Here is a 56,379-nt window from a genome sequence, read left to right as displayed (position 1 = left end):
CGGCGATCCGTGCAGGAGCGACCGTCGGTGCCACGTCACGCGGGAGTGCGGCGCTCTGCTGGGGCACTGCGGTGGAGAACGCCGACGGGACGGGAGTCGGTGTGCTGGAGGCCATCGCGGTCGGCAGCGGGTGCCCGCCGGGGGACGGAGCCGCCGACGAACACCCGGTCAGGCAGGTCAGGGCGACGGCGGCGGCAAGGGGTACCGCCACCGCCGCCCCGACCCGGAGCCGCACGGTCAGCGCCGTGCTGCCCGGTCGCCTGCGCCACGACGACGCAGGACGACGACCACGAGACCGGCGAGCAGCACCGCTGCGCCGCCGCCGATCGCGAGCGGGGTGGTGCTGTCGGGACGGTTCGTCGCGACGAGTCCGGCGTTGCCGGCCGGAACGCCGTTCGGGTTGCCCAGGCCGGTGATGGTCTGGGTGGCGAGCGCCAGGTTCTTGTCGTTCAGGCTGCCCCACGCGTACACGATCGTGTCGGTGCCGGACTGCACGGCGACGTCCGCCGGGCCGATGACCGGAGCGGTGGTGCCGGTCGCTGCCACCGAGGCCGAGACGGTGCCGGCGGGGAGCACGAGCGCCTTCTCGTCCGGGTTCGACAGGTTGGACACCACGGCCTTCCCGCCCGCGAGCACGTCGACCGCGGGTGCTGCTGCGACGTGGCGGACGATGAGACGACCCTGACCGGCGGGGACGGCCGAGGTGTCGTTCGTGAAGACCGTGGCGGTCGGGGTGCCGTCGGCCTTCAGGTGCGCGACGGCGGTGTAGTTGCCACCGGCGGTGAACGAGACGTCCGCCGGGCCGATGATCGGCTTGGAGTCGTCGGTGGCGTCACTCGCTGTGATGGCCAGCGTGTGCGCTCCGGCGGGGACCATCATCGGGCCCGCGAGGGTGCCGGGCTTGAAGTCGTCGATGGCGCGCTTGCCGTCGAGGTAGACGTCCACGGTGGTGTTCGGGACCGCGTGCAGGACGGAGAGCGTGGCGTCGGACGTCGCCGCGGACGCCGTGGCCGTCGGGACCGCGAGCGCGAGGGCTGCGAGCAGGGCACCGGCGCTGATGCCGGTGACGAGGTTCTTCCGCATGGTGTTCCTCCTGGTGGTGGGTTCGGGGACGTCGTCGTCGACGCCCCACTACCCCCACTACCGGCGCACCACCCTGATCGGATGCACCCGGTCGTGACTTACGGCGTGGCGGTCCCGGCCGATAGAGCGCACTGACCACCCACGGACGGGCGGCCAGCAGGACCTGCCCCACGGACGGTGGCGGGAAGACACACCAGGGACGGACCAGATGATCGTCGTCACTCGACTCAACGACAGTGCATTCGCTGTCAACCCCGACCTCGTGGAACGCATCCAGGAGACGCCGGACACCACGCTCATCATGGTCGACGGGGCGAAGTACATCGTCCGCGAGTCCATGGCCGAGGTCATCGACCGGATCGCCGCGTACCGCGCCCGGATCGTCACCATGGCGTACGGCACGGACGTCGGCACCGCCACCGGCCCGCAGCCCACCCTGGCCGCGGTGGCCCCGCTGCACGCCGCTCCGGCCCCGCGCTCGCTGGACGGGGGGCGCTGACGTGGACATCGCGACGATCATCGGGATCCTGCTCGCCTTCGGTGCCCTGTTCGGCATGATCGAGATGGAGCACGTCGAGCTCGGCGGACTGTTCCTGCCGGCCCCGATCCTGCTCGTCTTCGGCGCCACCATCGGCGCCGGGGTCGCGAGCACCACGCTCAAGGACGCCATCGCGAGCTTCAAGGCCGCACCGAAGGCGTTCACCGGCAAGGTCACGCCGCCCGCCGCGGTCATCGACGACGTCGTCGGCCTGGCCGAGGTCGCGCGGTCCAACGGCCTGCTCGCCCTGGAACAAGAGGCGGACAAGCACGACGACCCGTTCATGAAGAAGGCGCTGCAGAACATCGCCGACGGTACCGACGGTGACGAGCTGCGGATCCTGCTGGAGGACGAGATCGAGTCGAACGCGGCACCGATGCGCAGCGCGAGCTCGTTCTTCATGGGCCTGGGCGGCTTCGCCCCGACCGTCGGGATCATCGGCACCGTCGTGTCGCTGACCCACGTGCTGGCGAACCTCGGCAAGCCCGATGAACTCGGCCCCCTGATCGCGAGTGCGTTCGTCGCGACGCTCTGGGGCCTGCTGACCGCGAACTTCATGTGGCTGCCGATCGGCGGCAAGCTCCGCAAGCTCGCGCAGCTGGAGTCCGACCGGCAGACCCTGCTGATGGAGGGACTGCTCGCGGTGCAGGCCGGCAGCCAGCCGCGCCTGCTCGGGGAGCGCCTGAAGGCCATGGTGCCGCCGGCCGCGCGGAACGAGGCGGCGGCAGGCAAGGGCAAGGCGGGCAAGGCCAAGGCCGGCAAGGGCGGCGGCAGCGCCGACGCCGACGACGAGCAGCTGGCGGCCTGACGATGAGCGCGAACCCCCGCGGGCACGGACGCGGTCGCGGCGGCCGGAAGAAGGGCGGCCACGACGACGCCGAGCACCCCGACGAGCGGTGGATGGCGTCCTACATGGACATGATCACCGTCCTGATGTGCATGTTCCTGGTGCTCTTCGCGATGTCGACGGTGGACCAGCAGAAGTACATCGCGCTGAAGAACTCGTTGGCGACGGGCTTCGGCGAGGTCAAGACGGCCAAGATCGACACGGCCAGCGGCACCGTCGTCAAGGCCGACCAGGTCAAGGACGGCAAGGGCTACTCGACGGACGACGCGAAGGCCGACCACTCGACCGCCGCGTCCGGAGCGAAGGACACCAACGTCGACCCGGCGTCGACCGCGGTGCCGGCCACGGCCAGCAAGCAGGACGTCGCGGCTGCCACCAAGGAGCTCGACGACCTGAAGGCGATCCAGAAGGCCATCACCGGCAACCTCGACAAGGCCGGGCAGACCGCGAACGTGCAGTTCACGGTCGACTCCCGCGGGCTGACCGTGCGGCTGGTCGGCAGCGAGACGTACTTCGGCACGAACAGCGCCGACCTGTCCGCGCAGGCGAGGACGATCATGGACGCCATCGCCCCGGTGCTCAAGGGCGCCGGCCACGACGTCAGCGTCGAGGGCCACGCCGACCAGCGGAACTCGACCGCGCCGTACGCGACCAACTGGGAGCTCAGCGCAGCGCGGGCGACCGGGGTGCTCCGCGACCTGGTCGAACGCGGCGGGATGCCGGGCGAGCACGTGCAGAGCGTCGGCTTCGGATCGAGTCGCCCGCTGGCCAAGGGCGCGACCGACGCCGACAACGCCCTGAACCGCCGGGTCGACATCGTGGTGCTGTCGAACCAGGACCAGGACGTCAGCGCGCTGATGCCCGCGCTGGCCCAGGCACAGGACACGGCGAACGGGAGCACGACCGGGTAGCCCGGGCGACGACCCCACCACCCGGACGACGGCCCCACTCCGGGGTACAGCACTGACGGGTGGCACTCAGGGGACCGATAGGCCCCTCCGTGACCGACATCCTGCCCGCGCCCGAGGTGTACGACTTCGCGCGCCCGTCGACGCTCGCTCGCGAGCACGCCCGGGTGCTGGAGCTCGCCTTCGAGACGTTCGCCAGGCAGTGGGGCACGCAGCTGACCGCCAAGGTCCGCGTCGTGAGCCAGGTCACGAGCGAGCAGGTCCAGATGATGACGTACGACGAGTACGCCGCCTCGCTGCCCGCCCTGACCGGCATGGCGCTGCTGCCGATCGCCGACACGACGCCGAAGGGCGTGCTGCAGGTGCCGCTCGACGCCGCCCTGACCTGGGTGTCGCACGCGCTCGGCGCCGCGAAGCCGCTGCCGACGCCCGACCGCACGTTCACGCCCATCGAGCAGGCCCTGGTCCGCAAGATCGTCGAGGACGCCCTCGACGACCTGCGCTACTCGTTCGGCGGGCTGCTCGTCCACGACGTCACCGTCGGCGGGTTCCAGTACAACTCGCAGTTCGCCCAGGCCGCCCAGAAGGGCGACCTGATGATCGTCGCGTCGTTCAGCATCCGCGTGGGGGAGCGCATCGCGCCCGGCACGCTCGCGCTGCCCGCCGAGACCGTCCTGCCGCAACTCGGCGAGACCGCCGCCACCGTCACCCCGGCCGACGCCCGCGCCCTGCTCGACGCGCAGCTCGCCGGGGTCCCCGTCGGCGTCTCGCTGCGACTCGCGCCCGCGTCGGTCCTGCCGTCCCAGGTCCTCAGCCTCGCCGTCGGCGACGTGCTGCCGCTGCCGCACCCGCAGCACCGCCCCCTCACCATCGCGGTCGACGGCGAGCCCGTCGGCACCGCCGCCGTCGGCGCGAACGGCTCGCGCCTCGCCGGCATCGTCGTCACCACCACATCGGAGCAGCCCGCATGACCGCCACCACCACCCTCCACACCGCGGCCGCCGAGGCGCTCGCGCTCCAGCTGCCGACGGCGGCTCCGCTCCGTGCGCTGACGCTGCCTGGAGGCGCCACCTCCGCCGTCCTCGAGGCTGCGGTCGACGGCGTGGTCGCGTCCTTCGTCGGCGGACTGTCCGCCGACCTCGCCCTGGTCCTGACCGACCTGGGCACGATCACCGCCGCCGGCGGCACCGACCACGGACTGGTCGACGTCACCGACGTGCTGCGCCCCTCGCTCGAGGCCGCCGCGTCCGTGCTCGGCGTCGGAGTCCTCGGCGATGCTCGCCGCGAGTCCGCCGCATCGCTGTTCGCCGACCCCGAGACCGTCGTCTTCGAGCTCACCGCGGGCGGACAGCCGAGCGGCTGGTTCGGGCTGCGGGTCCGCCAGAACGGCACCGTCGGCGCCCCCGCCGGGCGACCCGCGACGAGCATCCCGACGGGCAACCTCGGCCGCATCAACAACGTCGAGATGACGCTGACCGTCGAGATCGGGCGGACGCGGATGTCCGTCCGCGACGTGCTCGGCATGGAGCCGGGCGCTGTCGTCGAGCTCGACCGCTCCGCCGGGGCACCCGCCGACGTCCTGCTGAACGGTCGGCTCATCGCGCACGGCGAGGTCGTCGTCGTCGACCAGGACTACGCCGTCCGCATCACCAAGATCCTCGACGTCGCAGAGAGCCTCTGAGCCCGGCTGTGGACACGCTCGTCATCGCCCTCCGCGTCGCGCTCTCGCTCGGCGTCGTGCTCGCCCTGATGTGGGTGCTGCACCGACGCGTGTCGAAGGGGCAGTTCGGCGCGGGGAAGAAGACCCGGGGCCGCCGCTCGGCGTCGGTCGAGGTCGTCGGCCGCCAGGGCATCGGCGGCAAGGCGAGCGTCGTCGTGGTCGACGTCGAGGGCGAGCGGCTCGTGCTCGGGGTCACCGAGGCCGGCGTCAGTCTGCTCACCAGCGGCGCCGCACCGGCGCCGGAGCTCACCATCGTGACCGGTCCCGTGACGCTGCCGGTGCGTCCGACCCCGTCGGCCGAGCAGTTCCGTCAGGAACTGGACCGACAGTCCCAGGCCGCGCCGGGCCTCCCGTCCGACGCGGCGGAGCCGCTGCCCATGCGCCCCCGCAACCGCAACCGCGACCGCCGCACTGCCGTGCCGGCCGCCACCAGCCTGCAGGGCTCGATCCTGTCTGCCGGAACCTGGCGCCAGGCCGCCGCTGCACTGCGCTCACGGCGGGCCGGGTGACCGCCGCGCGCGGCCGCGTCCTGCTCCTCGCGATCCTCGGGGTGGCCACGGTCGCCGGCTTCCTCATGCTCACGGCGACCGGCGCGCACGCCGCCGGGGTCGTCCAGCCGACCGCTCCCGCGACGCCCTCCGCACCAGCGGGGCCCGCGACCGGCGGCTTCAACGTCAACGTGAACGGGCCGGACGGCACCCCCTCGTCGGCGGTCGTCACGCTGATCGGCATCACGCTGCTGAGCATCGCGCCGGCGCTCATGCTCATGATGACGTCGTTCACGAAGATCTTCGTCGTCCTGGCGATGACCCGGAACGCGCTCGGCCTGCAGTCGATCCCGCCGAACCAGGTCATCGCGGGACTGGCCCTGTTCCTGTCGCTGTTCGTGATGGCACCGGTCATCGGGCACATCAACGACGACGCCCTGCAGCCCTACCTGGCCGGACACCTGGACTTCCAGCAGGCCGTCGACATCGGCACCAAGCCCCTGCGCACGTTCATGCTGCACCAGACGCGCGAGGAGGACGTGGCGCTCATCACCCGCGCCGCCGGCCTGCCGAACCCGAAGGACCTGGACGCCGTCCCGATGACGACCGTGATCCCGGCGTTCATCATCTCCGAGCTGCGCAGCGCGTTCATCATCGGGTTCGTCATCTTCATCCCCTTCCTGGTCATCGACCTGGTCGTGTCCGCGGCGCTGATGTCGATGGGCATGATGATGCTGCCGCCCGTGATGATCTCGCTGCCGTTCAAGATCCTGCTGTTCGTGCTCGTCGACGGGTGGGGGCTCATCATCAAGTCGCTCATCGAGAGCTACCAGGTGGTGCACTGATGGACCAGCAAGCGGTCATCGACCTGGTGCTCCAGGCCCTCATCGTCGCCGGCAAGCTCGCCGCCCCGGTGCTCGTCACGTCGCTCGTCGTCGGGTTCGCGATCTCGCTGTTCCAGTCGGTCACGCAGATCCAGGAGGTGACGCTGTCGTTCGTGCCGAAGGCCCTGGCCGTCGCCGTCGCGCTGGTCGTCTGCGGCAACTGGATGATCTCCGAGATGATCGGGTTCACGCACTTCGCGTTCGACCAGATCCCGAAGCTGCTCGGGGTGGGCTGATGGAGCTCGCCATCGACTTCAACGCGCTCGAGGGCACCATGCTGGCGGGCGTGCGCATGATCGCGTTCTTCATCATCGCGCCGCCGTTCTCGTACAAGGCGTTCCCGGCCACGGTGAAGCTCATCCTGGCGCTCGGTCTGGCCATCGGGGTCGCCCCGAAGGTCACCGCCGGGTACGTCGCGCTCGACACCGGGGCGTTCCTGGTCGCGCTCGTCACCCAGCTGGTGGTCGGTCTGGTGCTCGGGTTCCTGGTGTACCTGGTGTTCGCCGCGGTGCAGTCCGCAGGTGCGCTCATCGACCTGTTCGGCGGCTTCACCCTGGCGCAGGCGTACGACCCGCAGTCGCAGGTGAACGGCGCCCAGTTCACGCGGTTGTTCCAGATGGCGTCGCTCGCGCTGCTGTTCGCCAGCGGCGGCTACCAGCTGATCGTCGGTGGGCTCGTCCGGTCGTTCGACGCGGTGCCGCTCGTCGACGGTGCGTTCCGGATGGACGGCGTCGCGTCGATGCTCGTCACCGCGCTGTCGCAGATGTTCCTGTCTTCGCTGCAGATCGCCGGTCCCCTGGTCGTCGTGCTGTTCCTGGCCGACGTGGGCCTCGGCCTGCTGACCCGGGTCGCCCCCGCGCTGAACGCCTTCCAGATGGGCTTCCCGATCAAGATCGGGCTGACCGTCATCTTCGCCGGGGCGCTGTTCATGGCGCTGCCCGCCGTCGTGTCGAGCCTGACCGGAGACGCCGTGCAGGCGATCTCGGGGCGGGGGTGAGCATGTCCGACAGTGGTGAGAAGTCGGAGAAGGCCTCTGACAAGCGGATGCGCGAGGTCCACAAGAAGGGCCAGCTCGGCCGTTCCCAGGACCTCGGCGCGTGGATCGGCATCGCCGTCGCCGCGCTCATGGTCCCGTCGACGATCGGCCGCGCCGCCGCGGCCGGGCAGTCGCAACTCGACGGCGTGCGGGTCGTCATCGCCGACCCGACGATCGGCACCATGCGCGGCGTGTTCGACGACGCGATGGGCTCGATCGGCGCGACCATCGGCCCGATGCTGCTGGTGGTGCTGGTCGGCGTCGCCGCGGCTGCAGTCGCGCAGGGCGGCGTGCACTTCCGGTCCCTCGCCCCGACGCCCGAGCACTTCGACCCCGTGCAGGGCATCAAGCGGGTGTTCGGCACGCAGGCACTGTGGAACGGCGTCAAGGCCCTCGTGAAGACCGTCGTCGTGGGCCTGGTGCTCTGGACCGCGGTGCAGGGGCTCGTCCCCGTGCTCATGACCAGCGGCTCGCTGCCCCTGACCGCCGTGCTGTCCGCCGCCGGCGAGGGCGCCGGGACCCTGCTGCGCGCCGCGATCGCCGCCGGCCTGGTGCTCGCCGCGCTGGACGTCTTCGTCGTGATCCGCCGGAACCGCAAGCGCACGATGATGACCAAGCGCGAGGTCAAGGACGAGAACAAGCAGTCCGACGGCGACCCGCTCGTCAAGGGCCAGCGGCGTTCGCGCCAGCTCGCGATGAGCCGCAACCGGATGATCCAGGCGATCCCCGGAGCCGACGTCGTGATGACGAACCCCACGCACTACGCCGTCGCACTGACGTACGAGCCGGGCAAGTCGGCGCCCCGCGTCGTCGCCAAGGGTGCCGGTCCCGTCGCCGACATGATCCGCGAACGCGCGCTCGAGGCGAGGGTGCCGATCGTCCGCGACGTACCGCTCACCCGGGCCCTGCACGCCGCGTGCGAGCTCGGCCACGAGGTCCCGGTCGACCTGTACACCCCGGTCGCCCGCGTGCTGTCGTTCGTCATGACGCTCAAGGCCGCCGGCACGCACGCCGGCACCCACGCGCCACCCAGGCCCACCACCCCGGACGAGGTCGCCACGGTCATCGACCCGGCCACCCTGACCGGGGACCTCCGGCCCCGCCGCCTCCGGCCCGCCCGTCACCAGCCCGAACCCACCCAGGGAGTCCCCGCATGAACCGCAAGGACCTGCCGAAGCTCGCCGTGCCGATCTTCATCGTCGGCATCATCCTGCTGCTGATCCTGCCGGTGCCGTCGTTCCTGCTGGACTTCCTGATCATCTGCAACATCCTGCTGGCGCTGGTGATCCTGCTCACGACGCTGTTCGTGAAGAAGCCGCTCGACTTCTCGGTGTTCCCGTCGCTGCTGCTCGTCGCCACGCTGTTCCGGCTCGGGCTGAACGTGGCGTCGACGCGGCTCGTGCTCGGCGAGGGCTTCGCCGGCGACGTCATCCAGGCATTCGGGCACGTCGCGGTCTCGGGGTCGATCATCATCGGCGCGGTCATCTTCCTGATCCTGATCGTCATCCAGTTCGTCGTCGTGACGAAGGGCGCCGAGCGCGTCGCCGAGGTCGGGGCACGCTTCACCCTCGACGCGATGCCCGGCAAGCAGATGGCGATCGACGCCGACCTGAACGCCGGACTCATCACCGACGAGCAGGCCAAGGAGCGCCGCGCGGCGGTGTCCGCCGAGGCCGACTTCTACGGCTCGATGGACGGCGCCTCGAAGTTCGTCAAGGGCGACGCCATCGCCGGCATCCTGATCATCGTCATCAACCTGATCGGCGGCATCGCGATCGGCATGCTGCAGAACGGGCTCTCCGTCACCGACGCCCTGTCGAAGTACGGCATCCTGACCATCGGCGACGGCCTGGTCACGCAGATCCCCGCGCTGCTGATGGCCGTCTCGACCGGTATGATCGTCACCCGCTCGGGCGCCGAGTCCGACATGGGTTCGTCGGCGGCCGACCAGCTCGGGCAGTCGAAGAACGCGCTGCTCATCGCCGGCGTGGCAGCGATCGCGATGGGCTTCATCCCGGGCATGCCGATCCTGGCGTTCCTGCTGGTCGGCGGCACGCTGCTGTTCACCGGGTGGAAGATCGGCCGGAACGCGCAGCGCGCCGCCCAGGCCGCCGACGCGCAGCAGGCCGTGGCCGCCGCGGCACCGTCCGGCGACACCCCCGAGGACCTCATCGAGCAGATGCGGGTCCACGCGCTCGAGATCCTGCTCGCCCCCGACCTGGTCGACATGGTGTCGGGTGCATCGGACGACCTGCTCGGCCGCGTGCGTGCCCTGCGCCGCAAGATCGCGCTCGACATGGGCGTCGTCGTGCCGCCCGTGCGCACCCGCGACAGCATCGAGCTGCCGCCGTCCACCTACGCCATCCGCATCGCGGGCGTCGAGGCCGGCCGCGGCACCGCCCCCGCACGCAGTGTCCTGGCGCTCGGCGACCAGCTCGAGGGCCTGCCCGGTGACGCCACCGTCGAGCCCGTGTTCGGTCTGGCGGGCAAGTGGGTCCCCGCCGAACTGCGGTACGCCGCCGAGATGACCGGGGCGACCGTCATCGACCGCGTCTCCGTGCTCGTCACCCACCTGCAGGCGGTCATCGGTGACAACGCCGCCCGCCTGCTCACCCGCGAGGACGTCAAGGTACTGACCGAGGGGGTCAAGCAGGTCAACCCCGCCGCGGTCGAGGAACTCGTTCCGGGCATGCTCTCGATGGCCGAACTGCAACGCGTGCTGCAGGGGCTGCTGGCCGAGCGGGTGCCGATCAACGACCTGGGCCGCATCTGCGAGGCGCTGACCCTGCGCGCGAAGGTGTCCACCGACCCGGAGGGCCTGGTCGAGGCCGCCCGTGCCGCCCTCGGCCCGGCGCTGCCCGCACGGCACCTGGACGACGGCGTGCTGCGCGTCATCATGATCGACCCGCTGCTCGAGCAGTCGATGCTCGAGGGGCTCCGTCCGTCCGAGCAGGGATCGCAGATCATGCTCGACGCGCACCGGATCGAGCAGGTGCTCGGCTCCGTGCGTGACGCCGTCCGCAGCGTCGAGGAGCAGGGGCTGTCCGCCGTGCTCGTCTGCGCACCGCAGCTGCGTCCCGCCGTGCACCGCATGGTGTCGGCCCAGTCCAACGGCCTGTCGGTGCTCTCCTACCAAGAGGCGACCGCCGCGGGCTCCACCATCGAGACCGTGGGAGTGGTCCGTGCCGCCGACCCGATTGCAGCGTAGCGCCGCGACGCTCGAGGGCGTCCGCCAGGCCGTCCGCGCCGAGTTCGGGCCGGGCGCCCGCATCGTCAGTGCTGAGCGGGTCACCACCGGCGGCATCGGCGGCCTGTTCCGCAAGGCCCACGTCGAGGCCACCGTCGAGGTGCCCGCGCCGTCCGACCCGCCGGTCGCGCGGGTCGCGATCGCCGACGGCCCGGTGCAGCGCATCGGCATCGCGGCGCTGCTGGCCGACGCCGAGGAGACCGAGGCGCGCATCGCGGTGGCCGACGGCACGTCGACGGCGCGCGCCGACGCGTTCGCGTCGGTGCTCGACGGCTTCGTCGCCGACGGGATCGCGCCGACACCGGCGCCCGCGCTGGTCGCCCTGGACGCGCCTGGTGCGTCCGATCTGTCGGACGTGGGATCGCCCGTGGGTGGCGAGCCGGGCCTCCCGTCCGGTGTGCCGTCCGGTCCGCTGGCCGGTCCGCCGGCCGGTGCGTCGTCGGGTCTGCCGTCCAACCGGCCTGGAGGCGCGTCCACGCTCGCCGACGTCATCGCACTCGTGCCGCGTCCCGCGCCGGCCGCGGTGCGGGCGCCGGTGCCGGCCGTCCTGTCGGCCGACGGCGACCTCGTGCTGCTGGTCGGGCGGATGCGCGACGTCGATGCGGCCGCGGGGGCGTTCGCCGCGCGTCACGGACTGCGCGGCACCGATGCCCAGGACCGCCGCGCCGGGATCCTCGCGCGCGCCGAGGGGGTCCGCGAGGGCCACGCCCTGCTCGGGTTCGCCGGGTGGGACGACCGCGCCGCGCTGGCCGGACTCGTGCCGGACCAGGTGTGGGTGGTCGTCGACGCGGGACGCAAGCACGAGGACAGCCTGGCGATGGTGACGGCCGTCGTGTCGGCGGTCGACGTCGCGGGCATCGTGGCGATCGGGACGTCGGAGACCGCGACGCCCGACACCGTGCACGCGCTCGGGCTGCCGGTGCACGTGCTCTGACGTGCCGTTGCGGCGATCGGTGCCCCGCGGTGGTTAGGCTGAGCGGGTGCTGGTACTCACGCGGAAGGTCGGCGAGCGGATCCTCATCGGTGACGACATCGTCATCACGGTGCTCGACTCCCGGGGGGACGGCGTGCGCATCGGCATCGACGCACCCCGCGGCGTGAAGATCCAGCGCGAAGAGGTCGTCCGTGCCGTGACCGAGGCCAACGTCGAGGCAGCGCAGGCCGCTGACGTCGACGCCGAGGCGCGTCTGCGTGCCGCGCTGGGTGGTTCGGTGGGGACTTCGTCGTCGGCGTCAGAGGACCACTGACGCGTCGCACCCCCTGACGGACATCGCGCCCCGGAGGACCGGGGCGCGATGTGTGCGTCGGGGTGCGATGCCGCCGCGGTGCTACGCGCGGGGCTTCTTCTCCTGCTCGGGCAGGCGTCCGGCGGCCCGCTCGGCAGCGAACCAGGCGTGTGCCTCGTCCTGCCGGGCCTGCTCCTCACCGAGGGCGATCGGTGCGCGGACGTGTCCGGGCTCGTAGCCGAAGGTGTCGAGCAGCTGCGGCACCAGCGGGCGCAGGCGGGCGATGAGCCGGTCCATGTACGCCGACACCGCGCGGGCACGCTGCGCCGACAGGCGCCCGTGCACCAGGTACCACTCCAGGTGCGACTCGAGCAGGCCGAGCGCGAACAGGTCGCGCAACCAGACGAGCACGCGGCGGGTGTCGCCAGGCGCGACCTCGTCGATCGCCGCGGTGAACGCGTCCCACTGCATGAGCTCGGCGTGGGCCTTCGCGGCCTCGATGAGCTCGTGCTGCGAGCGGTTCAGCAGCTTCGCGGCCCGAGCGCGGTCCTTGCCCGCCGTCGCCAGACGCATCCCGATCTCGGTCACCATCGAGTCGACGCGACCGGCCAGCAGCTCGCGCTGCACCGACGGGTCGCGCAGGTCGGCCACGCTGGCGGCGAGTGAGCCGCGGTCCTTCGCGGCCTGCCCGAGTCGGCGGATGCCCGACGCGTCGGCGAGCTTCGCCCCCACCTGCGCCGCGACGAACTTCGCCGTCGACGTGGCGTCCCGCGGAGCGCGCTTCCGGAAGTCGGTCAGCAGCCGCTTGCCGACGAGCTGCAGCAGCACGGTGTTGTCGCCCTCGAACGTCACGTAGACGTCCAGGTCGGCGCGCAGGCTGGTCAGGCGGTTCTCGGCCAGGAAGCCGGCGCCGCCGCAGGCCTCGCGGCACTCCTGCAGGGTGTCGAGCGCGTACCAGGTCGACATCGACTTGAACGCTGCGGCCTGGGTCTCCAGGTCCTCGCGGCGCTCGGGGGTGTCGAGCCGGCCGCTGAACACGTCGTCGAAGGTGCGGAGCAGCTGCTCGTGGGCGAACGACTGCGCGAACACGGTCGCCAGACGCGGGATCAGTCGCCGCTGGTGCCGGCCGTAGTCGAGCAGGACGCCCTCGTCGCCGCCGTCGGTCGGGAACTGCCGGCGCTGCATGGCGTACGTCAGCGCGATCTGCAGCCCGATCTTCTGGGCAACGACCGCGGCGCCGTCGAGCGACACCCGGCCCTGCACGAGCGTGCCGAGCATGGTGAAGAACCGGCGTCCGGGGGAGTCGATCGGCGACGAGTAGGTGCCGTCCTCGGCGACGTCGCCGTAGCGGTTGAGCAGGTTCGTGCGGGGGACCCGGACGTGGTCGAAGTGCAGCCGACCGTTGTCGATGCCGTTCAGGCCGCCCTTGACGCCGTCGTCCTCGCCGCCGACACCGGGCAGGAACGCCCCGTCGTCGTCGCGCAGCGGGACGTAGAACGCGTGCACGCCGTGGTCGACGCCGCGGGTGACGAGCTTGGCGAACACGACGGCCGCCTTGCCGTGCAGGGCCGCGTTGCCGATGTAGTCCTTCCACGCGCCGCGGAACGGCGTGTGCACGACGAACTCCTGCGTGTCCGGGTCGTAGGTCGCGCTCGTGGCGATGCTCTGCACGTCCGAGCCGTGGCCGGTCTCGGTCATCGCGAAGCAGCCGGGGACGTCGAAGTCGATGATGCCGGGCAGGAACTCGCGGTGGTTGCGCTCGGTGCCCAGGTGGTGGACGGCCGAGCCGAACAGGCCCCACTGCACGCCGGCCTTGATCTGCAGCGACGGGTCGGCGGTGGTCAGTTCCTCGAACGCGGCCAGGTTGCCGCCGTGGTTGTCGTGGCCGCCGAACTCCGGCGGGTACGGACGCTGGATCGCTCCGGCCTCCTGCAGGATCCGGAGCTGGTCGAAGGCGCGTGCGCGGTGGTCGGCGTTGGTGAGGCCCTCGACCTTGTGCAGCGCGGGGTCGAGCACGAGCTTGCGCGAGATGCGACGGTCCTCGGCCCAGCGGCCGAGCAGGTGTTCGGCGAGCAGGTCGACGTCGATGTGCAGGTCGGTGTCCGTGCCGGCGACCGGGGTGCCGGCTGCCGGGTCGCCCGCAGCGTCGGCCTTGGGTGCGCCAGCGGCCGGTGCGCCGGCGGCCGTCGTCGCGTGCGTCGGACGGGTGGTGGGTGCGGTGTCGACCATGGGTGTCCTCCTGAACAGCGGTGTTGCTCCTGCCAACGCTAGGCGCGGTGTCCGAGCACCGCATGCGAGCGGTGTCTCGCCGACAACGCGCGGCGGTCACGTCCGCGGGAGACTCGTGGGAACCCTCCAAGCCCATCGTTGAGCGTCCCTCAGCGAGTGGGCGCGACCACGGCTCGGCGGGCACACTGGACCGCATGTCACGTACCACCGCGTCCGAGCCGCCCACGAAGCGCGAACGGACCTTCTTCGGCCAGCCCTTCGAGCTGTCCACACCGTTCGCCGTCGAGCTGTGGGAGCGGTTCTCGTTCTACGGCATGCAGGGCATCGTCCTGCTGTACATGTACTACACGGTCTCCGAGGGCGGTCTCGGCATCGACCGCACGGTGGCGGCCGGCATCATGGGGGCCTACGGCGGTGCCGTGTACCTGTTCACCATCCTGGGCGCCTGGATCGCGGACCGGCTGATCGGTGCGGACCGGACCCTGTTCGGCAGCGCGATCGTCGTGATGGCCGGACACATCGCCCTGGCGCTCATCCCCGGTGTCGCCGGGGTCGGGGTCGGCCTGGTGCTCATCGCGGTCGGGTCGGGTGGCCTCAAGGCGACGGCCACCACGATCGTCGGCAGCCTGTACACGAAGGACGACCCCCGCCGTGACGCCGGGTTCTCGCTGTACTACCTGGGCGTGAACATCGGCGCCTTCTTCGGCCCGATCCTGACCGGGCTGCTGCAGAGCTCGCTCGGCTTCCACTTCGGGTTCGGTCTCGCCGCGGTCGGCATGGCCGCGGGCCTGGTGCAGTACGGCATCCGCCGCCGCAACCTCCCCGACGCCGTGCACCACGTGGCCAACCCGCTCGACCGTCGCCGCTACCCGGTCGTCGCGATCGGCGTCGTGATCGGTCTGGCCGTCATCGTGACGGCGGTGCTGACCGGTCTGCTCAACGTCGGCAACCTGCCCACGGTCGTCGTCGCGATCGTCGTCGTCGCCACGATCGGGTACTTCGTCGTCATCCTGACCAGCGGCATCACCCGTGACGAGCGCTCCCGCGTGCTCGCGTTCATCCCGCTCTTCATCGGCAGTGCCGTGTTCTGGTCGCTCTACCAGCAGCAGTTCACCGTCGTGACGATCTACTCCGACCAGCGGCTCGACCGGTCGATCGGCACGTTCGAGATGCCCGTGTCGTGGGTGCAGTCGATCAACCCGATCATGATCATCATCCTGTCCGGGGTCTTCGCCGCGCTGTGGACCCGACTCGGCGACCGTCAGCCGTCCACCCCGATCAAGTTCGCGCTCGGCACCGGCATCATGGGCATCGCGTTCCTGCTGTTCCTGCCCTTCGTCGGCACCGGGCGGAACGGCACGCCGGTCCTGGTGCTGGTCGGGATCCTGCTCGTGTTCACGATCGCCGAGCTGCTGCTGTCGCCGATCGGGCAGTCCGTCGCCACCAAGCTCGCACCGCCGAAGTTCCAGACGCAGATGGTCGCGCTGTTCTTCCTGTCGGTGTCGCTCGGCACGGCCGTCACGGGTGTGCTGTCGAAGTACTACGACCCGAAGCACGAGGCGCCGTACTTCACCGTCCTCGGGCTGGTCGCCGTGGTCGTGGGGGTCGTGCTGCTGGTCATCGCGAAGCCGGTGCTGCGTCTGATGCGCGGCATCCGGTAGCCGTTCCGGTAGCCTTGACACCGCCACGTCGGCCCCGAGACCACAGGAGACAGACCATGCTCGAACTCGTCGGAGCGATCATCATCGGAGTCGGCGTCCTGGGTGGCGTCGGCACGTGCATGGCCCTGGGCGCCATGGCCAAGAGCGGCTCCGAGGACTACTAGGCCCGGGCCTACTCGGCCCCGGACCGCTCGGGTTCCACCGGGACCAGTTGACGACTCAGGACGGTCGCGCGCTCGAAGGGGCCGCGGCCGTCCTTCGTGTACACGGGCTCGTCGAACGCGACGGTCCACGACAGGGGCTCGCCGACGCCGGGGTACCCGACGATCTGGTTGCCGCCGGGAGCCACGATCAGGCCGATCGGCTCGGCGCTGCCGTCGGACTCGACCCACTCCTCGCCGCCGTCCGACACCGACACGATCCGCACGAGGGCGCCGATCCCGAGCGCCCCGCGGGGCTGATCGGCGCCGGGGTCGGGTCGCCGCTTCCGGTTCCACATCACGCCCGTACCGTACCGTGCACGCCCGACGACGACCCTGGGCCGAGCGACCGACAGCACGCGTCCCTTCCTCGAGTCGACTGGTCACGACACCCCGAGCGCCACCCGTCGGCTGGTCGCAGAACGTCGGTGTGGGCGCCGCCCACCGACGGGATGTGACCACTCGGCGGACCTGAGCGGAGTGTCGTGACCAGTCGCGCGCACGCGCACGCGGCCGCCGGCGCCCGGGCCCGACGGAACGCGACCACCTGGCGCACGTGAGCGGAGTGTCGTGACCAGTCGCGCGCGTCGGACCGGGCCCGCCACCGGGCGGGAGGCTCGGGGCGGCCGGGCCACGACCCTCCCGTCCGGCAGTGGTCGCGCCCCACCCGCGCCAGACCGCCGTCGACTGGTCACGACACCCCGAGCGCCACCCGTCGGCTGGTCGCAGAACGTCGGTGTGGGCGCCGCGCACCGACGGAACGTGACCACTCGGCGCACGTGAGCGGGGTGTCGTGACCGGTCGCGCACCCGCCACGCGCCCGCGCACCCACACTCCCACCCCGGCGTCAGGCCGGCACGGGCTCCGTGCGCCGGATCTCGGTGATCGACGAGTGGCCCGTGTCGGGGTGCTTCCGCATCGACAGCAGACGCTCCATCGAGGGCTCCAACGCCGTGACCTTGTCGAGCGGCGCACTCACGACGAGCTGGAAACCCAGCCGGAGCCACGCCGTGACGGCACGCCCGGCGAACTCGGAGTCCGCCTTGATGAACGCCTCGTCCAGGAACACCGGCGCGAACCGGGGTCGCGGTCGGGTCTCGTCGCCGAGCTGGTACCGCAGCGCGGCACCGACGATGAACGCCACGAGCTCCTGCGTCTCGCCGCCGGACTTGTCGCCGAGCGACGAGTACACGCCCAGGTCGTTGCCGTCGGTGTCGTACCGCACGGCCGTGATCTCCATGTGGCGTCGGACGTCGAGCACGGCGTCGCGCTGGCTCGTCCCGGACCGCCGGGGCGCCGAGGGGTCCTGGCGGATGACGGCCATGAACCGCCGGAGGCGCCGGAAGCGGGTCTCGAGCACGTCGTCGGTCAGCTCGGTGTCGACCGACGCGGACAGGGCCCGGAGCTCACGGCGGAACTGGGTGACGTCCTCGCGCGTGACGCGGCGGATGACGATCTTCAGCCGATCCCGGTTCGCCCCGAACGGCAGGTCCCGCAGGATCTCGTTCACCGGTTCGAGCCGCTCCTCGATCGAGGCGTAGGCGCGGTCGAACGCCCCGGCGAGCGGGACCAGGTCCTCGCCGCTCCACTGCGACAGGCGCCGACGCCACTCGCTGCGGCGGGCGTGCAGGCCGGTGGCGACGATGTCGTCGAGGATCGCGCGGTAGTCCGGGTACGACGCGACGCCGGTGCCCAGGTTCGGGTCGGGCCACGCGTCCTGGTAACGCTGGAACGTCATGGTCAGCGCGTTCGACGCCGATGCCGCGCCGTCGAGCGCCTGGGAAAGCCGTTCCTCCAGCCGACGTCGGAGCCGCTTGGTCGCGTCGTCGAAGCCGTCGACCCCGTCGGGCGCGCCGACCTCGTCGAAGGTCTCGGCGAGCAGCTGCTCCTGCTGCGGGTCGGGCGTGAGCGCGGGGGAGTCCTCGAACCGTGCCAGGATCTCGGCCGCGGCGTCCTGCCCGTCGACCAGCACCGCGTGTCGCTCCTCGAGTCGCTGCACGGTCAGGCGGGCAGCGGCGCGTCGGTCGGCCGCCTCGTCGAGCGAGGTGCGCAGCCGGGCGACGGATGCCCGCAGCGAGCGCAGTCCGTCGTCTGCGGCCAGCAGGGCCTCGCGCTCGGTCGACAGGCGTGCCAGGGACTCGTCGACGCCGGCCAGGTCGATCGCCTGCCACGTGGTGTCCACCAGGTGCTGGTGTGCTGCCCGCAGCTCGTCGAGTGCGGTGAGGTCCTGCGCGACGTCGGTGCGACGGGCTTCGAGCGTGGCGAGGTCCGCAGCGATCGCGGACAGCTCGGCCTCCACCGCGACGACCCGGGCCTCGTTCGTGAAACCGATCACGTTCGCCTGACGACGGTCGCCGTGGGCGCCGCGCTTGCCGTCACGGAGCTGGCCCGCTTCGGTGACCCGTCGTCCGCCACCGCCGAGGTCTGACGCGGATGCCACGCAGCGGGCGTCGATCCGGTCGGACTCGATCCGCGACCGCACCCACGTGCTGAACGGGGACTCCTTGACGGCGAGCTTGCCGGACACCATCGCGGGGTCGCCGTCGATGTCCAGGTGCGGACCCGACGGCACGCCCTCGAACAGCACGCGGACGGGGATGCGCACCGCGTCGATGGCGGCACTGAAGGCGTCGAGGCGGTCCTGGTCGACCAGCAGCGTGCGGGCGACGGGGGCCAGGACGGACTCGATCGCCGTGCGCCAGCGTTCTTCGCCGGGCAGCACGTCGAGCAGCTCGGCGACGAACGGCAGGTCGTCCGGATCGATGCCGGCGGCCTGGGCCATCGCGACCCGCGCTTCGTGCATCGGCAGCGGCATCGCCCCCTGCCGGTGCTCGAGCGACTGGCGCTCCTGCCGCAGGGACCGTTCGCGGTCGAGCAGCGGGTACTCCTCGCGTGTCAGCGCATCGCGGCGGGTGTCGAGCGCGGCGCGGGCGTCGGCGTAGGTGCCGAGGAACTCGTGCGACGCTCGCTGTCCGGCGGTGAACGCCGACTCCGTGGTGAACGTCCCGAGGACGGCCGTGCGCTCGTCGAACGACCCGCGGGCACGCTCCACCGTGGATCGCTCGCGCGTGCGCCGGTCGATCCGGTCCTCGAGCTGGGCGAGCGCGTTGCCGCCCGAGTCGCGCAGCCGGCCCTCGGCCTCGCGCAGTTCGATCTCGACGGCGGCGTGCCGGGCGGATGCGGCCTCGACCTCGGCGCGCGCGGCCGTGCGGGACCGGGCGTTGCGGTCGACCTCGTCGTCGAGCAGTGCCCGCTTGCGGGTGGCGGTCCAGTGCGCGAACGGCGACACCTCGGAGCCCGTCGCGATGCCGTCGAGGGCGGCTGCGGCCGAGCGGGAGCGTTCGATCTCCAGGTGCAGCTCGGTGATGGGCGACAGGATGCGGACCTTGCGCTCCTCGGTGTCCATCGCCTCGTACGCCTCGTCGAGCGCCGAGAAGTGCGCGAGCGCCCGGTCCGCTGCCTCGTACGTGGCGGGGGTCTCGAGCACGAGCGACTTGTAGAGCGAGTCGACCGTCGGCATGTGCTGCCCGGCCTGGATGCGCGCGAGCAGCCGCATCGCCCGGTTGCCGCCGCCCGAGTCGCCGATCCCGAGCCGGGTCTGCAGCGTGTACGCCAGCTCGTGGTAGGTGTCACGGATGACGAGCCCGGGGACCCGTCCGGTCAGCTCGAGGTGGCTGAACCGACCGGGCACGAAGTCCTCGAGCCGGCGCAGGTCGAAGTCGTCGTCGACCGTCGCCATGGTCATCTGGATGTCCCCGACGCCGCGCGCCCGCTTCGGCACGACGTACGCCCGCAGCACGGTGAATCGCCGTTCGTCGTCGTTCCGGAAGGTCACCGCGACCGCACCCCACGTCATGCTGTCGTCGCCGCGCAGGTTCACGTCGCGCAGCGCGCCCGACTCGGGGTCACGCCGGGTGTCCACCTTGCCGCGCAGGTACGTCAGCAGGTTGCGCTGGTCGGCGCTCCGCGCGCGCCCGGTCGTCGCGTCGTTCGAGGCGCCGTTGAACGGCACGTCGGACGGCATCATCACGGCCAGGTAGGCGTCCATGAGCGTCGACTTGCCGGTGCCGCTCGCGCCGGAGATCAGCGTCGCGGTGCCGGACAGCTCGACCTGGCGGTGGCCGTGGAAGCCGCCCCAGTTGACGACCTGCATGGACTCGGCGCGCCACTGCGCGACGGTGTCGAAGAGCGCCGGCATGCCGGCGGTGTCGAGCCGGTGGTCGCTCACGCCTGGTCCTCGTCTTCCTCGGTCGTCGTGTCGGCTTCTGTGTCGCTGTCGCTGTCGCTGTCGCTGTCGGACAGGAGGCCCGGCTCGGCTCCGTCGAGCGGCCCCATCGGTCCGCTGGTCGCGTTCGCCAACCACTGATCGAGCTCGAGCAGCCGCTCGAGCGGCAGCAGGACCTCGACGACACTCGCGATGCGGAAGCGGTCGGGGTCGGTCGTGCGCAGCAGGATCCGCGCGGTGACCAGGCGCTCGACGGCCTTCGCCACGCGGCCCTCGTCACGGGTGCGGTCGGTCGCGGTGGCCGGACGGAAGCCGGCCACGTGCCCGAGGATCTCGGACCGGTCGACCACGACCTGGTCGGGACCGGGCCGGGCGTCGGCACGCAGGCGCATCCGCAGGTAGACCAGCACGATGGTCTCCTCGCGGGTGTACGGCACGTCGCGCAGCAGCGTGGGGAAGGTCCGGCGCTGGCTCTCCGAGCGGGCCTGACGCTTCCACGCCACCTCGCGGTCGCGGTCGACGTGCAGTTCGAGGAACAGGTCGTTCAGACGCGAGCGCAGCTGACCTTCGGCGTCGAGGACTGCACGCCACTCGTCGGCGTGGGTGCGGGCGCTGACGTACGAGTGCCGCAGCAGGGCGACGAAGGCGCGGCGCTGGGGCTCGTCGAGCCGACCCTCGTCGCCCTCGAACAGCGCGAAGCTCGAGTCGTCGCGCTCGTCCGCGTCCAGCGGGACCGACGCGTCGGCGTCGAAGGGGTCCACGCCGTCGAACCGGTCGGTCACGTCGGTCGTGGTTCCGGGGTCGGACGCGGCCGTCTCGTCCACGTCGGTCGACGTCGTGTCGCTCACCGGGCCTCCTGGGTGGTGTCGTCTGCCGTGGTTTCGTCTGCCGAGGTGTCGGCTGCCGGACGCACGCCGAGCAGGTCGGCGGTCGGCATGGTGAAGGTGACCGTCGTGCCGTCCGGCCGCACCGTGACGTGCGGGACCGTGGTGTCGGCGGTCTCGAAGTCGGGGCGGCCGGTCAGCAGGTGCGCCAGGCCGAACAGCTCGACCGGTCGGCGCTGGTCGGCCGGCAGCGCGTGGAAGGCCGCTGCGCTCGTGCCGGCCGTGCCGCTGGCGAGCACCGCACGGAGCTCGGCGAGCAGGGGCCCACCGTGGCGCCGGAGCGACTCGACGTCGAGGTCGTCGAACACGTTGTCGTCGGGTTCCTCGATGGGTGGCGGGACGGCCTCGGCGTCGGGGTCGAACAGGCGCTCGCGCAGGGTGCCGACCTCGGCCACCGGGGGGAGCAGTTCCAGCGGGACGCGGTCGCGCGCGCCTCCGGCATCCATGAGGGTCGCGAGTCGGCGGTTCACGCTGCGCAGGACGGCGTCGAGTTCGCGGTCGCGCACCACGTCGTGGGCGACGATCTGGTCGCGCAGGGTGCCGGTGAGCAGGCGTCGCTGGGCCAGGACGTCCTCGATGCCCTGCCGGAGGATGGCCACCGTGTTGCGGAAGGCACGACGTTCGGTGCCGCTCAGGGACTCGGCGAAGGGGTGGGCCAGGATCGTGGTGATGTCCTCACGCAGACGCAGCAGCAGGGCGTCGTCGCGGAGCAGCTCGAAGGCGCCCTCGAACGCGCGGCCCTCGGGCGTGGCCTGCATCAGGGTGTCCGTGCGCGCGAGGTAGTCGTCGAGGATGTCGCCGATCGGGCGGACCTCGTTCCGGAAGTCCTCGACGATCTGCCGGTGCATCGTCGCGACCGCCTCTTCGACGCGCTTGAAGTCGCTCGGCAGCTGGCGGATCAGGTCGGTGATGTTCGTGTAGCCGTCCCGCATCCGCTCGTCATCGACCGCGGCCGGTTCGTCGCCGCTCGCCAGCCGGTCGCGTTCGGCCTGCAGCTCGGCGATCTGCGCGTCGAGCCGGCGGATCTGCACGTCGGGGTCGGGCTCGGCGCGGGCGGCCCACCGGTGTACGGCGTCGACGATCATCGCCAGACGGCTCTCGCTGATGAGTGCCCGGTCCGAGGACAGGGCGTCGACCAGGCTCAGGGCCTCGAGGGCGTGGCTCGTCAGCGAGTACTGCTCGTCGCCGTCGGGGGAGTTCGAGCGGACGAGCCACTGCGCGGTGACCCATTCGCGGCAGAGCGCGCGGCCGTTCGCCCGGGTGCCGGACGGTTCGTCCGGCTGCGTGTCACCCGCGGGGACCCGGGCGCCCGTCGCCTGCAGCCGGGTGACGTGCTCCTCGACCTGCAGGTGCATGCGCTCGGCGGGGACGTACTGCACGTCGCGGTCGAACACCGTGCGGAAGACGGCGAGCACCACGGCGCTGGTGGGGCGGGACATCAGCCGGAGCGTCGGACGGTCGAGCACCGCGCGGACGCGGGCGTACTCCAGGTCGACGTCGGTCATGCTGCCCTTGCTGGTCTGTGCTGTTCGGGTGCCGGGATGCAAAGAGCCCGACGCGCTGGCGTCGGGCTCTTGGACTGCGGATGTTCCGCAGCGAGGGTGTTCTACAGGCACTGCTGATGTTCTTCAGGCAGTGAGTAGATACGTGGGCGATACCAGACTCGAACTGATGACCTCTTCGGTGTGAACGAAGCGCGCTACCAACTGCGCCAATCGCCCCCTGCACTTGCGTGCGGATCGATAGTAGCGGATGTCGCGGGGACTGCCGAACCGGGCGCCCTGCTCGCGCGCGTCGCGGGCCGTTCGACAGCCCCGTTCCGCGTGGACTCGGGGGACACGCCCGGTGAACGAGAGCGATTTTGGCGAAAGGGCTCGGAGTCGGATAAGGTTCATGAGTCGCCGCGAGAGCGGGCCGACACGGATGTGGCCTCGGTCACGTCTTGCGGATGTGGCGCAGTGGTAGCGCATCACCTTGCCAAGGTGAGGGTCGCGAGTTCGAATCTCGTCATCCGCTCGAGTACCGGTTCCCTCGGGGGCTGGTTTCTCACCAGAGGGTATCCCACCGTTCGGGTACTCACGGAGACGTGAACCTCGATGGTGGGGTGGCCGAGAGGCTAGGCAGCGGCCTGCAAAGCCGTCCACGCGGGTTCGAATCCCGTCCCCACCTCCAGCAACACCCTCCAAGGCTCTGCCCCGCAGAGACTCTGGGCGATTGGCGCAGCGGTAGCGCGCTTCCCTGACACGGAAGAGGTCACTGGTTCGATCCCAGTATCGCCCACCAGCACGAACGCCCCGGCAGGTCCACCAGGACCGGCCGGGGCTTCGTCGTTCCCATCTGGTTTCGGTGACCAGCGCGGGGACGGTGGGGCGATCCTCCTGGCCCGGTCAGGACGACCGAGTACTCGCCTGCACCAACTCCGGGATCTGGCCGCGGAACGGGAAGAACCCACGCGACGCGTGCGGCCAGGCGCGGCTGTCCCACCGTCGTCGCACCGTGACGAGCGCGATCCCCTCGGCGTGCAGGGCCGGCCGCGCGGCATCGAGCCGCTCGCTGACCGGTCCGACGGGGGCGTACGGCACGACGACCGTGTCGAGTCCCGCAGCGGTAGCCCACCGGACCAGGACGGTCAGGTCCGCCCCACCGAGTACTTCGGCCGGCCGGCCCTGCGCATCGAGGGTGTGCTCCGCTGCGTCCGCTGCGGCTCCGGTCGTGAACGCGGTCACCAGCGACGAGGCGGGCGCAGGAGAACGCCCGTCGGGATCGACGGACACCGCCGTCGCGGTCAGCGACGACACGAGCCCCGGTTGCTCGGCCAGCAGGCTCGCGGCGTCCAGGTCCTCCTCGTGCAGGAGCAGCCCGACGCGGTCGCCGACCGTGCCGTCGACGTCGTCGGGTCGGATCGCCGTGGGCCGGGGGAACGGTTCCTCGTCGAGCGCCCGAGCCGTGGTGGCCAGCCCGGAGGGTGCGAAGCGCCCGTCGGTGTACTGCGCGATGTTCGCCGCCGTCGCCAGGTACGTCTTCCCCCTGGTCTGCAGCCCGGCGACCCACCGCCACGACAGCGTGTTGGATGCGGCATCGCCGTCGAGCAGGTGCCGGAGGAAGAAGTCCGCACCGAGCTGCCACGGCAGCCCGAGCGTGAAGACCCAGATGCTCGCGAACCACATCCGGACGTGGTTGTGCAGGTAGCCGGTGTCGACGAGTTCCCGCACCCAGGCGTCCATCGCGTCGATGCCGCTCCGCCCGGCGACCGCGTCCGCGTACCCGCCGGGCGGGTCGGCTGCCAGCAGGTCGCGGACCTCGGCGCGGTACCGCCGCCAGACCTCCGGCCGCTGCTCGAGCCACCCCTTCCAGTAGGTGCGCCAGAAGACCTCTTGCACGAACTTGTCGGCGGCCGACAGGCTGTGACGGGCGAGCACCGCGTCGACCACCTCGTGCTCGGTGATCAAGCGGTGCCGGATGTACGGCGACAGCCCGGAGACGTTGGTCCGCGCGGGGCCGAGGTCGTGGTTGCGGTCGCGGCGGTATTCGGCGCCCGCGTGGGGCACGAACTCGTCGAGTGCTTCGAGGCCGGCTGCTCGGGTGGGGATGAACACGCCTCCCATCTTGCGCGTACCGCATGGGATGCTCCCCGGACTCAGCGTCCGGCGAGCTCCTCGTCGGTGACGTGTTCCTTCCAGGTGGTCGCCACGCTCGGGTCGTCACCGAGCTCGAGGAACGCGATGTGCTCCATGAAGCCGTCCTCGGTCGAGGCGTGGAAGTGCTCCTGTCCGGGCGGGGTGTAGAGCGTCTGGCCGGGGTGGACCTCGATGACCTCGCCGTCGCGGGTGCCGAAGCGGGCGACCCCGGCGGTGACGTGCAGGTACTGCCCCTTCTCGTGGGAGTGCCACGCGGTGCGGGCACCCGGTGCGAAGCGGACCAGGGCGGCGGTGGCGTGCTGGCCGTCCTCGTGCGGGGTCACGATGCTGTCGACCCAGACGTCGCCGGCGAACTGCTCGGGCGGGTTCTTGCGGGTGGGGGTGCGGGGCTCGATGTTCATGCGTGGTCCTCTCCTGCGCCGGCGGGGGCGCCGTCGTTGATGGCCGTCAGGCCGTTGAGTGTGCGGGGGTACCCGACGTACGGCACCAGGACGGTGAGGACGTCGAGCAGGTCCTGTCGGGTGTTCCCGACGTGCAGGTTCATCGCGACGTGCCCGGCCACCTGGGCGTCGGCGCCGCCGAGCCCGACCAGGATCGCGAAGGTCAGCAGTTCGCGGCGCTGCACGTCGAGTCCGGTGCGCGTGTACCAGTCGCCGAAGCAGTTGCCGGACAGGAACTCCTGGAAGTGCAGGGCGTCGGCCGGAGCCTGGTCGTACATCCGGTCGACCGCCTCGGTGCCGACGATCTCGCTCTGTTTCGCCCGGCCGACCGGCAGCCGGTCCGCCGCGGACGTGGTCGACTGCCCCGCGAGCGGCAGCGCGACGCCGCGCTCGGTCAGCAGCTCGTTGAGGACCACGAGGAAGTCGGTCGAGCGTGCCGACCCGACGTACGCGGTCGCCTGGTAGACGACCTCCTTGGCGACGATGGGGCTGACCCCGGCGTCGAGCGCGGCCACGACCAGTGCCCGGAACTCGGTCCGTCCGCCCACGGCGACGACCGCGCCGAGCTGGACGACGAACCGGTCGGCCTGGGACAGCGACGTGTGCGCGAGCACCTCGTCGAACGCGAAGTGCTGGTGGATCGCGACGAACTCGGGGTCCGTCACGGTGAGGTCACCCGGCGCGAGGTCACTCGTGGTCATCTGCTGCGTCCTTCCGTCGACCGCCGATCCGGCGGCACGATCGACGCTAGGCCGGTCAGAGAACCCGAGGGATGCACTGGGGGAGTACCCCTCGCCGGGCCGGCGTGGACGCCGCGACTCAGCCCCGCCGCCGCCGCAGCGTCTCGCTCGGCCGCTCGCCGAACCGCTCACCGTAGGCACTCGCGAACCGACCCAGGTGGTTGAACTGCCAGTCGCGTGCGACCTCGGCCACGGCGGACGCCTCGCCGTCCTCGAGCTCGCGCCGGGCACCGTCCAGGCGCAGGTCGCGCAGGTACTTGGTCGGGGTCGTGTCGAGGTCGCGGGAGAAGGCGTTCTGCAGTCCGCGGATGCTCAGTCCCGACGCGTCGGCCAGGTCCTCGAGTGTCAGCGGAGACCGGGCGTCCAGGTGCATCAGGTCGACCGCACGCGAGACGGAGGGCGAGGCGAGGCTCGGGGCGGCCCGGACCGGGAACGTCCGGACGACGGCATCCGCGACGCGCGCGTCGAGCAGCGCCCGCTCGGCTCCGGTCACCTCGGCGTTGACCAGGTCGGGGGTCGACCGGCGCAGCTCCGCCTGCAGATCGCGCAGCGACGCGATGCCGTCGGGCTGCTCGTCGAAGACCAACGGCCCGCGCAGCACGACACCGCGGGCGGCGAGACACCGGCGCAGCAGTGCTTCGGACACGTGCAGCATCGTCACCTTGCGGGTGTCGGCCGTGAAGTCGTAGGCCACGCTGCCGGAGAGCATCATGGGTCGTCCCGGGACAGCGGTCAGCGTCTCGCCGGACTCCGGTGTGAGTGTCGCGGTGCCGTCGCCGATCCAGAACACGATGTGGTCGCGCCGGTGCCGCATACGTCCGGTGCGCGTGCCCTCGACCGTCGCGCCGCGCATCGACAGGTCGGCGTCACCGGCACCCGCGTACTGGAACTGGTCGAGCGAACCGTCGACGCCGTCGGACAGCCCGTAGGTCGCCTCGAGCTCCGCACCGCGGTGTTCACTGATGGTCACCACCCGGTACCTCCGGAACGTGGGCTGCCGTTCCGGGAGCGGCATCGCCGTCACGGCCTCATCCTGACACGGCCCGAGTACGGTCCGCGACCCGTGTCCACGGGGTGTCGGCGGGCTCCCAGGGGCGGTGGACGCGACCAGGACACCGGACGGGAGGCGCGGTGCCGGCCGGTCCCGCGCCTCCCGTCCGGTGGTCAGCCGAACCGCAGGGCCGCACACGCTCCGCCGTCGGTGGTGCTGAGCACCAGGCGCGCGCCCATCGCCTCGGCGTGGTGCAGGGCGATGGCCAGGCCGATGCCCGTTCCGCCGGCCGTGCCGAGCGCGCCGAACCGGCGCGGTCCGTCGCGCAGGATCGCCTCGGGGAATCCCGGGCCGTCGTCGACGACACGGACCTCGTGGCCGTCGACCTCGACGACCACGTGACCGCCGCCGTGCTGCCGGGCGTTCTGCACCAGGTTCGTCAGCGCCCGGGCGAGTCGGTCGGCGTCGAGCGGCACGGTCGCGTCGGCGAGCACGCGCAGCGGGACGTCGCCGGTGGCCTGGTCCTCGAGGACCTGTTCGACGGCACCCGCCATCGACGTCGGTCGGACCTGCACCGCGGGTGTGTCGTGCTGTGCCTGGGCGAGTCGCAGCAGGTCGTCGACCAGGTCGCGCAACCGCCGGACCAACCGACGGATCCGTGCGGCGTCCTCGTCGTCGCCGAGCAGGGCGGCCGCGCTGCTGAGCGCCGTCAACGGGGTCTTCAGGTCGTGGGCGACGTCGGCGCTGACGGCGCGTTCCCGCTCGAGCCGGGCGGCGAGCGCGGCGGCCGTGTCGGCGATGCCGCGGGACAGCACGCCCACCTCGTCGTCCTCGGCGGTTGCTGCCGGCGCCGCCTGCCGCCCCCCGATCGCGTCGTTGACGGTGCTGGCGGTACGTCGGAGTCGCCCGGTCAGCCGCCCGGCGACGAACCACGAGGCGACGGCCGCGATGAGCGCTGCCGCTGCGCCACTGACCGCGAAGGTCTCGACGAGCGCGTTCCACTGCTGGCGGACCGGCGCTGCTGACACCCGCGTCGCGAGCAGGTCGTCGCCCTGCCCGCGCGCGGCCCACATCGCGTCGCCGTCGTCGTACGTGACCACCTGGTCGCCGGTGAGTGCGCGGCGGAGGGGACCCGGCAGCGCCGCCGGGTCCGAGGTGGCTCGGGACGGCAGCGCACCGCCGAACGCGTCGGTCGCCGCGGTCTCGCGCAGCTGCGCGACGGCCTGCGCCCGGAGCTGTTCGCGCGCACCGGTGATCGAGGTGTGGGCGAACACGGCACCCGCGGCCAGCACCAGGGTGAGCGCGAGGAGCGCCATGGCCGTGGCCGTCCGGACGCGGAGGGACCGGTACCAGGCGACCCGTGTCGTGATGACGGGTCGCGCGGCGGGAGCAACGGGTCCGGACGTCCAGGTCGTCACGGTGTGGCCGCCGCGATCCGGTAGCCGAAGCCGCGGACGGTCTCGACGGCGTCGCTGCCGAGCTTCCGCCGCAGGCGCTGCACGTTCGTGTCGACGATCCGCGGGTCCTGCCACGTCGAACCCCAGACGATCGCGACGACCTGCTCGCGCGACAACACGGCGCCGCGGTTCGCCAGCAGGGCCTGCAGGACGCGGAACTCCGTCGCACTGAGCGGCACCGGCGTCGAACCGCGCAGCACCCGCTTGGCGTCGTGTTCGACGACGATGGTGCCGATCCGCTCGGTCCGCACCGGGCGCGTCCCGGTGCGTCGGAGCACCGCGGTCAGCCGAGCGGCCAGGACATCGGGGTCGAACGGCTTCGTGACGTAGTCGTCAGCGCCGGCGAGCAGCCCGCCGGCGATGTCCGTCGGCAGGTCCCTGGCGGTCAGGAACACCACGGGCACGGACAGCGCCGTGAGTTCCCGGGCCAGCGCGAAGCCGTCCATCCGCGGCATGGCGACGTCGACCACGGCGATGTCCGGCAGCGCCGCGCGGGCGAGGTCGAGCGCGATGACGCCGTCCGCGGCCTCCTGCACGCGGAAGCCCCGGCGGAGCAACAGCAGTCGTGTGGTCTCACGGACGTCGTCGTCGTCCTCGGCGAGCAGGACGGACGCGCCACCCTCGACGGGGTCGGTCACGACAGGACCTGGTCGGTGACGAAGCCCTGGTCACTCCATCGGAAGGACATCGTCGGGCGTGAGGCCCACCCCGGACGACCGTTGGCGAACGTGATGCGGAGTCGCTCGTACCGGGTGGTGCCGGCGACGGCGACCTGGTCGTCCAGCGAGACGGCGACGGCGTACCGGTGCAGCTGCCCGCTCGCGCAGTCACACGGGTTGTCGACGAAGCTGCCGACACCGCGGGCCGACGTGCCGCCCCAGGCGGACCACGTCAGGTCCTGCAGCACCTGGTCGGACGAGGCGCACCAGATCGGCACGGTGAGCGGCGACGCGACGGCCTCGCTGCCGCACCCGGCCAGGAAGGCGCCCGAGGCGCTGGCCGCCTGCGCGACCGGTGCGGCGTCGGCCGAGGGGGTGCCGAGGGCACCCATGCTGAGCGACGCCGCGACACACGTGGCCACTGCCAGTGCGACGGCGATCGCCGTGGCGGCGGCGCCGCGCCGCGGGCGGGGATCGAGGGGTGCTGCGGTGGTCATCGTGGTCCTCCAGGTGGGTTCGTCCCGATCCTGGGACGCCGCGGTGGCTCGTCGGCGGCAGTCGTGTGACAGTTCGGTGACGACGAGATCCGCGTGGGCACGGTCGTCCGGACCTCGTCAGGGCCATCCTGCCGCGCCGGGCGTCACGGCGTCGACACCCGGGCTCCGTAGGTTCCGTCGTCGGGAGCACGCACCGGATCGCGCTCGACGAGGAGGATGAGGACATGGAACGCACGAGGACCACCGCGGGCGTCGTGGCGGCAGCACTGGTCGTCACGGGACTGCTGGCGGGGTGTGCGCAGTCCCCGGCGCACGACGCAGCGCGGACGGGGAACAGCCGCGAGAGCGTCCGGCCGTCCACCACGGCCGGCGACCGGGCGTCGTCACCGGCCTCGCCGTCGACGGCGAGCGCGACGCCGGCGGACTTCCCGTCCGGACAGCCCCCGCGGCCCGGAGAACAGGCCGCTCACCCGTCGACCGACACCGTGCCCGGGCTCACCGCGGCAGTCCGTGCCGCCGAGCACCCGGGGCTGCAGATCTGCGGCGACGACGTCGTGTCGAGCGTCATCAGCGCGAGCGACCTGCGCGGCATCGGCACGACGCAGTGGCTCGTCGACAGCACGTGCGCCGGTGCCACGGGGACGTCCCCGGACGAGGTGTCGCTCTACGAGGAGCGCGGGTCGTCGCTCGCCCGGACGGCCGTGGTCTACGAGTTCACCGCGAACCGCCCCCGCCTGACCGCGTCGCCGTACCTGTTCGGCCCGCACACGGTCGTACTCACGTTCGACGACGGCGCGTCCTACCGCCTGGTCGCGATCCAGCCGCACGCGGTGGTCCCCGGCCTCGTGGCACGGTTCTCATGAGGACACGACGGCAGCACGGGCCGGTGGACACCGACGACGTACCCGAGGACGACGTCATGGTCGGGGTGCTCGTCAGCGCGATCGCCCTGACCTTCTCGGGGCTGGTCGGACTGCTGGTGCTCTGGCACTGAGAAGGCGGGCGGGCGGGTCCTGGCCAGAGCCGACCGGGGGCAGGATGGACCCGTGGAAGCACCTGCACCGACCCCGCGTCCCGACGTCACGACCACCGAGATCGTCGGCGGTCCGGAACCCCTCGTCGTCGGCCTGCACGAGTACGACGAGGCATGGCCCGCGACCTACCGCGACCACGAGCAGCGCATCCGTCGCGCAGTCGGGGCGTTGCCGGTCGTGGTGGAGCACATCGGGTCGACCGCGGTGCCGGGGCTCGCTGCCAAACCGATCATCGACGTGGTCGTCGCGGTGCCGGACGTCACCGACGAGGCCGCGTACCTCGAGCCGCTGCTCGTCGCCGGGTACCAGCTGCGCGTGCGCGAGCCCGGCCACCGTCTCGTCAGGACGCCCGAGCGCGACGTGCACGTCCACGTGTACGAGCAGGGCACCCCGGCCGTCGACGCCTACCTGCTGCTGCGCGACCACCTGCGCGCCGATGACGCCGATCGCGCGCTGTACGAGCAGACGAAGCGTGCGCTGATGACCCGGCAGTGGGACGACATGAACGCGTACGCCGACGCCAAGACCTCGGTGATCGAGGCGATCAAGCACCGGGCGCATGCCCGGCGGGCCGGTGGCCGCGGCGCCTGACCGCGCGCACTCGAGGGTGTGGAAGGATCGTCGGGTGGACGATCGGGCAGCACCGGTCGCCGTGGTGATCGCGGCGATGAGCGAAGAGGTGACGGCCTTCGCGGACCGCATCGGCGGGGTCCCGTCCGAGTACGGCCCGGTCGGTGGCCACGACGGACACCAGCTCCTCGACGTGGACGGTGCGACGATCGCCGTCCGCCGCAGCGGCATCGGGTTCACCAACGCCACCGCCGCGGTCGCGCACTGCTTCCACGACTTCGGGGTCGTGCCGGTCATCAGCGTCGGGACCGCCGGCGGGCTGATGCGCGGGGTGGCCATCGGCGACGTCGTCGTGGGGGACCGCTACGTCAACCTCAACGCCGACGCCACGGCCTTCGGGTACGCGCTCGGCCAGGTCCCCGGCATGCCGACGGGCTACGCCCCGGACGACCGGATGGTGCGGCTGGCGCTGGCCTCCGGCACAGCCCATCCGCTCCGGTCGGCGACGATCGGGTCGAGTGAGGTCTTCGTGACCGAGGACCGTGCCCGTGTGCTGCGCGACGCGTTCCCGACCGTCGCGGCCGTCGACATGGAGTCCGCCGCGATCGCGCAGTTCGCCCACGTGCACGCGATGCCGTTCGTGTCGGTCCGGGGCATCAGCGACCTGTGTGCGCCCGACGGCGACGAGTTCCGCCTGCACCTCGACGATGCCGCGGCCCGCGCTGCCGAGGTCGTCCACGACGTCGTCCGGGGTCTGGCCGTCTGACGCCGGAGCCGTCCGTCGGCACCCGGGGGCTGGTTGACTCCAGTGCGGTGCGCCGGTCGGTCGTCGCCGGGTCGACGAGAAGCTGGTGGTGTCCGTGCGGATGGTGGCGTTGCGACTGCGGGAGTCGTTCTGGTTCCTGCCCGCACTGTTCGGCGTCGCGGCCGTGGTGCTCGCCGAGGTGCTGGTGTCCGTCGACCGGTCGGTGATCGACGGGGGTGTCCGGATCGCCGTGCTCGATGCGTTGAGCGCCGGCGGTGGACGATCGATCCTGACCACGATCGGCACCGCGATGCTCACCGTCGCGGGCACCTCGTTCTCGATCACGATCTCGGTCCTCGCGACGACGTCCTCGACCTACGGGCCACGCCTCGTGCGCAACTTCATGGCCGACCGCGCGAACCAGTTCGTCCTGGCCGCGTTCACGTCGACGTTCGTCTACGCGATCGTGGTCCTGCGGTCGGTGCACACGGCCATCGACGACGGATCGGCCTTCGTTCCGGTGATCGCGGTCCACGTCGCGGTCCTGATGGGCATCGTCGACGTCGGTGTGCTGGTCTTCTTCATCCACCACATCGCCACCAGCGTGCAGATCTCGTCGTTGCAGAAGCAGGTGCAGGTCGACCTCGTCGCGGCCGTGGACCAGGCGTTCGTCGACCGGGACGAGCCCCACGACGACGTGACGGTCGCGTCGCAGAACGCCGATGCCGACCGGGGACGGACGGTCCGCGCGGCCGACGACGGGTACGTGCAGTCCGTCGACTGGCACCGTCTGGTGACCTGGGCGAGCCGGCACGACCGGGTCGTGGTGATGCGGGTGATGCCGGGGGACCACGTGATCGTCGGCGACCCGCTTGCTGTGGTCACGGGGGCGGACGTCGCCGCGGGCGAGGACGACGGCACCGCCCGTCAGGTCCGCGCGTGCATCGCCACCGGGACCGCACGCACGCCGTTCCAGGACGTGCGGTTCGCGCTGCAGCAGCTGGTCGAGATCGCCGTCCGGGGCCTGGCGAGCGGGACGAACGACCCGTACACGGCGGTCAGCGCGCTCGACCTGGCCGGCGCGGTCCTGGTTCCCGCGTGGCGCGACCGCCAGGCCGTCACGGGCTACCTCGACGACGCGCACGTGGCGCGGGTGCTGCCGCACTGGCCCGCGCTGGAGGACCTGGTCGACACGGTCTTCGAGGGCGTCGGCACCTACGGCCGAGACCACCCCATCGTGCTGCGCGCGGCGCACCGCCTGGCGGAACGGCTGGCCGAGGTCGGAGCGGACGACCGTGGGGCTCGTGCCGCGCGTGCGGCCCGGTCGATCGCGCTCCGACTGCAGCAGTCGGAGCACGTCGACCAGCAGTGAGGACCTGGCCGGCGCGGGGGTCGTGCAGGGCGGCCCGACCCCCGTCGCGGGTCAGGACCCGGAGGTCGGGGCCCCGGTCGGCGCGGACGGTGCACCGGACGGCTTCGGTGCGTCGGTCGGCGGGGTCGGCGCGTCCTTGCCGGCCTTCCCGCTGCCGTCGGCCTTCCCCGACGCGTCCGGTGCGGCCGGGGGCTTCGGAGCGTCCTTCGGCGGTGTCGGCGCGTCGCCGCCCGCCGCGCGAGCGCCGCCGGCAGCCGGCCCACAGGTCGCGCCGGCCCCTCCGGCGGGTCCACCAGTTGCGGGGCCACCGGCCGCGGGACCGGCCGGGGCGCCGCCAGCGCCGGGCCCATCGGTCGGGGCGCCGGTCGGGGCACCCGAGGGCGCTCCAGTGGGGGCACCGGACGGAGCGCCCGAGGGCGCGCCGGTCGGCGCGGACACCGGCGTGCTCCCGCCGTTGCCCGCTGCCACGGCCGCGGTCACGCCGACGCCGCCGATCAGCACGGCGACGATGGCCGCACCGATCCCCAGGCGTCGACCGAGTCCCGTGCGGCGACCGCCCTGCCCGGCAGGCGCCGACGACGCGAGCGGCTCCGGGCGCGGCGTCTGCTCGTACCGGGCGAACTGCTCGGTCGGCTGGTGGTCGGGGTCGTGGCGGGGGAACTCGCGGGTCGGTTCGTCGTTGTTCGTCATGGTGTCTCCAGTTCGTCTCCGGCGACTGCCGGTCCGGCGTTCCTGCCGGTGACGACCACGCTCGAAGTCGAATCTGAAGCATCACTGAAGCCCAGGTTCTCCCCAGGTCGTTCCATGCTCGGTGATTGCTGCGGCGACGTACGGTGTCCGCCGTGTCCACCCCAGCCCGCGTCCTGCTCGTCGACGACGACGAGACCATCCGTGTCTCCGTCGCCCGTTCGCTGCGCGACGAGGGACTCGTCGTGCTCGACGCTCCGGACGGGTCCGAGCTGCAGCGTGACCTGACGCAGTTCGTGCCGGACCTGGTCGTGCTGGACTGGATGCTGCCCGGTGCGAGCGGCATCCAGCTCGCCGCCCGGGTGCGGACCAGCTCGGACGCCGCCATCGTGATGCTGACCGCCCGCGACGAGGTGGACGACCGTCTGCGTGGGTTCGCCGAGGGCGCGGACGACTACGTCGTGAAGCCGTTCGCGATGGCCGAGCTCGTCGCCCGGGTCACCGCCGTGCTCCGACGCCGTGGCCGGATCCCCGCCGTCGTCGAGGTCGGCGACCTGGTGCTCGATCCCGACGCTGCCCTCGCCCGTCGCGCCGGGGTGACGCTCGACCTGACCGCGACCGAGTACCGGTTGCTGGCGTTCCTGGCCGAGAGCCGCGGGCGCACCATGTCGAAGGGGCAGATCCTGACGCAGGTGTGGGGCTACGACAGCGTCGACCCGAACCTGGTCGAGGTGCACCTGAGCGCCCTGCGCCGCAAGATGGAGGCGCACGGGCCCCGCCTGGTGCACACCGTCCGGGGCATCGGGTACCGCCTGAGCGCGGTGGCCGCGTGACCGCCCGCCCGCTGCGTACCGGCTCCCTGCGAGCGCGCACCGTCGTCGCCGTGCTCGTGTTGCTCGCGCTGCTGCTGGGCGGCCTGTCGATCGCGGTCGAGGCCACCCTCGGCGGCCGCCTGCGAGCCCAGATCGAGGACCGCCTGCGCGACCGGGCATCGGCGGCAGCCGCCCTGGTCGGCACGGTCGACGCCGACGACCTGGCCGACCGGCTCTCGATGCAGGGGTTGTCCGTGACGATCACGACGCCGGGCGGCGGTTCGGTGCAGGCCGGGCCGACGCCGGACCAGCTCAAGCAGGGGCCACCCGACCCGGGCGGGTTGCCGGGTCCGGCTGGCACCCGGCCTGGAGGCTCGGCCGCCGCCGACACGTCGGCTTCCGGCAGCGGAACGGCCGGCACCACCGCTTCGGGCACCGCCGCAGCGCGCGTCACGATCACGTCGTCCACGGTCACCGAGCAGGACCGGTTGGTCACCCTGGTCTCCAGGTTGAGCGATGGTTCGACCATCCGGCTCACGGCCGGCACCGGCTCGGTGGACGAGGTCCTCGGCGAGCTCCGGTGGGTCATGCTCGGCGCGTCCGCGGGCTTCATGCTGCTGGCCGCCGGCGGTCTGGTGCTCGTCGTCCGACGGACGATGCGTCCCCTCGACGAGATGACGCAGGCCGCACGATCGATCGCGCACGGCGACCGTGGGCGGCGGCTGCGCCCGGGCCGGCGCACCACCGAGATCGGTCGGGTCGCGGTCGCCTTCGACGAGATGCTCGACGCGGTCGAGGGCGCCGAACGGCAGGCGCTCGCGGCCGAGGCCCGGATGCGCGAGTTCCTGTCCGACGCCGCGCACGAACTCCGTACCCCTGTCGCCGGCATCCGCGCCGCCGCCGACACCCTGGTGCGTGCGCCGCTCGACCCGGTCGAGCGCGAGGAGCTCGCGGTGCACGTCGTGCGACAGGCCGGGCGGGCGTCACGACTCGTCGACGACATGCTCCTGATGGCGCGGGTCGACCGGGGGCTCGTGCTCGAGCTCGGTCCGGTCGACCTCGGCGCGCTGGTGCGGCTCGAAGCCGACCGCGCCCGACTCCGCGCCCCGGCTCTGCGCGTCGAGGTGATCGAAGCGGAGTCGCCCGTCACGGTGCCGGCGGACGGCGACCGACTGGCGCAGGTGATCGGGAACCTGCTCGAGAACGCCGCCCGGGCCACCGGTGGCACCGGCACGGTCACGATCGCGGTCGATCGTCCTGGGGAGCAGGCGTCCGTCCACGTGACCGATGACGGGCCGGGCGTCCCCGAGGCCGACCGCTCCCGCATCTTCGACCGTCTTGTCCGCCTCGACGCCGCGCGCGACGACCGCAGCGGCGGCGCGGGACTCGGGCTGCCCATCGCCCGCGGCATCGCCCGCGCGCACGGCGGTGACCTGGTCTGTCCGCCGGGTCCGTCGACCGCGTTCGTGCTCACCGTGCCGACCGTCGGCGCACCGGCAGCCCGCGTCGAACCCGTCCCGGTGCAGGGGGAACCGGCCCCCGTCGTCTGACCCGGTCGGCCACGCGCCGATTCCGGACAGGTCTCGGCGGAGCGCGCCCGTCGGCGTAGGCTCCGCCGGAGCAGAGCACCATGCCGCTGCCTCGACGACGAGGTGGTGGGTTCTCAACGACGAGAGCGAGACACCGTGCGCCGAGCACTGACCGCACTGATCGCGGTGGCGACCCTGGTCATGGGACTGACACCGGCCCTCCCGGCGGTTGCACTGTCGCCGAGTGCACTGTCGCCGGGTGCCGCACCGGCGTCGCGGGGCGGTACCGCTGCGCCCACGCACCAGAACCCGATGGCACTCGCGCTGCCCGACGGCCAGACCGCTGCCAGCTGCGCGGACCCGAGCGCCGTGCACGGCGTCGGCCGCGACCGGAACTGGTACCTCTACTGCACCTCGGACGCCCTGACCGCGACCGAGAAGGCGGCGGACGGGTCCCTCGTGCAGCACGTCGTCCCGACCTACCGCTCGACGGACCTGACGCACTGGACGTACGTCGGCGACGCCTTCAGCACCAAGCCGGCGTGGGTCGGCGACGCGAACGGCATCTGGGCGCCGGACGTCGTGTCCCGGAACGGCCGGTGGTACCTGTACTACGCGGCCTCGGACACGCCGTCGGCGACCGCTCCGACGGGTGGTGGGTCCGCGGTCGGCGTCGCGACGAGCAGCAGCCCGACCGGACCCTGGACCGACTCCGGCGGGCCGGTCGTCGCCCCGCAGGCAGCGCAGAACGGGGCCGGGCAGCGGTGGGAGTTCGACCCCGAGGTCATCACGGACCGCGGGACGACGTACGTGTACTTCGGCAGCTACTTCGGTGGTGTGCACGTCCGGACGCTCAGGCGCGACGGGCTGCGTTCCGACCCGGCGAGCGAACGGCTGATCGCGATCGACAACCGGTACGAGGGGGCGTACCTGATGCGGCACGACGGGTGGTGGTGGTTCATGGGCTCCGCCACGAACTGCTGCAACGGCGCACTGACCGGGTACGGCGTGTTCGTTGCCCGGTCCCACAGCCCGCTGGGTCCGTTCACCGACCGCGACGGCGTCGCGATCACCAGCACCAGGGTGGGCGGCACGCCGCTGCTCGCGCAGAACGGCAACCGCTGGGTGGGCACCGGGCACGACACCGTGGTGACCGACTTCGCCGGGCAGGACTGGATCATCTACCACGCGGTGGACCGGAACGACCCGTACTACGCCGGGCAGGCGACCTACACCAAGCGGCCGGTGCTGATCGATCCGCTCGACTGGCAGGGCGGGTGGCCGTCCGTGCGCGGGGGAGCCGGTCCGTCGGACACCGTGCAGCCGGGACCGGTCGCACAGCCGGGGGAGCGTGCGACCTACCGCGCCTCGACGGCGCCGGTCGACGTGCCCGGACGGCTGATCCGCTCCGCATCGACCTCGTTCGACGGCACCGCACTGCCGTCGCAGCTGACCTGGACGCGCGAGCCCGACCCGTCGACCTGGACGGTGTCCGGCGGGGCGTTCCGGTGGCAGACGCAGGCCGCAGACCTGCACCCGCCGGCGACGCCGCTCGCCTCCGTGCTGGCCGAGCCCGCACCCCGCGGTGACTGGGTCGTCGAGACGACCGTGGCGGTGGACACCCCGGCGAGCGGCGACAGCGTGCAGAACTACGTGCAGGGCGGGCTGATCGTGTACGGCTCCGACGGCGATTACGTCCGTCTGGTGTCCAACTCGATCTACGACACCCGGCAGACGGAGTTCGGCAAGCAGGCCTCCGGGCAGCCGGCCGGAGCGCCGACGTACGGCAACATGGTCGTCGGTCCCGTGGGCGACACCACGACGCTGCGGATCGTGCACCGGGTCGTCGGCGGCGAGGACCGGTACACGGCGTACACCAGCGCGGACGGACGGCACTTCGTGCGCGGTGGCACCTGGACCGCGGACCTCGGGGACGCGCCGCGCATCGGGCTGATCTCGCTCGGTGGTGCCGGGTTCACGAGTACCTTCGACGACCTGCGCGTCAGTACGGTGGTGTCGTCGAGGGGGTGAGGGCGGGTCAGGCTGTGGGCTGGCTCATGACCTGTCAACCTGACGTCTCGCAGGCGTTCACCGTGGCGACCTCCGGCCTCGGGAGCGTGCTCCTCGTCCTGCCCGCGCTGCGACCCCGCACTGCGCTGTGAGCAGGGTTCCCGAACGAGGAGACCCGTGTCGAACCACCCCACCCGTGCACGTGCGCTGTTCCACGCAGCCACGATCACGCTCGCGTCCGTGGCCGCTCTCGGCGTCATCGGCTGCTCTGCGACGGCCGCACACGCCGACTCCGCGCTGCAACCCGCGATGACGACGACCGACCACCCCGTCACCGACGTCCCGGGCATGGTGAACGGCCGAGCGCTGGGCTCGTTCACGGGTCTCGGCGGGCAGACGGTCGACTCCTCGCGGCTGATCCGCTCGGAGTCGCTCGACAAGCTGACGACCGCCGGAGCACAGACCCTCGCGAGCAAGTACCACGTCGACCTCGTCATCGACCTGCGGACGCCGGGACAGATCGCGGCGAAGCCCGACGTGCCGATCCCCGGCGCGAAGGACGTCGCCATCTCGATGTTCGGCGCCGACGGCGACTACAGCGACGACACCGCGATGTACCACGACCTGGTCGACAAGGGGTACGTCAGCGCCACGGACCGTGGCCCGATGATCACCGCGTACGCGCAGGTGCTGCAGATCCTGGCGACGCACACGAGCGGCACGGTCCTGCTGCACTGCTCGCACGGCATGGACCGCACCGGCACCGTGATCGACCTGCTCGACCGGGTGCTCGGCGTCGACAGCGCGGACATCCTGCACGACTACCTGCTGTCGAACACCCAGCTCGGCGTCACCTGGGCGACACCGGCGCTGCTGCAGGGGACGTTCGAGAGCGACGTCGCGACGAAGTACGCCGGGATGGACTCCTACCTGACGAAGACGATCGGGGTGACGAGCAGCGAGATGACCGCGCTGCGCAGCCGGTTCCTGGTGTCGGACGACGCGAGCGCCTCGGCGATCTCCGTCGCCGGCGTGCCCGTCGCCCTCGACGCGGCCTCGACCACGGCAGGTGCCACCGTCACGGCACCGATCGCGACCCTGTCGAGCAGCGACGTACACGTCACGACGACGAACGCCGCCGCCACCTCTGCGGTCTCCGTGCAGGGCGACACGGCCGTCGTCACCGTCACCGCGCAGGACGGCACGACGACCCACCAGTACCGGATCGCACTCCGTCGCCCGGTCGTGACGCTGTCGGGCAGCAGCAGCGTCCCCGCCGGTTCCTCGGTGACGATCAGCAGCAGCGGGCTCACCCCGGGGTCGGTGTACGGGATCGTCCTGCACTCGGACCCCGTCACCGTCGGCCACGTCACGGCAGCGGCGGACGGCTCCGTCACCGCCACGGTCACGGTGCCGGCCGGCCTCGCCGCCGGGACGCACGCACTGTTCCTCGCCGACCCGACCGGTGCCGCGGTCACGGTGCCGGTGTCGTTCACCGTCACGGCGCCGGGTGCCACCACGAGCACGACCGCAGCGACCGTGACGGCAGCAGGGCGGGCCTCCACGGCGAGCGGACCCGCGGTCGCGACCGGCGGCACCGTCGTCACGGCCCCGAGCTCCGCGCCGTGGCTGGCCCTCGGCGGACTCGGTCTGGCGATCCTTGCAGGGCTCGGGACGCTGCGGCTCCGGACGCGCCTGCGCACCGGGCGCTGAGTGTCGACCACGACCACGCGGTGGCGGCGGGGCAGTGTCCTCGCCGCCGTCGCGGCCGTGCTCGCGGCCGGCATGGTCACCGTTGCGGCGATCATGCTGACCGTTCCGGGCGCGCAGCAGCGCGGCGGATCCGGCGGCGTGGACCTGGCGGGGAACACCGTGCAGCTCGACGGCCCGCCACCCGCCCCAGCGGCGTCCGCCGCACCGTCCGGTCACGGACGCTTCGCGGCCCCCTCGGTCGGACTCGACGTGCCCCTCGGTGCGCTGGACGTCGTCGACGGCGTCATCGAACCGCCCGGGTTCACCTCGGCCTACTGGGTGCGGAACCTGGGCGTCGACCCGACCGCACCCGCGAGCGGCACGGTGTTCGTCGCGATGCACTCGCTCCGCGCCGGCGGGCTCGGACCCGGCAACGCGCTGATCGACGTCGCGCATGCCCGTGCTCGCATCGCCGTCGGTGCACCGATCACCGTCGACGGCACGACCTACCGCGTCACGCGCACGGAGACCGTCACCAAGCAGGACATCCGCAGCGATGCCGGCGTGTGGGCGGACGTCCCGGGACGGCTCGTGGTGGTCACGTGCCTGCAGCGTCCCGACGGCCGGCGTTCGGTCGACAACGTGGTGATCGAGGCGACGCGGGGGTGACGCGGGTGGGCGCGGCACGCTGGTGGACCGGTTCGACGTCGAAGGACCCGATGCTCACCGGACGAGCCGCACGGCGGTCTCGATCGGGCCGAAGCTCGAGGTCGCGCCGTCGGCGACGAAGCCGTTCCGCCGGTAGAAGGCATGCGCTCGGGGGTTGTCCTGCGCGACGAAGAGCGACGCCGGACGGTCGCCGAGCACCGCGTCGAGGAGTCCTTGCCCGACGCCCGACCCGTGGGCACGGGCGAGGACGTAGAGCATGGTGAGTTCCTCGGGCCGAACGGCGTCGGGTTCCGGCGTGGGCCGGACCGCGGCGAAGCCGATGATGCCGGTGTGGTCCGCGGCGACCACGGTCTCGTACAGTCGCTGGTCGAGGTTCGTGCGCCACATGGCGATGCGTGGGGCGACCTCGAACCAGGGGTCCGTGTCCGGGTCGTCGACGAACCGGCCGTAGGTCTGCCGCCACGACGTCGCGTGGACCTGCGCGATGCCCTCGACGTCGTCGATCGTGGCGGCCCTGATCGCCCACGCAGGCACCTCGTGATCGCTCATGCCCTGACCGTACCGGCCGATCGCCGAGCGGATGCGAGGATGCCGACGTGACCGTCGACCTCCCTCCCGGGCTGCGCTGCATCGTGTTCGACGTCGGCGAGACCCTGGTCGACGAAACGTCGTCGTGGTCGTCCCTCGCAGTCGCGGCGGGGATCACGCCGTTCACACTCATGGCGTCGCTCGGGGTGCTCATCGACCGCGACCAGGACCACCGTCGGGTGTGGTCGATGCTCGGGGTGGATCGACCGAGGACCGAGCACAGGCTCGCATCGGTCGACCTCTACCCGGATGCCTTGGCCTGCCTCCGTGCGGTCGGAACGGCGGGGCTGAAGGTCGGGATCGCGGGCAACCAGCCGACTCGTGTCGAAGCGGAGCTGCGCGCGGTGGGCTTCGCCCCGGACTTCATCGCGTCGTCAGCGAGGTGGGGCGTCGAGAAGCCCTCGCCCGAGTTCTTCGAACGAGTCGTCGCAGAGTCGGGACTCCGGCCGACTTCGATCCTGTACGTGGGAGATCGCCTCGACAACGACGTCCTTCCCGCGCGACGTGCCGGCATGCGCACCGCACACCTGCGGCGTGGCCCCTGGGGACACGTCCACGCGGCTCGCCCGGAGGCCGAGCTCGCCGACCTCCGGCTCGGATCGCTCACCGAGCTGACGGCGACGCTGACCGACTGAGCACCGGGACGTCAGGCGAGGCGGACGAACGATCGCAGCCCGTGGGGGCGGACGTCGTGCACCTCGACGAGACCGTGCGCCTCGTAGAAGGACCGCTGCTGTGGTTCGTCGTCCGTCATCAGGACGACCTGCCGGATGTCGGTCGCCCGGCGCAGGACCTCGTCCAGCAGAGCTCCGCCGATGCCCTGGCCCTGTGCGGCGGGCGTCACGAGGAGGTCCTGTACGCAGACGATCGTGACGCCGTCGGACACCGTGCGGACGAGCCCGACCAGCGCGCCCGTGTCGTCGCGCGCCGTGAGCACGAGGAACGACCCGTCGACGGCGCGTTGGAGCTGCCCCGGCACGTCGGTGTAGGCGGTCCAGCCGACCGCGTCGTAGAGCACGTGCAGTTCGTCCGGCAGGGGGCGTTCGGCTCGGACGTGGCATCGCATCGTCAGAGTCTGGCAGCGTCCTGCAACTGCGCCGTCGTCTCCTCGACCAGGTGGTCGACCCGTCCGCCCCACCGCTTGCCGAACGCGATGCTGTCGATCCCCAGGCACAGCCAGCATCCCGCAGTGACGACGTTCAGCACCAGTGCGCTGTCGTGGTAGAGCGCGCCGACGAAGGCGAGCAGCAGCCAGAGCCCAGCCAGCACGAGGTAGAGCCGGCCGAAGGCGACACTGCGCCGTTCGAGCCGTCGGAGGAAACGCAACCGGATCGCAGGCGAGACCGACTGCGGCTCCGGCCCGTTCCGCACCCAGCGATGCAGCGCTCGGTCGTTGCGGAACCCCCCGACGCGCCACCACATCGTCAGGATCACGGCGACGATGCCGGCGGCGATGAGTGCGGCGATCGCGACCACGGCGGCGGTCGGCGTCGTCGGGAAGTCGACGTGCACGAGCAACAACCACAGCGCGACGACCACCGCCGGCGCACCGACCGCCTGCACGGTCGCGATGGCCACGTCTCGGTGAGTCCGCATGATCAGAACCTACGCCGCGCCGGAGCGCATGGACGGTCGCGGGGCTCGGTCCCGGGCCGGCCGAGTGAGAGGACACGCAGGTCTCGCCGGTCGGACCAGGGTGCACCTAGTGTTGGCCGGATGGGGAATCAGAACGGATCCGGTCGGCGTCGAGGCGGACTGATCGGCATGGCCGTGGTGGGGGCGTACCTGGTGCTGCGCTTCGGCTACCTGGCGTGGCGCGAACACGAGGACGGCATGTCGACGCCCGCGGTGATCGGGACGCTCGTGCTCTACGCGGTCGGCATCTTCGTGATCGTCGAGATCGTCCTCGGGGTGCAGAACGCCGCGACCCGTCGTCGTGAAGCCGCACTGGCGCAGCAGCACCCCGGCGCGCACCTGGTGCCGATCCTGCTGCAGAAGGACGTTGCGACGGACATCCGCCGCACGGCCGCGATGCTGAACGTGTCGCTGACGGAGACGGTCCCGCGGCGCGGGCACGCCACCGCGGTCGCGGACCACAACGGCATCGGCATCTACGTCGGCGGCAGCACCCCACGACTGGTGCTCGGCATCCCCCGCGCGGCCATCCGTTCCGTGGGCGACGGCGAGACCAGCGCCACCGGCCGGTACCGGTTCGGCAAGGTCGACGCGCTGCGGATCACGGTCGACAACGGGCAGTGGACCACGGTCGACGTGCCCGTCTACCGGACGGTGATCGGCTTCGCGAAGCACCTGCGGGACGAGGAGCTCACTGCGCAGGTCCGTGCGGTCGCGGTCGCGGCCGGTGTCCGCCAGGACGACCTGCAGAACCGGCTGAACTGACCGGCACCCCGGCACCCCGGCACCCCGGCACGACGACCCGTCGGGTCAGACCAGCGGCCGGAACACCCGGATCGCCGGAGCGCCGCCGGCATCGTGCGTCTCGTCGGTCGCCCGCCACGTCCGGCCCTCGTGCTCGATCCTCGTCGGCAGCTCGCCACGCACCAGGATGCGGACCGCCGGCTCGTCCCCGTCCACCAGGTCCACGCCGTGCGCGTCGGGTTCGTTCGGGTTCTCGTCCGGGACTTCCTTCACGAACTCGCTCATGCTCGTGATTCAACTCGCTCGGCCCGTGGACACGCCCGGAACAGCGGGGGGTCCGTCGAACGGGACGAACACGGGTACACTCGACGCAGCACGTTCGGAAGAGCGTGCGATGCGGATGTGGCGCAGTGGTAGCGCATCACCTTGCCAAGGTGAGGGTCGCGAGTTCGAATCTCGTCATCCGCTCGGGAACAACCGGCTCCACCCGGCCCTCACGACAGCCTCGACCTCGGTCGGGGCTTTCGTGGTTCCCGGGCACGTGCATCCAGGGACGGACCCGCCCCCGGCAGCACCGGGGACGCCGGTCAGGTCGGGGAGACCACCCGCACGCCGGGCATCCCGACCCACCGGTGCGGGCCGTTCGTCACCACGGTCACGAGCACCTCGTCGCACCCGTGACACCGCGCGACCGCCCCCATCGCCGTGCGGTACACCCGGGTCTCGCCCAGCGCGCCGACCGAACCGCACCCGCGGCACCGCATCTGCGCACGGGTGGCGTCGGGACCGAGCACCTCGGCCAGCTCCCCAGCCAGCGCGTTGCCGTCGAGGACCGTCATCAGCTTCCTCCGAACCGTTCTGCACGGACGTCACGCGTGTCGTGCCCGAGCTCGCCGAGCCAGCTCAGCACCTGCTCGACGAACGGCGTCGAGCCGCAGACGTAGACCAGCGCGCCGGCCTCGGGCGGCAGCACCGCTCCGGCCAGGGTGTCGCGCGTGAGTCGACCTGCCGGTACGGTCGAGCCCTCGGGAGCGCGACGGCTGTGCACGATGGTCAGGGCGAAGGGCGCCGTTGCGGCTCCGGCGGCGTCGAGTTCGTCGCGGAAGAAGACGTCGTCGGGCGTCCGGACGGCGTAGAGCACCCGGAACGGCTGTGGGTCGTCGACCTCGGCGTGCGCCGTGACCATCGCCAGCAGTGGCACGATGCCCGATCCACCGGCGATGAGCTGCACGGGCCGCGACGACCCGGTGGGACGCCAGACGAACCACCCGCCGAGGGGTCCGTGCACCTCGAGTGTGTCGCCGACCTCGACCGCGTCGACCAGGAACGGCGAGACCTCGCCGTCCTCGACCCGGTCGACGGCCAGCATCACCCGGGTGTCGTCGCCCGAGGACGCGATCGAGTACGAGCGGGTGGCCTGGTAGCCGTCCTCGGCCGTCAGGCGCAGGTCGAGGTGCTGGCCGGCGTCGTTGCCGGGCCAGGTCGGCACGTCGAGCACGATCCGGCGGGCGTTCGGGGTCTCGGTGGCGACAGCGGCCACGGTGGCGTCGTGCCAGGCCGGCCGTCTGCGGGGCGGCGCCGACGAGGAGGAGTCGGCCCGGGCCTCCAGACCGGAGACGCCGGCGACGGACACAACAGCAGGGACGGTCACCAGTACCGCTCCTCTTTCCAGGGGTCGCCGTGCATGTTGTAGCCCGCGTTCTCCCAGAAGCCCGGCTCGTCGTCGGACTGCATGACGATGCCGCGCACCCACTTGGCGCTCTTCCAGAAGTACAGGTGCGGGACGAGCAGGCGCGCGGGGCCACCGTGCTCGGGCTCGAGCGGCGCACCGTCGGCTTCGAACGCGACCCAGGCCCTGCCGTCCAGCAGCTCGTCGAGTGGCACGTTCGTCGTGTAGCCGCCGTAGCTGTGCACCATGCAGTAGTCGAGCGAGGTCTCGACCTGCTCGAAGAACGCGTCGAGCGGGACCCCACGCCAGGGCATGTCGAGCTTGGTCCAGTGCGTGACGCAGTGGATGTCGACCGTGACGTCCTGCACGCCGAGCGCCTGCACCTGGTCCCAGGTCCACTCCGTCAGCCCGGACTCGGTCTGGATCGAGAAGCTCCACTCGGCGGGCTCGATGTCGGGCGTGGCACCGGCGGACAGGACGGGCCAGTCCCGCACGAGTGTCTGACCGGGTGGGATCCGCGCGTCGTCCTGGTCGCGTCGGCGTCCGCCGAAACCGCGTGTGAAGGTCGCCATGGCCGTGCTCCCGATCCGTCGTGTGTGGTTCGATCATGGCCCGATCCGGCCGCGGCCGCGTGTAACGGCTCTGTGAACTCTGCTCGTGGAGGCGTCACAGGATTCGCCAGGGCCGTAGAACCCCTCTATCGTTCACCGGAACGATTACCAGGAGGGGTCACCCCGAATGCAGCACGTCGTCCGTCCACCCGAAGACCACCATCGCGGTCCCAGCCGTCGCACCCTGCTGACCGGAGCCGCCGGGCTCGCCGGTCTCGGCCTGCTCACCCTGACCGGCTGCAGCTCCGGGGCCAGCGCCGGCACGTCCGAGTTGCCCGAACAGGCGGCGACCGGCACCGCCCGCCGCGGTGGCCGGCTGCGCATCGCCCGTCCGGCCGCGTCCGCCGCCGAGACGCTCGACTCCGCCAGCTCGCTGTCCGCGTACGAGTACCTCGGCGCGCTGTACAACCGGCTCGTCAAGCTCGACGAGTCCGGCACGACGGTGCCCGACCTGGCGAAGGAGTGGTCCGCCAACGCCGACGGCACCGTGTGGACGTTCCACCTGCGCCAGGACGTCCGGTTCCACGACGGCTCCCGCTTCGGAGCCGATGACGCGATCGCCAGCATCCAGCACATCCTCGACGAGGCGACCGGTTCACCGCAGGCCGGCGTGCTCGGCGAGGTGATGACGGCGAAGTCCATGCGCGCGGTCGACCGGTACACCCTGCGCTTCGACCTGACGAAGCCGAACGCCGAGTTCCCGTCGTTGCTGACGGCGTACCAGTGCTACATCGTCCCGGCGTCCGCGGTCAGCACGATCGGCCGGACCGGGATCGGCACGGGCCCGTTCCGGCTGTCGTCGTTCACCCCCGCCGGTGCGGGCAGCGTCGAGGCGTTCGACGACCACTTCGCCGGACGTCCCGCGCTCGACGGCATCGACTTCTTCTCGATCCAGGACACCACCGCGCGGGTGAACGCCCTGCTCGCCGGGCAGATCGACCTGATCTCGCAGACCAACCTGGACTTCGCGACCGCACGGGTCGTCGCCGCGTCCGACCGCGCCACCGTCGCGCGCTCGGTGAACGCGCAGTGGTACACGATCCCGATGCTCGCGACCAGCAAGGAGTTCAGCGACGTCCGGGTCCGGCAGGCCATGAAGCTGGCGTACGACCCGAAGTCCATCGTGCAGACCGCGTTGCAGGGCACCGGTTCGCCCGGCTGGGACAACCCGGTGCCGCCGCAGCTCGCCGCCTTCGTCGACGTCCCGCGCGAGCACGACCCGGACAAGGCGAAGCACCTGCTGCAGCAGGCCGGACGGGAGGGCCTGGCCACCTCGATCTACACGTCCAGTTACGAGTCGGTCTTCACCCCGCTCGCGGTCGCGTACCGCGACCAGGTCGCCGAAGCGGGCATCGACCTGACCATCAAGAACGCGTCGTCGGACTCGTACTACACGCAGATCTGGATGCAGAAGCCGCTGATGGTGAGCTACTGGTTCACCGGGCGGCCGATCGACCAGCTGCTCAACCAGATCTTCCGCACCGGCTCGTCCTACAACGAGAGTGCGTGGTCCGACAAGGGCTTCGACACCATGCTCGACCAGGCCCGCGCCGAGATGGACGACGCCAAGCGCCGGACGCTCTACCAGGATGCCCAGCGCCTGGTCGTCGAGAACGGCGCGGACATGACGCCGATGTTCGGGGACCGCCTGGTCGGGCTGTCCCGCGACGTCGTCAACTACGCCGAGTTCGGCTTCGAGTTCGACTACCTGCGGATCGGACTGCGCCGATGAACGTCCTGCTCCCCGTCCTACGCCGCGTGGGGATCGCCCTGCTGACGGTGGTCCTCGCCTCGCTGTTCGTGTTCCTCGCCGTGCAGGCGCTGCCCGGGGACGTCGCCCAGCAGCTGCTCGGGCAGAACGCCACCCCCGACGCCGTCGCCCAGCTGCGGAAGACCCTCGGCCTCGACCAGAACGTGTGGCTCCGCTACGGCCAGTGGCTCGTCGGTGCTGCCCACGGCGACTTCGGCACCTCACTGGTGAGCGGGAACCCCGTCGCGCCGACGCTGTTCACCGCCTTCCGCAACAGCATGCTCATCGCCGTCCCCGCGATGCTGGTCGGTGTCACGCTGTCCCTGACCCTCGGCGTCGTCGCCGGTGTGCGCCGCGGTCGTCCGGCCGACCGGGTCATCTCGATCGTCAGCCTGGTCGTGATGAGCGTGCCGGAGTTCATGGTCGCAACCGTCCTGGTGCTGCTCTTCGCGATCGGCATCCCGCTGTTCCCGGCCGTCGTGCTGCGCGGCAGCGACGCAACCGTCGGTGAGCTCCTGCCGTCGATCTGGTTGCCGATCATCGTGCTGACCCTGGCGATGGCCGCGTACATCGTGCGGACCGCCCGGTCGTCGACGATCGACGTGATGGCGTCCGAGTTCGTCACGACGGCCGAGCTCAAGGGCCTGACGCTCCGCCGCGTGGTCTGGAAGCACGCGGTGCCGAGTGCGCTGCTGCCGACGCTCAACGTCGTCGCGCTCAACGTCGCGTGGCTGCTCGGCGGCGTGGTCGTCGTCGAGAACGTCTTCAACTACCCGGGCATGGGCAAGCTCATGCTCGAGTCCGTGTTCAACCGCGACCTGCCGACCATCGAGGCGATCGCCCTCCTGAGCGCCGTCGTGTACGTCGTCTGCAACCTCGCCGCCGACCTGGTGGCGCTCGCGCTCGACCCCCGACTGCGCACCCGGCAGCGACGCACCCGGGTCCGCCCCGCAGCGCGTCGAGCCCGTGCGCGCGGGGACGCCACCACCCGCGCGGCCCGTCGCGCGGACGAAGGGACGGCAGCATGACCGCCGTCGCCCCCCGCCTGGGACGCATCACCACGCCGCTGCGGTCATCGACGGCGCTGTCCGTCGGCCTCGGCCTGATCGCCCTGCACCTGGTGCTCGCGATCGCCGCGCCGCTCATCGCCGGACACGACCCGGTCGCCACCGACTCGGGCAACGTGCTGGCCGGTCCGGAGTGGTCGCACTGGCTCGGCACCGACCAGTACGGCCGCGACATCCTGTCCCGCACGTTGAACGGCGGTCGGTACGCGCTGCTGGTGACCTTCCTGGCGACCACGATCGCCGTCGCGGTCGGCACGGTGCTCGGTGCGGTCACCGCCTACGCCGACAACTGGTTCGACGAGGTCGTGATGCGGGTCGTCGACGCGCTGCTGAGCGTGCCGTCGATCCTGGCGCTGCTGGTGGTCGTGACGGTCTTCGACGCCGGGCTCTGGGTCATCGTGCTCGCGGTCACGGTCGTGTACGCGCCGGCTGTCACCCGCGTGGTGCGCGGCGCCGCCCGGACCGTCATCACGCAGGACTACGTCACGGCAGCACGGGCCCGGGGTGAGAAGCCGCTGTCGATCGTGTTCCGCGAGATCCTGCCGAACGTGCTCGACGTCGTGCTGGTCGAGTACGCCATGCGCGCCTCGTGGATCGTGCTCCTGGTGGCATCGCTGTCGTTCCTCGGCTTCGGCGCGAACCCACCCACACCCGACTGGGGCCTGATGGTGCAGGAGAACCGCACCGCCTTGACCGTCGTGCCGCTCGGCACGCTGGCGCCGATCGTGGCGCTCGCGACGCTCGTGGTCGGCCTGAACCTCGCCGCGGACGGGCTGAGCAAGTCGCTCGGCGTCGACCGCGCCACCCAGGGAGCGACGAGCGCATGACCGCCACCCACACCGACGCGCACAGCCAGGTCCTGACGGAGACCCCGCCCGTCCAGGTGCAGGACCTCGCGATCTCGTACGCCGCAGGCCGGACCGAGGTCCCCGTCGTCCGCGGTGTCTCGTTCACGATCGCCGCCGGCCGGACCCTCGGCCTGGTCGGCGAGTCCGGCAGCGGCAAGTCCACGGTCGCCCGGACGCTGCTGGCGCACCTGCGCACCGGGTCCCGCATCGTCGCCGGCACGGTCACGGTCGCCGGACAGGACGTCTTCACGCTGTCCCCGTCTGCGACACGACGCCTGCGTGGCGGCACCGCGTCGGTCGTCGCACAGAACGCCGGACAGGCCCTGACGCCGTCGATGCGCGTCGGCGAGCAGATCCGCGAGGCCCTCCGCGCCCACGGCGAACCCGACGGGCCCGAGCGCGTCGCCGAGCTCGTCCGGATGGTCCGGTTGCCGGATCCGGACACGATCGTCCGGCGCTGGCCGCACCAGCTGTCCGGCGGACAGCAGCAGCGCGTCGCGATCGCGATGGCCGTCGCCGCACGTCCGAGCGTGCTGGTGCTCGACGAACCGACCACCGCGCTCGACGTCGTCACGCAGGCGGCCGTGCTCGACCTGGTTGCCGACCTGGGGCGCGAGCTCGGCATGGCCGTCCTGCTGGTCAGCCACGACCTGGGTGTCATCTCGGCGATGGCGGACGAGATCGCCGTGATGCGTCGCGGCGAGGTCGTCGAACACCAGGCGACGGCCGAGCTCTTCGCGGACCCGCAGCACGAGTACACGAAGGCGTTGCTGGCGGCGGTGCCGGACGGCACCCGACCAGGAGGCCCGGACCACCACCGTCACGACGCGACCGTCCCCGAGACGGTCACCGACGCACCCGCCGCAGCCGGTCCTCCCGTCCGGCACGGCCGCCCCGTGGTCGACGCGCGCGACCTGGTCATCCGGTACGGACGCGGCCTGCCGGCCGCGGTCGACGGTGTGTCGTTCACGATCGGTCCGCGGGAGACACTCGCCGTCGTCGGCGAGTCCGGTAGCGGCAAGTCGACGCTCGCGACCGCCCTGGCAGGGCTGGTCCCCGCGGAGTCGGGCACGTTCACCTACGACGACGGCACGACCTCGGGCGACCTGCGCGTCCCGGTCGCCGCACGCCGTCCGGAGCTCCGCCGCGCAGTGCAGCTCGTGTTCCAGAACGCGGACACCTCGCTCAACCCCCGGCGTACGGTCGGTGCTGCCGTCGCACGACCGCTCCGGCTGTTCACCGGCTCGACGTCACGCGCCCGGGTGGACGAACTGCTCACCAAGGTCGGCCTCGGACCGGAGTTCGCCGACCGGCTGCCGGCACAGCTGTCCGGCGGACAGCGACAGCGCGTCGGGATCGCCCGGGCGCTGGCGGCCGGGCCGCGCCTCGTGATCGCGGACGAGATCACCACGGCGCTCGACGTGCAGGTGCAGGCCGGGATCCTGGCGTTGCTCGCCGACCTGCAGCGTGACGACGGACTCAGCTGTCTGTTCATCAGCCACGACCTCGCCGTCGTCCGCGGCGTGGCCGACCGGGTCGCGGTGATGACCGGCGGGCAGATCATCGAGGTCGGCCCGACCGAACGCGTGTTCAGCGGCCCGAACCACCCGTACACGCGGACGCTGCTGGCGGCGACGCTCGAACCCGGGATCACCGAGCTGCCGGACGTCGACGACGGTGTCCAGCACTGGCGGCACGCCGACGGGTGGACCGACCAGGGGAACGGCCACCACGTCAGGAACTGGGAGGACGCATGACCACGACGTTCACCGGGATCGGTGTGCCGGACGGGCTGCCCGACGGCGTGACGGTCCGCGACACGTGGATCCCGATGGCCGACGGCGTCCGGCTGCACACCCGGATCTGGGCCCCGGCGTCGGCATCGCCGGACGCGCCGGTGCCGGTGCTGCTGGAGTACCTGCCGTACCGGCTCGACGACTGGACCGCGCCGCGCGACTCCGAGCGCCACCCCTGGTACGCCGCGCACGGGTACGCGTCGGTGCGCGTGGACATCCGCGGGACGGGCTCGTCCGACGGGGTCTTCGACGACGAGTACAGCGAGCAGGAGCTCCGCGACGGCGAGGCCGTGATCGCCTGGCTCGCCGCGCAGCGGTGGTCGACCGGCGCCGTCGGCATGTTCGGCATCTCGTGGGGCGGGTTCAACGCGCTGCAGCTCGCCGCCCGCGCACCGGACGCCCTCAGGGCGATCGTCACCGTGTGCTCGACGGACGACCGCTACGACAACGACGTGCACTACATGGGCGGCGCGGTGCTCGGCATCGACATGGCCGCCTGGGGCGCGACGATGTTCGCGTTCAACTCCCGGCCGCCCCGACCCGAGGTCGTGGGTCCCGGTTGGGTCGAGCGCTGGCGCGAGCGCCTCGACGCGAACCGGCCGATGACGCCGGTGTGGTTGTCGCACCAGACGCGCGACGACTACTGGCGGCACGGCAGCGCGACCGAGGACATCGGCGACGTGCGTGCGGCGGTGCTCGCCGTCGGCGGGTGGGCCGACCCGTACCGCGACGCGGTGCTCCGACTCGTGCGCGACGTCGACGCGCCCGTGCGCGGCATCATCGGGCCGTGGTCGCACCAGTACCCGGACCGCGGTCTGGCTCCCGGTCCCTCGATCGGGTTCCTGCAGGAGACCCTGCGCTGGTGGGACCGCTGGCTGCGCGGCACCGACACCGGGGTCGAGCAGGACCCGGCACTGCGGGCGTGGATCAACGACCCCGAGCCGCCGGCTTCGTTCTACGCCGAACGCACCGGCCGGTGGGTCGGCGCGACGTCGTGGCCGTCGACCTCGACCGCGCCGCGGGTGCTGTCCCTCGACGCCCTGCGCGGCGGCCGGGACGGCAGCGTCGTCGTCGACTCGCCGCAGGAGACCGGTGCCGACGCCGGACGGTTCTTCCCGTTCGGCAACGCGACCGACCTGCCGCCGGACCAGCGCGCCGAGGACGGACGGTCGGTGTGCTTCGACCTGCCCGTCGACACCGACTTCGACCTGCTCGGGAACGTCGAGGTCGCGCTGGCCGTCACGAGCGACCAGCCCCGCGCGACCGTCACCGTGCGGCTGTGCGACGTCGCGCCCGACGGCAGCTCGACGCTCGTCACGCGCGGTGTGCTGAACGCCGCACGACGACAGGGCATGGACCGTGACGACCCGCTGGCGCCCGGCGTCCTGACCACGCTGCGCGTCCGGCTCGTCGCGACCGGGCACCGCTTCGTCGCGGGCCACCGCCTGCGCATCGCCGTGTCGACCGCGTACTGGCCGTGGGTGTGGCCGCACGGCACCGCCGCCAGCCTGGTGGTCGACCCCGCGGCGAGCACCCTCACACTGCCGGTCTGGACCGGCGGCGCCGACGACGCGATCACGTTCGCCGAACCGGACCGGTCGACCCCGCTCGCGATCACCCGGGTGGCACCCGTCGACCCGCTGCCGCAGCGCACGGTCACCCACGACGTCGAGACGGGGGAGTGGACGCTCGACGTCGACCCCGGGTACGGCGGTGGACGAGTGTACCCGGACGGGCTGGTCTTCGACGAGGACGCCCGCGAGACGTACCGCATCCGGTCGGGCGACCCGACCTCGGCGCTGGCGGACTCCCGGTGGCGGATCGGCCTGACGCACGACGCTTGGGCCGCGCGTCTGGAGACGTCGTCCTCGGTCACCGCGACCGCCGACGCCTTCCACGTCGTGAACACCGTGCGCGCGTTCGCCCGGGACGGCATCGGCGCTGCCGAGCAGCTGGTCGCCGAGCACACCTTCCACGACGACGTGCCGAGGACCTCGGCGTGAGCGACACCGCAGCGGCGGCAGCCGGTCGTCCGGAGACCCCGCGGACCCGCCAGCGGCCCGAGGTCCGGCGCGCGATGATCGTCCGCGCCGCACGATCGGTGATCGTCCGGAACGGTCTCGGTGCGACGGGTCTGCGGGACATCGCGGCCGAGGCCGGCGTGTCCGTCGGCACCGTCACGTACCACTTCGCCAGCGTCGCCGAGATCCTCAACGAGGTCGTCGTGCTCGAGACGGAGCGCTTCTACGGTGCGATCGTCGAAGCCGTCGACGCGGAACCCGATGCCGTCCGGGCACTCGGCATGCTCGTCGAGCCGCTGTTCGACGACAGTGAACAGGTCCGGCAGCACTGGCGGATCTGGTCGGACTACTGGACCGCGGTCGCACGTCGACCCGAGGTCGCCGAGGAGTACGCCGAGCGCATCCGCGTGTGGGAGGCCTGCCTGGTCCGGGTCATCCGCCGCGGGGTCGCCGACGGCACGTTCCACCGCGGGCCCGACGGCATCGACCCGTCGGCGGTCGCGCTCAAGACCGCGGCCTACAGCGACGGCGTGGCGACCCAGATCGCGCAGAACGCGCCGGGCCTGACGAACGCGGTGGCACTGACGTGGATGTGGGAGTTCCTGACCCTCCAACTCGGGCTTGTCCGCACATCAGGAGGGGCCTAGCGTGGACACCATGGCGATGACGGGCGACCAGCCCACCGAACGGGTCATGCTCGCCGGCGCCGTCGAGGACCTGACCGAGATCCACCGCCGACTGGCCGCACTGCCGGAGACCGCCTACGGGCAGGTCTTCGTCGAGGTCGCCCTCGCCGAACAGGTCCGCATCCTGCCCGCCCCGCCGCGCGTCACCGTGTCGTGGCTGATCCGCACCGAGCGCCCGTCGGTCGTCGCGCCGCTGTGCTTCGCCGACCACGGCGAGGCCCTGGCACGCGCCGTGATCGGCTGGGCCACCGAGTGGTGCCGTCCCGACTGCGCGCCGCCCACGAGCGTGTGGATCGGCTGCTCGGACAGCGTCTGGATCGACCAGGCCCGTGCCGCGGTGCAGCTCGAGCTCTCCGACGCCGGCGCACAGGTCCAGGTCGAGTTCGGCGAGTAGCCGAGCCGTTCACGGACCGGACGTCTCCGGTTCACCTCGCTGTACCTCCGTACAGCCATCCTCGGATGGCACCCGAACGGGGGCACATGACGAGGGGAACCGACATGGAACAGCACCACCCGAAGCGGCGCCGGACCGCACTGACGCTGGGCGCCGTGCTCATCGCCGGTGCACTCGCACTGCCCGGCACCGCCGAGGCCGTCGGCCAGCTGGCCCTGAACCAGCACGGTGGCGCTCAGCGTGCCGCGGGCGACCAGACCCAGGCCGTGCGCCAGGCGATCAAGAACGCGAACGCGAAGAACGTCATCCTGCTGATCGGCGACGGGATGGGCGACTCCGAGATCACGGTCGCCCGCAACTACCAGTACGGCGCCGCCGGTCGACTGCCCGGGCTCGACGCGCTGCCGCTGACCGGCTCGTACACGACGTACTCGCTGGTCAAGGACGGCTCCGACAAGGGCAAGCCCGACTACGTCACCGACTCCGCCGCCTCGGGCAGCGCCTGGGCGACGGGCACGAAGACCTACGACGGCGCCATCTCCGTCGACATCGACAACACCCCGCAGAAGACGCTCGTCGAGCTCGCGAAGGCGAACGGCCTGCGCACCGGCAACGTGTCGACGGCGGAGATCCAGGACGCCACCCCGGCCGTCCAGGTCGCCCACGTCGGCGCCCGCAGCTGCTACGGCCCCGACACCGCGTCGTGCGGCACCGACGCGCTGCAGAACGGCGGCCTCGGCTCGATCAGCGAGCAGCTGCTGAACACCCGCCCCGACCTGACCCTGGGCGGCGGCTCGACCAGCTTCACCCAGACCGCCAAGGCCGGGCAGTACCAGGGCAAGACCCTGTTCGACCAGGCATCGGCGCGCGGGTACCAGGTCGTCGGCGACGCAGCCGGTCTGGCCGGCGTCCGCCGTGCGGACCAGCAGCACCCCGTCCTCGGGCTGTTCACGCCGGGCAACTTCCCGACGCGCTACGCACCCACGACCGCCACCGTCGGCGGCGCGGACCAGGCAGCGGTCCGGTGCACCCCGAACCCGGCACGGCTCGACACCGGGCTGTCGCTCGCATCGCTGACGAACAAGTCGATCGGCCTGCTCAACCGCCCGCAGTCGAACGGCAAGGGCTTCTTCCTGCAGGTCGAGGGCGCGAGCATCGACAAGCAGGACCACGCCGCGGATGCCTGCGGCCAGATCGGCGAGACGATCGACTTCGACGAGGCCGTGCAGTCGGCACTCGCCTTCGCCAAGAAGGACGGCAACACCCTGGTCATCGCGACCGCCGACCACGCGCACTCCAGCCAGATCGTCGACAACACGCCGCCGACCTCGCTGTCGACGGCACTCGTCACCGCTGACGGCACCACGATGAAGGTCTCGTACGGCACGGCCGGCGCGGGTTCCTCGCAGCAGCACACGGGCACGCAGGTCCGCATCGCCGCCTTCGGTCCCGGTGCCGCGAACGTCGTCGGGCTGACCGACCAGACCGACACCTTCTTCACGGTGTCCGACTCGTTGCGCCTGAACGACGATCTGGCAGCGCTGAGCCGCGGTGCCCGGATCGACCTGTCCGTCGGCGCACCGCGTCCGAACCAGCGCGTGACCCTGACCGGCAGCCGCTTCAACGGCGACCGGCAGGTGCGCGTGCGGATCGGCTCGACCGACCTGGGAACCGTCGACGTGATCGACGGCACCGCTGCCGTGCAGTGGAGGGCCGTCGCCGGCAACCAGACGGCCACCTTCACCGGGGTGCAGTCCGGCAAGCAGGCGGCGACGCAGGTCCGCGTGCGCTGACACGCGACCACACGCAGACAGGAGGCTCGGCGCCACCAGGCACCCAGCCACCCCGTCGT

Annotated in this window: 55 protein-coding genes and 5 tRNA genes (1 of these 60 only partly in view); 37 read left to right on the top strand and 23 right to left on the bottom strand. The window is 71.9% G+C overall.

The annotated features are described in order from the left end of the window. On the bottom strand, positions 1-211 hold the start of the coding sequence (locus MT346_RS12230; RefSeq protein ID WP_243563350.1) for a class F sortase. 422 nt of this gene lie to the left of the window's left edge; the window shows 211 of its 633 coding nt (coding positions 1-211); it begins with the start codon at positions 209-211; its stop codon lies off the left edge, out of view. 26 nt (positions 212-237) lie between these two features. Further along, positions 238-1,083, bottom strand: a complete 846-nt coding sequence (locus MT346_RS12225) for a DUF4397 domain-containing protein (protein WP_243563349.1) — start codon at positions 1,081-1,083, stop codon at positions 238-240. Between the two features lie 208 nt (positions 1,084-1,291). On the opposite strand from MT346_RS12225, the gene MT346_RS12220 reads away from it, so the two are divergent. The 13 genes from MT346_RS12220 (at position 1,292) to csrA (ending at position 11,998) form a co-directional block, all read left to right on the top strand. Further along, on the top strand, positions 1,292-1,582 hold the full coding sequence (locus MT346_RS12220) for a flagellar FlbD family protein (protein WP_243563348.1): 291 nt from the start codon (positions 1,292-1,294) through the stop codon (positions 1,580-1,582). Position 1,583: 1 nt separating this feature from the next. Continuing rightward, a complete protein-coding gene (locus tag MT346_RS12215) occupies positions 1,584-2,429 on the top strand; it encodes a motility protein A (protein WP_243563347.1) in 846 nt (281 codons plus the stop codon). A 2-nt stretch (positions 2,430-2,431) separates the two neighbouring features. Beyond that, a complete protein-coding gene (locus tag MT346_RS12210; RefSeq protein WP_243563346.1) occupies positions 2,432-3,379 on the top strand; it encodes a flagellar motor protein MotB in 948 nt (315 codons plus the stop codon). Positions 3,380-3,468: 89 nt separating this feature from the next. Continuing rightward, positions 3,469-4,347, top strand: a complete 879-nt coding sequence (locus MT346_RS12205; protein WP_243563345.1) for a flagellar motor switch protein FliM — start codon at positions 3,469-3,471, stop codon at positions 4,345-4,347. After that, complete coding sequence (fliN, locus tag MT346_RS12200) at positions 4,344-5,057, top strand: flagellar motor switch protein FliN (RefSeq protein WP_243563344.1); 714 nt, start codon at positions 4,344-4,346, stop codon at positions 5,055-5,057. Before MT346_RS12205 ends, fliN begins: the two co-directional genes overlap by 4 nt. Positions 5,058-5,065: 8 nt before the next feature. Continuing rightward, complete coding sequence (locus MT346_RS12195) at positions 5,066-5,605, top strand: flagellar biosynthetic protein FliO (RefSeq protein ID WP_243563343.1); 540 nt, start codon at positions 5,066-5,068, stop codon at positions 5,603-5,605. Between the two features lie 65 nt (positions 5,606-5,670). After that, positions 5,671-6,429 carry a flagellar type III secretion system pore protein FliP gene (fliP, locus tag MT346_RS12190; RefSeq protein ID WP_279397024.1) on the top strand — a complete coding sequence of 253 codons (759 nt, stop codon included), beginning with the start codon at positions 5,671-5,673 and terminating at the stop codon, positions 6,427-6,429. Next, on the top strand, positions 6,429-6,704 hold the full coding sequence (gene fliQ, locus MT346_RS12185; RefSeq protein ID WP_056124776.1) for a flagellar biosynthesis protein FliQ: 276 nt from the start codon (positions 6,429-6,431) through the stop codon (positions 6,702-6,704). Before fliP ends, fliQ begins: the two co-directional genes overlap by 1 nt. Next, a complete protein-coding gene (locus tag MT346_RS12180; RefSeq protein WP_243563341.1) occupies positions 6,704-7,465 on the top strand; it encodes a flagellar biosynthetic protein FliR in 762 nt (253 codons plus the stop codon). The genes fliQ and MT346_RS12180 overlap by 1 nt, the downstream gene beginning before the upstream one ends. Before the next feature lie 2 nt (positions 7,466-7,467). Beyond that, positions 7,468-8,661: a flagellar biosynthesis protein FlhB gene (locus MT346_RS12175; RefSeq protein WP_243563340.1), complete on the top strand. Its 1,194-nt coding sequence runs from the start codon at positions 7,468-7,470 to the stop codon at positions 8,659-8,661. After that, complete coding sequence (locus tag MT346_RS12170) at positions 8,658-10,712, top strand: flagellar biosynthesis protein FlhA (protein ID WP_243563339.1); 2,055 nt, start codon at positions 8,658-8,660, stop codon at positions 10,710-10,712. Before MT346_RS12175 ends, MT346_RS12170 begins: the two co-directional genes overlap by 4 nt. After that, positions 10,687-11,685, top strand: a complete 999-nt coding sequence (locus MT346_RS12165; RefSeq protein ID WP_243563338.1) for a hypothetical protein — start codon at positions 10,687-10,689, stop codon at positions 11,683-11,685. The genes MT346_RS12170 and MT346_RS12165 overlap by 26 nt, the downstream gene beginning before the upstream one ends. Positions 11,686-11,731: 46 nt before the next feature. Then, positions 11,732-11,998: a carbon storage regulator CsrA gene (gene csrA, locus MT346_RS12160; protein WP_243563337.1), complete on the top strand. Its 267-nt coding sequence runs from the start codon at positions 11,732-11,734 to the stop codon at positions 11,996-11,998. An 81-nt stretch (positions 11,999-12,079) separates the two neighbouring features. Here csrA and MT346_RS12155 read toward each other — a convergent pair whose 3' ends face one another. After that, the gene (locus tag MT346_RS12155) at positions 12,080-14,206 is read right to left on the bottom strand and encodes an acyl-CoA dehydrogenase (protein WP_243563336.1); all 2,127 of its coding nucleotides are present in this window, start codon (positions 14,204-14,206) and stop codon (positions 12,080-12,082) included. A 194-nt stretch (positions 14,207-14,400) separates the two neighbouring features. Here MT346_RS12155 and MT346_RS12150 point away from each other — a divergent pair, with 194 nt between their 5' ends. After that, positions 14,401-15,867 carry a peptide MFS transporter gene (locus tag MT346_RS12150; RefSeq protein ID WP_243563335.1) on the top strand — a complete coding sequence of 489 codons (1,467 nt, stop codon included), beginning with the start codon at positions 14,401-14,403 and terminating at the stop codon, positions 15,865-15,867. Positions 15,868-16,039: 172 nt separating this feature from the next. On the opposite strand, the gene MT346_RS12145 is transcribed toward MT346_RS12150, so the two are convergent. The 5 genes from MT346_RS12145 to MT346_RS12125 form a co-directional block, all read right to left on the bottom strand. Continuing rightward, positions 16,040-16,369, bottom strand: a complete 330-nt coding sequence (locus tag MT346_RS12145) for a hypothetical protein (protein ID WP_243563334.1) — start codon at positions 16,367-16,369, stop codon at positions 16,040-16,042. A 545-nt stretch (positions 16,370-16,914) separates the two neighbouring features. Further along, the gene (locus MT346_RS12140) at positions 16,915-20,295 is read right to left on the bottom strand and encodes an ATP-binding protein (RefSeq protein ID WP_243563333.1); all 3,381 of its coding nucleotides are present in this window, start codon (positions 20,293-20,295) and stop codon (positions 16,915-16,917) included. Then, positions 20,292-21,140 carry a DUF4194 domain-containing protein gene (locus MT346_RS12135; protein WP_243563332.1) on the bottom strand — a complete coding sequence of 283 codons (849 nt, stop codon included), beginning with the start codon at positions 21,138-21,140 and terminating at the stop codon, positions 20,292-20,294. Before MT346_RS12135 ends, MT346_RS12140 begins: the two co-directional genes overlap by 4 nt. After that, positions 21,137-22,681: a DUF3375 family protein gene (locus MT346_RS12130; protein WP_243563331.1), complete on the bottom strand. Its 1,545-nt coding sequence runs from the start codon at positions 22,679-22,681 to the stop codon at positions 21,137-21,139. Before MT346_RS12130 ends, MT346_RS12135 begins: the two co-directional genes overlap by 4 nt. 143 nt (positions 22,682-22,824) lie before the next feature. After that, positions 22,825-22,897, bottom strand: a tRNA-Val gene (locus MT346_RS12125). A 223-nt stretch (positions 22,898-23,120) separates the two neighbouring features. Here MT346_RS12125 and MT346_RS12120 point away from each other — a divergent pair. The 3 genes from MT346_RS12120 to MT346_RS12110 all read left to right on the top strand — a co-directional run bounded on the left by MT346_RS12120 (position 23,121) and on the right by MT346_RS12110 (position 23,459). Further along, positions 23,121-23,192: transfer RNA gene (locus tag MT346_RS12120), tRNA-Gly, on the top strand. 82 nt (positions 23,193-23,274) lie between these two features. After that, positions 23,275-23,348 (top strand) — tRNA-Cys (locus tag MT346_RS12115). Between the two features lie 36 nt (positions 23,349-23,384). Next, positions 23,385-23,459, top strand: a tRNA-Val gene (locus MT346_RS12110). A 104-nt stretch (positions 23,460-23,563) separates the two neighbouring features. On the opposite strand, the gene MT346_RS12105 is transcribed toward MT346_RS12110, so the two are convergent. The 7 genes from MT346_RS12105 to MT346_RS12075 form a co-directional block, all read right to left on the bottom strand. Continuing rightward, positions 23,564-24,772, bottom strand: a complete 1,209-nt coding sequence (locus tag MT346_RS12105; RefSeq protein ID WP_243563330.1) for an FAD-binding domain-containing protein — start codon at positions 24,770-24,772, stop codon at positions 23,564-23,566. Positions 24,773-24,813: 41 nt separating this feature from the next. After that, positions 24,814-25,215, bottom strand: coding sequence for a cupin domain-containing protein (locus tag MT346_RS12100; RefSeq protein WP_243563329.1), 402 nt, complete (start codon positions 25,213-25,215; stop codon positions 24,814-24,816). Then, positions 25,212-25,955 (bottom strand): carboxymuconolactone decarboxylase family protein, encoded by a 744-nt coding sequence (locus MT346_RS12095; protein WP_243563328.1) that lies wholly within the window; start codon positions 25,953-25,955, stop codon positions 25,212-25,214. Before MT346_RS12095 ends, MT346_RS12100 begins: the two co-directional genes overlap by 4 nt. Positions 25,956-26,073: 118 nt before the next feature. Next, positions 26,074-26,964, bottom strand: coding sequence for a helix-turn-helix transcriptional regulator (locus MT346_RS18435; RefSeq protein ID WP_243563327.1), 891 nt, complete (start codon positions 26,962-26,964; stop codon positions 26,074-26,076). A 194-nt stretch (positions 26,965-27,158) separates the two neighbouring features. After that, on the bottom strand, positions 27,159-28,403 hold the full coding sequence (locus MT346_RS12085; RefSeq protein WP_243563326.1) for a HAMP domain-containing sensor histidine kinase: 1,245 nt from the start codon (positions 28,401-28,403) through the stop codon (positions 27,159-27,161). Continuing rightward, positions 28,400-29,080, bottom strand: a complete 681-nt coding sequence (locus MT346_RS12080; RefSeq protein ID WP_243563325.1) for a response regulator transcription factor — start codon at positions 29,078-29,080, stop codon at positions 28,400-28,402. Before MT346_RS12080 ends, MT346_RS12085 begins: the two co-directional genes overlap by 4 nt. Next, entirely contained in the window at positions 29,077-29,598 is a 522-nt protein-coding gene (locus tag MT346_RS12075) for a hypothetical protein (protein WP_243563324.1), read from the bottom strand. Before MT346_RS12075 ends, MT346_RS12080 begins: the two co-directional genes overlap by 4 nt. A 224-nt stretch (positions 29,599-29,822) precedes the next feature. On the opposite strand from MT346_RS12075, the gene MT346_RS12070 reads away from it, so the two are divergent. From MT346_RS12070 to MT346_RS12055, 4 genes are all read left to right on the top strand, one after another. Further along, on the top strand, positions 29,823-30,461 hold the full coding sequence (locus MT346_RS12070) for a hypothetical protein (RefSeq protein ID WP_243563323.1): 639 nt from the start codon (positions 29,823-29,825) through the stop codon (positions 30,459-30,461). Positions 30,462-30,644: 183 nt separating this feature from the next. Continuing rightward, a complete protein-coding gene (locus MT346_RS12065) occupies positions 30,645-31,223 on the top strand; it encodes a GrpB family protein (RefSeq protein ID WP_243563322.1) in 579 nt (192 codons plus the stop codon). 34 nt (positions 31,224-31,257) lie between these two features. Then, positions 31,258-31,968 (top strand): 5'-methylthioadenosine/S-adenosylhomocysteine nucleosidase, encoded by a 711-nt coding sequence (mtnN, locus tag MT346_RS12060; protein WP_243563321.1) that lies wholly within the window; start codon positions 31,258-31,260, stop codon positions 31,966-31,968. Positions 31,969-32,056: 88 nt separating this feature from the next. Further along, a complete protein-coding gene (locus tag MT346_RS12055; RefSeq protein ID WP_243563320.1) occupies positions 32,057-33,319 on the top strand; it encodes a DUF2254 domain-containing protein in 1,263 nt (420 codons plus the stop codon). Between the two features lie 51 nt (positions 33,320-33,370). Here the strand turns inward: MT346_RS12055 and MT346_RS12050 are convergent, their stop codons facing one another. Continuing rightward, the gene (locus tag MT346_RS12050; protein WP_243563319.1) at positions 33,371-34,009 is read right to left on the bottom strand and encodes a hypothetical protein; all 639 of its coding nucleotides are present in this window, start codon (positions 34,007-34,009) and stop codon (positions 33,371-33,373) included. A 152-nt stretch (positions 34,010-34,161) separates the two neighbouring features. On the opposite strand from MT346_RS12050, the gene MT346_RS12045 reads away from it, so the two are divergent. The 5 genes from MT346_RS12045 (at position 34,162) to MT346_RS12025 (ending at position 40,718) form a co-directional block, all read left to right on the top strand. Beyond that, positions 34,162-34,839, top strand: coding sequence for a response regulator (locus MT346_RS12045; RefSeq protein WP_243563318.1), 678 nt, complete (start codon positions 34,162-34,164; stop codon positions 34,837-34,839). Continuing rightward, a complete protein-coding gene (locus tag MT346_RS12040; RefSeq protein ID WP_243563317.1) occupies positions 34,836-36,368 on the top strand; it encodes a cell wall metabolism sensor histidine kinase WalK in 1,533 nt (510 codons plus the stop codon). Before MT346_RS12045 ends, MT346_RS12040 begins: the two co-directional genes overlap by 4 nt. 135 nt (positions 36,369-36,503) lie before the next feature. Then, positions 36,504-38,378, top strand: coding sequence for a family 43 glycosylhydrolase (locus MT346_RS12035; RefSeq protein WP_243563316.1), 1,875 nt, complete (start codon positions 36,504-36,506; stop codon positions 38,376-38,378). A 156-nt stretch (positions 38,379-38,534) separates the two neighbouring features. Continuing rightward, the gene (locus MT346_RS12030) at positions 38,535-40,070 is read left to right on the top strand and encodes a tyrosine-protein phosphatase (RefSeq protein WP_243563315.1); all 1,536 of its coding nucleotides are present in this window, start codon (positions 38,535-38,537) and stop codon (positions 40,068-40,070) included. Further along, positions 40,071-40,718: a class F sortase gene (locus MT346_RS12025; protein WP_243563314.1), complete on the top strand. Its 648-nt coding sequence runs from the start codon at positions 40,071-40,073 to the stop codon at positions 40,716-40,718. Positions 40,719-40,772: 54 nt separating this feature from the next. Here MT346_RS12025 and MT346_RS12020 read toward each other — a convergent pair whose 3' ends face one another. Continuing rightward, positions 40,773-41,267, bottom strand: a complete 495-nt coding sequence (locus MT346_RS12020; protein ID WP_243563313.1) for a GNAT family N-acetyltransferase — start codon at positions 41,265-41,267, stop codon at positions 40,773-40,775. Positions 41,268-41,314: 47 nt separating this feature from the next. Here MT346_RS12020 and MT346_RS12015 point away from each other — a divergent pair, with 47 nt between their 5' ends. After that, entirely contained in the window at positions 41,315-41,941 is a 627-nt protein-coding gene (locus MT346_RS12015) for an HAD family hydrolase (protein ID WP_243563312.1), read from the top strand. Positions 41,942-41,952: 11 nt separating this feature from the next. Here MT346_RS12015 and MT346_RS12010 read toward each other — a convergent pair whose 3' ends face one another. Both MT346_RS12010 and MT346_RS12005 read right to left on the bottom strand, forming a co-directional pair. Continuing rightward, positions 41,953-42,372, bottom strand: a complete 420-nt coding sequence (locus MT346_RS12010) for a GNAT family N-acetyltransferase (protein ID WP_243563311.1) — start codon at positions 42,370-42,372, stop codon at positions 41,953-41,955. A gap of 2 nt (positions 42,373-42,374) precedes the next feature. Then, the gene (locus MT346_RS12005) at positions 42,375-42,902 is read right to left on the bottom strand and encodes a hypothetical protein (RefSeq protein WP_243563310.1); all 528 of its coding nucleotides are present in this window, start codon (positions 42,900-42,902) and stop codon (positions 42,375-42,377) included. A 120-nt stretch (positions 42,903-43,022) separates the two neighbouring features. Here MT346_RS12005 and MT346_RS12000 point away from each other — a divergent pair, with 120 nt between their 5' ends. Beyond that, positions 43,023-43,706 carry a hypothetical protein gene (locus MT346_RS12000; RefSeq protein ID WP_243563309.1) on the top strand — a complete coding sequence of 228 codons (684 nt, stop codon included), beginning with the start codon at positions 43,023-43,025 and terminating at the stop codon, positions 43,704-43,706. A gap of 45 nt (positions 43,707-43,751) precedes the next feature. Here the strand turns inward: MT346_RS12000 and MT346_RS11995 are convergent, their stop codons facing one another. Continuing rightward, positions 43,752-43,970: a hypothetical protein gene (locus MT346_RS11995; RefSeq protein WP_243563308.1), complete on the bottom strand. Its 219-nt coding sequence runs from the start codon at positions 43,968-43,970 to the stop codon at positions 43,752-43,754. Positions 43,971-44,081: 111 nt separating this feature from the next. Here MT346_RS11995 and MT346_RS11990 point away from each other — a divergent pair. After that, positions 44,082-44,153, top strand: a tRNA-Gly gene (locus tag MT346_RS11990). 119 nt (positions 44,154-44,272) lie between these two features. On the opposite strand, the gene MT346_RS11985 is transcribed toward MT346_RS11990, so the two are convergent. Genes MT346_RS11985 through MT346_RS11975 form a run of 3 tightly spaced genes read right to left on the bottom strand, consistent with a single transcriptional unit; the run spans position 44,273 to position 45,926 of the window. Continuing rightward, positions 44,273-44,524, bottom strand: coding sequence for a DUF6510 family protein (locus tag MT346_RS11985; protein WP_243563307.1), 252 nt, complete (start codon positions 44,522-44,524; stop codon positions 44,273-44,275). Next, entirely contained in the window at positions 44,524-45,336 is an 813-nt protein-coding gene (locus MT346_RS11980; RefSeq protein ID WP_243563306.1) for a ferredoxin reductase, read from the bottom strand. The genes MT346_RS11985 and MT346_RS11980 overlap by 1 nt, the downstream gene beginning before the upstream one ends. Beyond that, the gene (locus MT346_RS11975) at positions 45,333-45,926 is read right to left on the bottom strand and encodes a molybdopterin-dependent oxidoreductase (protein WP_243563305.1); all 594 of its coding nucleotides are present in this window, start codon (positions 45,924-45,926) and stop codon (positions 45,333-45,335) included. The genes MT346_RS11980 and MT346_RS11975 overlap by 4 nt, the downstream gene beginning before the upstream one ends. A 166-nt stretch (positions 45,927-46,092) precedes the next feature. Between MT346_RS11975 and MT346_RS11970 the strand changes: the two genes are divergently transcribed. The 8 genes from MT346_RS11970 to phoA all read left to right on the top strand — a co-directional run bounded on the left by MT346_RS11970 (position 46,093) and on the right by phoA (position 56,320). Beyond that, positions 46,093-47,697, top strand: coding sequence for an ABC transporter substrate-binding protein (locus tag MT346_RS11970; protein WP_243563304.1), 1,605 nt, complete (start codon positions 46,093-46,095; stop codon positions 47,695-47,697). Beyond that, positions 47,694-48,743, top strand: coding sequence for an ABC transporter permease (locus MT346_RS11965; RefSeq protein ID WP_243563303.1), 1,050 nt, complete (start codon positions 47,694-47,696; stop codon positions 48,741-48,743). The genes MT346_RS11970 and MT346_RS11965 overlap by 4 nt, the downstream gene beginning before the upstream one ends. Further along, entirely contained in the window at positions 48,740-49,609 is an 870-nt protein-coding gene (locus MT346_RS11960) for an ABC transporter permease (RefSeq protein ID WP_243563302.1), read from the top strand. The genes MT346_RS11965 and MT346_RS11960 overlap by 4 nt, the downstream gene beginning before the upstream one ends. After that, complete coding sequence (locus MT346_RS11955; RefSeq protein ID WP_243563301.1) at positions 49,606-51,387, top strand: ABC transporter ATP-binding protein; 1,782 nt, start codon at positions 49,606-49,608, stop codon at positions 51,385-51,387. The genes MT346_RS11960 and MT346_RS11955 overlap by 4 nt, the downstream gene beginning before the upstream one ends. Next, entirely contained in the window at positions 51,384-53,429 is a 2,046-nt protein-coding gene (locus MT346_RS11950; RefSeq protein ID WP_243563300.1) for a CocE/NonD family hydrolase, read from the top strand. The genes MT346_RS11955 and MT346_RS11950 overlap by 4 nt, the downstream gene beginning before the upstream one ends. Continuing rightward, positions 53,426-54,094, top strand: a complete 669-nt coding sequence (locus tag MT346_RS11945; protein WP_243563299.1) for a TetR family transcriptional regulator C-terminal domain-containing protein — start codon at positions 53,426-53,428, stop codon at positions 54,092-54,094. Before MT346_RS11950 ends, MT346_RS11945 begins: the two co-directional genes overlap by 4 nt. A 10-nt stretch (positions 54,095-54,104) precedes the next feature. Then, complete coding sequence (locus MT346_RS11940; RefSeq protein ID WP_243563298.1) at positions 54,105-54,527, top strand: SIP domain-containing protein; 423 nt, start codon at positions 54,105-54,107, stop codon at positions 54,525-54,527. Positions 54,528-54,613: 86 nt separating this feature from the next. Further along, positions 54,614-56,320, top strand: a complete 1,707-nt coding sequence (gene phoA / locus MT346_RS11935; protein ID WP_243563297.1) for an alkaline phosphatase — start codon at positions 54,614-54,616, stop codon at positions 56,318-56,320. Positions 56,321-56,379: the final 59 nt, after the last annotated feature.

The organism is Curtobacterium sp. VKM Ac-2922, assembly GCF_022815645.1.
Taxonomy (GTDB): domain Bacteria; phylum Actinomycetota; class Actinomycetes; order Actinomycetales; family Microbacteriaceae; genus Curtobacterium.
This window is presented reverse-complemented; position numbering and strand designations above follow the sequence as displayed.

What these genes read in the sequence shown, in the direction of transcription:
- MT346_RS12070 (WP_243563323.1), top strand. Translation starts at nt 29,823, where the DNA reads ATGGAACGCACGAGGACCACCGCGGGCGTCGTGGCGGCAGCACTGGTC.
- fliP (WP_279397024.1), top strand. Translation starts at nt 5,671, where the DNA reads ATGCTCACGGCGACCGGCGCGCACGCCGCCGGGGTCGTCCAGCCGACC.
- MT346_RS11940 (WP_243563298.1), top strand. Translation starts at nt 54,105, where the DNA reads ATGGCGATGACGGGCGACCAGCCCACCGAACGGGTCATGCTCGCCGGC.
- MT346_RS12170 (WP_243563339.1), top strand. Translation starts at nt 8,658, where the DNA reads ATGAACCGCAAGGACCTGCCGAAGCTCGCCGTGCCGATCTTCATCGTC.
- MT346_RS12150 (WP_243563335.1), top strand. Translation starts at nt 14,401, where the DNA reads ATGTCACGTACCACCGCGTCCGAGCCGCCCACGAAGCGCGAACGGACC.
- fliN (WP_243563344.1), top strand. Translation starts at nt 4,344, where the DNA reads ATGACCGCCACCACCACCCTCCACACCGCGGCCGCCGAGGCGCTCGCG.
- fliQ (WP_056124776.1), top strand. Translation starts at nt 6,429, where the DNA reads ATGGACCAGCAAGCGGTCATCGACCTGGTGCTCCAGGCCCTCATCGTC.
- MT346_RS12225 (WP_243563349.1), bottom strand. Translation starts at nt 1,083, where the DNA reads ATGCGGAAGAACCTCGTCACCGGCATCAGCGCCGGTGCCCTGCTCGCA.
- MT346_RS12220 (WP_243563348.1), top strand. Translation starts at nt 1,292, where the DNA reads ATGATCGTCGTCACTCGACTCAACGACAGTGCATTCGCTGTCAACCCC.
- MT346_RS12010 (WP_243563311.1), bottom strand. Translation starts at nt 42,372, where the DNA reads ATGCGATGCCACGTCCGAGCCGAACGCCCCCTGCCGGACGAACTGCAC.
- MT346_RS11970 (WP_243563304.1), top strand. Translation starts at nt 46,093, where the DNA reads ATGCAGCACGTCGTCCGTCCACCCGAAGACCACCATCGCGGTCCCAGC.
- MT346_RS11955 (WP_243563301.1), top strand. Translation starts at nt 49,606, where the DNA reads ATGACCGCCACCCACACCGACGCGCACAGCCAGGTCCTGACGGAGACC.
- MT346_RS12020 (WP_243563313.1), bottom strand. Translation starts at nt 41,267, where the DNA reads ATGAGCGATCACGAGGTGCCTGCGTGGGCGATCAGGGCCGCCACGATC.
- MT346_RS12075 (WP_243563324.1), bottom strand. Translation starts at nt 29,598, where the DNA reads ATGACCACCGCAGCACCCCTCGATCCCCGCCCGCGGCGCGGCGCCGCC.
- MT346_RS12050 (WP_243563319.1), bottom strand. Translation starts at nt 34,009, where the DNA reads ATGACGAACAACGACGAACCGACCCGCGAGTTCCCCCGCCACGACCCC.
- MT346_RS12210 (WP_243563346.1), top strand. Translation starts at nt 2,432, where the DNA reads ATGAGCGCGAACCCCCGCGGGCACGGACGCGGTCGCGGCGGCCGGAAG.
- MT346_RS12000 (WP_243563309.1), top strand. Translation starts at nt 43,023, where the DNA reads ATGGGGAATCAGAACGGATCCGGTCGGCGTCGAGGCGGACTGATCGGC.
- MT346_RS11975 (WP_243563305.1), bottom strand. Translation starts at nt 45,926, where the DNA reads ATGGCGACCTTCACACGCGGTTTCGGCGGACGCCGACGCGACCAGGAC.
- MT346_RS11950 (WP_243563300.1), top strand. Translation starts at nt 51,384, where the DNA reads ATGACCACGACGTTCACCGGGATCGGTGTGCCGGACGGGCTGCCCGAC.
- MT346_RS12095 (WP_243563328.1), bottom strand. Translation starts at nt 25,955, where the DNA reads ATGACCACGAGTGACCTCGCGCCGGGTGACCTCACCGTGACGGACCCC.
- MT346_RS12100 (WP_243563329.1), bottom strand. Translation starts at nt 25,215, where the DNA reads ATGAACATCGAGCCCCGCACCCCCACCCGCAAGAACCCGCCCGAGCAG.
- MT346_RS12180 (WP_243563341.1), top strand. Translation starts at nt 6,704, where the DNA reads ATGGAGCTCGCCATCGACTTCAACGCGCTCGAGGGCACCATGCTGGCG.
- phoA (WP_243563297.1), top strand. Translation starts at nt 54,614, where the DNA reads ATGACGAGGGGAACCGACATGGAACAGCACCACCCGAAGCGGCGCCGG.
- MT346_RS11965 (WP_243563303.1), top strand. Translation starts at nt 47,694, where the DNA reads ATGAACGTCCTGCTCCCCGTCCTACGCCGCGTGGGGATCGCCCTGCTG.
- MT346_RS12155 (WP_243563336.1), bottom strand. Translation starts at nt 14,206, where the DNA reads ATGGTCGACACCGCACCCACCACCCGTCCGACGCACGCGACGACGGCC.
- MT346_RS12175 (WP_243563340.1), top strand. Translation starts at nt 7,468, where the DNA reads ATGTCCGACAGTGGTGAGAAGTCGGAGAAGGCCTCTGACAAGCGGATG.
- MT346_RS12005 (WP_243563310.1), bottom strand. Translation starts at nt 42,902, where the DNA reads ATGCGGACTCACCGAGACGTGGCCATCGCGACCGTGCAGGCGGTCGGT.
- MT346_RS12130 (WP_243563331.1), bottom strand. Translation starts at nt 22,681, where the DNA reads ATGACCGACGTCGACCTGGAGTACGCCCGCGTCCGCGCGGTGCTCGAC.
- MT346_RS11995 (WP_243563308.1), bottom strand. Translation starts at nt 43,970, where the DNA reads ATGAGCGAGTTCGTGAAGGAAGTCCCGGACGAGAACCCGAACGAACCC.
- MT346_RS11985 (WP_243563307.1), bottom strand. Translation starts at nt 44,524, where the DNA reads ATGACGGTCCTCGACGGCAACGCGCTGGCTGGGGAGCTGGCCGAGGTG.
- MT346_RS11960 (WP_243563302.1), top strand. Translation starts at nt 48,740, where the DNA reads ATGACCGCCGTCGCCCCCCGCCTGGGACGCATCACCACGCCGCTGCGG.